Source organism: Nostoc sp., from assembly GCF_036917155.1.
Lineage (GTDB): Bacteria > Cyanobacteriota > Cyanobacteriia > Cyanobacteriales > Nostocaceae > Nostoc.
Genome location: NZ_JBALDZ010000120.1, coordinates 1 through 57,671, shown reverse-complemented (window position 1 = coordinate 57,671; position 57,671 = coordinate 1). Strand labels below are relative to the sequence as shown.

51 protein-coding genes and 1 tRNA gene (1 of these 52 running past the window's edge) are annotated in these 57,671 nt (G+C 43.0%); 25 read left to right on the top strand and 27 right to left on the bottom strand.

The window, feature by feature from the left end; genetic code table 11:
- The 4 genes from secD to V7K67_RS16930 all read left to right on the top strand — a co-directional run.
- Positions 1-1,303, top strand: partial view of a protein translocase subunit SecD gene (gene secD / locus V7K67_RS16945; RefSeq protein ID WP_334729278.1) — the 3' portion only. It extends 116 nt beyond the left edge of the window; 1,303 of the gene's 1,419 nt are visible here — the last part of the coding sequence; its start codon lies beyond the left edge, outside the window; it ends in the stop codon at positions 1,301-1,303.
- Positions 1,300-2,277, top strand: a complete 978-nt coding sequence (gene secF, locus V7K67_RS16940) for a protein translocase subunit SecF (RefSeq protein WP_335167585.1) — start codon at positions 1,300-1,302, stop codon at positions 2,275-2,277. Before secD ends, secF begins: the two co-directional genes overlap by 4 nt.
- Before the next feature lie 72 nt (positions 2,278-2,349).
- A complete protein-coding gene (locus V7K67_RS16935; RefSeq protein WP_335167583.1) occupies positions 2,350-2,763 on the top strand; it encodes a hypothetical protein in 414 nt (137 codons plus the stop codon).
- 122 nt (positions 2,764-2,885) lie between these two features.
- A complete protein-coding gene (locus V7K67_RS16930; RefSeq protein ID WP_334729275.1) occupies positions 2,886-3,356 on the top strand; it encodes a GNAT family N-acetyltransferase in 471 nt (156 codons plus the stop codon).
- Here V7K67_RS16930 and V7K67_RS16925 read toward each other — a convergent pair.
- From V7K67_RS16925 to V7K67_RS16855, 15 genes are all read right to left on the bottom strand, one after another.
- Positions 3,319-4,260: a sensor histidine kinase gene (locus V7K67_RS16925; RefSeq protein WP_334729276.1), complete on the bottom strand. Its 942-nt coding sequence runs from the start codon at positions 4,258-4,260 to the stop codon at positions 3,319-3,321. The genes V7K67_RS16930 and V7K67_RS16925 overlap by 38 nt on opposite strands.
- A 74-nt stretch (positions 4,261-4,334) precedes the next feature.
- Entirely contained in the window at positions 4,335-4,943 is a 609-nt protein-coding gene (locus V7K67_RS16920) for an L-threonylcarbamoyladenylate synthase (RefSeq protein ID WP_335167580.1), read from the bottom strand.
- Between the two features lie 384 nt (positions 4,944-5,327).
- Positions 5,328-6,281 (bottom strand): acyl-CoA desaturase, encoded by a 954-nt coding sequence (locus tag V7K67_RS16915; RefSeq protein ID WP_335167578.1) that lies wholly within the window; start codon positions 6,279-6,281, stop codon positions 5,328-5,330.
- Positions 6,282-6,821: 540 nt separating this feature from the next.
- Entirely contained in the window at positions 6,822-7,082 is a 261-nt protein-coding gene (locus V7K67_RS16910) for an acyl carrier protein (RefSeq protein ID WP_334731923.1), read from the bottom strand.
- A gap of 25 nt (positions 7,083-7,107) precedes the next feature.
- On the bottom strand, positions 7,108-8,067 hold the full coding sequence (locus V7K67_RS16905) for an acyl-CoA desaturase (RefSeq protein WP_334731922.1): 960 nt from the start codon (positions 8,065-8,067) through the stop codon (positions 7,108-7,110).
- A gap of 258 nt (positions 8,068-8,325) precedes the next feature.
- Entirely contained in the window at positions 8,326-9,561 is a 1,236-nt protein-coding gene (locus tag V7K67_RS16900; RefSeq protein ID WP_334731921.1) for an acyl-CoA dehydrogenase family protein, read from the bottom strand.
- 42 nt (positions 9,562-9,603) lie between these two features.
- Positions 9,604-9,858, bottom strand: coding sequence for an acyl carrier protein (locus tag V7K67_RS16895; RefSeq protein WP_334731920.1), 255 nt, complete (start codon positions 9,856-9,858; stop codon positions 9,604-9,606).
- Between the two features lie 27 nt (positions 9,859-9,885).
- A complete protein-coding gene (locus V7K67_RS16890; protein ID WP_334731919.1) occupies positions 9,886-10,845 on the bottom strand; it encodes an acyl-CoA desaturase in 960 nt (319 codons plus the stop codon).
- Positions 10,846-10,871: 26 nt separating this feature from the next.
- The gene (locus V7K67_RS16885; protein WP_335167575.1) at positions 10,872-12,485 is read right to left on the bottom strand and encodes an acyl-CoA dehydrogenase family protein; all 1,614 of its coding nucleotides are present in this window, start codon (positions 12,483-12,485) and stop codon (positions 10,872-10,874) included.
- The gene (locus tag V7K67_RS16880; RefSeq protein ID WP_335167573.1) at positions 12,472-14,355 is read right to left on the bottom strand and encodes a fatty acyl-AMP ligase; all 1,884 of its coding nucleotides are present in this window, start codon (positions 14,353-14,355) and stop codon (positions 12,472-12,474) included. The genes V7K67_RS16885 and V7K67_RS16880 overlap by 14 nt, the downstream gene beginning before the upstream one ends.
- Positions 14,356-14,491: 136 nt before the next feature.
- Positions 14,492-15,856, bottom strand: a complete 1,365-nt coding sequence (locus tag V7K67_RS16875) for an aminotransferase class I/II-fold pyridoxal phosphate-dependent enzyme (protein ID WP_334731916.1) — start codon at positions 15,854-15,856, stop codon at positions 14,492-14,494.
- A 1,131-nt stretch (positions 15,857-16,987) separates the two neighbouring features.
- Positions 16,988-17,878, bottom strand: a complete 891-nt coding sequence (prmC, locus tag V7K67_RS16870) for a peptide chain release factor N(5)-glutamine methyltransferase (protein ID WP_334731915.1) — start codon at positions 17,876-17,878, stop codon at positions 16,988-16,990.
- A 25-nt stretch (positions 17,879-17,903) separates the two neighbouring features.
- The gene (locus tag V7K67_RS16865; RefSeq protein WP_335167571.1) at positions 17,904-18,710 is read right to left on the bottom strand and encodes a Tic22 family protein; all 807 of its coding nucleotides are present in this window, start codon (positions 18,708-18,710) and stop codon (positions 17,904-17,906) included.
- 607 nt (positions 18,711-19,317) lie between these two features.
- Positions 19,318-19,391 (bottom strand) — tRNA-Pro (locus V7K67_RS16860).
- Between the two features lie 305 nt (positions 19,392-19,696).
- Positions 19,697-20,248 carry a GNAT family N-acetyltransferase gene (locus V7K67_RS16855; RefSeq protein WP_334706260.1) on the bottom strand — a complete coding sequence of 184 codons (552 nt, stop codon included), beginning with the start codon at positions 20,246-20,248 and terminating at the stop codon, positions 19,697-19,699.
- Positions 20,249-20,817: 569 nt separating this feature from the next.
- Between V7K67_RS16855 and V7K67_RS16850 the strand changes: the two genes are divergently transcribed.
- The 4 genes from V7K67_RS16850 (at position 20,818) to V7K67_RS16835 (ending at position 23,635) form a co-directional block, all read left to right on the top strand.
- Entirely contained in the window at positions 20,818-21,075 is a 258-nt protein-coding gene (locus V7K67_RS16850) for a recombinase family protein (RefSeq protein ID WP_334731926.1), read from the top strand.
- Between the two features lie 86 nt (positions 21,076-21,161).
- Positions 21,162-21,569, top strand: a complete 408-nt coding sequence (locus tag V7K67_RS16845) for a zinc ribbon domain-containing protein (protein WP_335167569.1) — start codon at positions 21,162-21,164, stop codon at positions 21,567-21,569.
- Between the two features lie 304 nt (positions 21,570-21,873).
- Positions 21,874-22,593: a hypothetical protein gene (locus V7K67_RS16840; protein WP_012410214.1), complete on the top strand. Its 720-nt coding sequence runs from the start codon at positions 21,874-21,876 to the stop codon at positions 22,591-22,593.
- Between the two features lie 130 nt (positions 22,594-22,723).
- On the top strand, positions 22,724-23,635 hold the full coding sequence (locus tag V7K67_RS16835) for an alpha/beta fold hydrolase (protein WP_334731912.1): 912 nt from the start codon (positions 22,724-22,726) through the stop codon (positions 23,633-23,635).
- Between the two features lie 61 nt (positions 23,636-23,696).
- Here V7K67_RS16835 and tsaD read toward each other — a convergent pair whose 3' ends face one another.
- Positions 23,697-24,746, bottom strand: a complete 1,050-nt coding sequence (gene tsaD / locus V7K67_RS16830) for a tRNA (adenosine(37)-N6)-threonylcarbamoyltransferase complex transferase subunit TsaD (RefSeq protein WP_334731911.1) — start codon at positions 24,744-24,746, stop codon at positions 23,697-23,699.
- Between the two features lie 276 nt (positions 24,747-25,022).
- Between tsaD and V7K67_RS16825 the strand changes: the two genes are divergently transcribed.
- The 3 genes from V7K67_RS16825 to V7K67_RS16815 all read left to right on the top strand — a co-directional run bounded on the left by V7K67_RS16825 (position 25,023) and on the right by V7K67_RS16815 (position 26,755).
- Positions 25,023-25,517 (top strand): Photosystem I reaction center subunit III, encoded by a 495-nt coding sequence (locus V7K67_RS16825; protein WP_334706266.1) that lies wholly within the window; start codon positions 25,023-25,025, stop codon positions 25,515-25,517.
- A 39-nt stretch (positions 25,518-25,556) separates the two neighbouring features.
- Positions 25,557-25,706: a photosystem I reaction center subunit IX gene (gene psaJ / locus V7K67_RS16820; protein ID WP_179067568.1), complete on the top strand. Its 150-nt coding sequence runs from the start codon at positions 25,557-25,559 to the stop codon at positions 25,704-25,706.
- A gap of 527 nt (positions 25,707-26,233) precedes the next feature.
- The gene (locus V7K67_RS16815; protein WP_334731910.1) at positions 26,234-26,755 is read left to right on the top strand and encodes a photosystem I reaction center protein subunit XI; all 522 of its coding nucleotides are present in this window, start codon (positions 26,234-26,236) and stop codon (positions 26,753-26,755) included.
- Between the two features lie 169 nt (positions 26,756-26,924).
- Here V7K67_RS16815 and gmk read toward each other — a convergent pair whose 3' ends face one another.
- From gmk to tyrS, 5 genes are all read right to left on the bottom strand, one after another.
- Positions 26,925-27,524, bottom strand: coding sequence for a guanylate kinase (gene gmk / locus V7K67_RS16810; RefSeq protein WP_334731925.1), 600 nt, complete (start codon positions 27,522-27,524; stop codon positions 26,925-26,927).
- A 434-nt stretch (positions 27,525-27,958) separates the two neighbouring features.
- Positions 27,959-28,225, bottom strand: coding sequence for an extracellular matrix/biofilm regulator RemA (remA, locus tag V7K67_RS16805; protein ID WP_179067570.1), 267 nt, complete (start codon positions 28,223-28,225; stop codon positions 27,959-27,961).
- 845 nt (positions 28,226-29,070) lie between these two features.
- Entirely contained in the window at positions 29,071-29,787 is a 717-nt protein-coding gene (locus V7K67_RS16800) for a hypothetical protein (protein WP_334731909.1), read from the bottom strand.
- Positions 29,784-30,515: an orotidine-5'-phosphate decarboxylase gene (gene pyrF, locus V7K67_RS16795; RefSeq protein WP_335167566.1), complete on the bottom strand. Its 732-nt coding sequence runs from the start codon at positions 30,513-30,515 to the stop codon at positions 29,784-29,786. The genes V7K67_RS16800 and pyrF overlap by 4 nt, the downstream gene beginning before the upstream one ends.
- A gap of 14 nt (positions 30,516-30,529) precedes the next feature.
- Positions 30,530-31,720 carry a tyrosine--tRNA ligase gene (gene tyrS / locus V7K67_RS16790; RefSeq protein WP_335167564.1) on the bottom strand — a complete coding sequence of 397 codons (1,191 nt, stop codon included), beginning with the start codon at positions 31,718-31,720 and terminating at the stop codon, positions 30,530-30,532.
- A gap of 173 nt (positions 31,721-31,893) precedes the next feature.
- On the opposite strand from tyrS, the gene V7K67_RS16785 reads away from it, so the two are divergent.
- On the top strand, positions 31,894-33,825 hold the full coding sequence (locus V7K67_RS16785; RefSeq protein WP_334731906.1) for a transglycosylase domain-containing protein: 1,932 nt from the start codon (positions 31,894-31,896) through the stop codon (positions 33,823-33,825).
- 62 nt (positions 33,826-33,887) lie between these two features.
- On the opposite strand, the gene V7K67_RS16780 is transcribed toward V7K67_RS16785, so the two are convergent.
- Both V7K67_RS16780 and V7K67_RS16775 read right to left on the bottom strand, forming a co-directional pair.
- Positions 33,888-34,211 (bottom strand): DUF1825 family protein, encoded by a 324-nt coding sequence (locus V7K67_RS16780; RefSeq protein ID WP_179067573.1) that lies wholly within the window; start codon positions 34,209-34,211, stop codon positions 33,888-33,890.
- A gap of 126 nt (positions 34,212-34,337) precedes the next feature.
- A complete protein-coding gene (locus V7K67_RS16775) occupies positions 34,338-35,270 on the bottom strand; it encodes a J domain-containing protein (RefSeq protein ID WP_334731905.1) in 933 nt (310 codons plus the stop codon).
- Between the two features lie 216 nt (positions 35,271-35,486).
- Here V7K67_RS16775 and V7K67_RS16770 point away from each other — a divergent pair, with 216 nt between their 5' ends.
- Together V7K67_RS16770 and V7K67_RS16765 are read left to right on the top strand one after the other, a co-directional pair.
- Positions 35,487-35,861, top strand: coding sequence for an NINE protein (locus V7K67_RS16770; protein ID WP_334706273.1), 375 nt, complete (start codon positions 35,487-35,489; stop codon positions 35,859-35,861).
- A gap of 14 nt (positions 35,862-35,875) precedes the next feature.
- A complete protein-coding gene (locus V7K67_RS16765; protein WP_334731904.1) occupies positions 35,876-36,409 on the top strand; it encodes a ComEA family DNA-binding protein in 534 nt (177 codons plus the stop codon).
- A 400-nt stretch (positions 36,410-36,809) separates the two neighbouring features.
- On the opposite strand, the gene lepB is transcribed toward V7K67_RS16765, so the two are convergent.
- Positions 36,810-37,382, bottom strand: a complete 573-nt coding sequence (gene lepB / locus V7K67_RS16760) for a signal peptidase I (RefSeq protein WP_334731903.1) — start codon at positions 37,380-37,382, stop codon at positions 36,810-36,812.
- A gap of 955 nt (positions 37,383-38,337) precedes the next feature.
- On the opposite strand from lepB, the gene V7K67_RS16755 reads away from it, so the two are divergent.
- A complete protein-coding gene (locus tag V7K67_RS16755) occupies positions 38,338-39,249 on the top strand; it encodes a polysaccharide deacetylase family protein (protein WP_334731902.1) in 912 nt (303 codons plus the stop codon).
- A gap of 63 nt (positions 39,250-39,312) precedes the next feature.
- On the opposite strand, the gene V7K67_RS16750 is transcribed toward V7K67_RS16755, so the two are convergent.
- Positions 39,313-39,528, bottom strand: a complete 216-nt coding sequence (locus V7K67_RS16750) for a hypothetical protein (RefSeq protein ID WP_334731901.1) — start codon at positions 39,526-39,528, stop codon at positions 39,313-39,315.
- Between the two features lie 401 nt (positions 39,529-39,929).
- Entirely contained in the window at positions 39,930-44,723 is a 4,794-nt protein-coding gene (gene gltB / locus V7K67_RS16745; RefSeq protein WP_335167560.1) for a glutamate synthase large subunit, read from the bottom strand.
- A 770-nt stretch (positions 44,724-45,493) separates the two neighbouring features.
- Here gltB and V7K67_RS16740 point away from each other — a divergent pair.
- From V7K67_RS16740 to V7K67_RS16700, 9 genes are all read left to right on the top strand, one after another.
- The gene (locus V7K67_RS16740) at positions 45,494-47,518 is read left to right on the top strand and encodes a phosphodiester glycosidase family protein (RefSeq protein ID WP_335167558.1); all 2,025 of its coding nucleotides are present in this window, start codon (positions 45,494-45,496) and stop codon (positions 47,516-47,518) included.
- A gap of 261 nt (positions 47,519-47,779) precedes the next feature.
- The gene (locus V7K67_RS16735; protein WP_334706280.1) at positions 47,780-48,199 is read left to right on the top strand and encodes a cupin domain-containing protein; all 420 of its coding nucleotides are present in this window, start codon (positions 47,780-47,782) and stop codon (positions 48,197-48,199) included.
- Positions 48,200-48,442: 243 nt separating this feature from the next.
- A complete protein-coding gene (locus V7K67_RS16730; RefSeq protein ID WP_335167589.1) occupies positions 48,443-48,769 on the top strand; it encodes a HesB/IscA family protein in 327 nt (108 codons plus the stop codon).
- Positions 48,770-48,901: 132 nt separating this feature from the next.
- Positions 48,902-49,285, top strand: coding sequence for a 30S ribosomal protein S12 (gene rpsL, locus V7K67_RS16725; RefSeq protein ID WP_012410236.1), 384 nt, complete (start codon positions 48,902-48,904; stop codon positions 49,283-49,285).
- Between the two features lie 550 nt (positions 49,286-49,835).
- The gene (rpsG, locus tag V7K67_RS16720) at positions 49,836-50,306 is read left to right on the top strand and encodes a 30S ribosomal protein S7 (protein WP_069070112.1); all 471 of its coding nucleotides are present in this window, start codon (positions 49,836-49,838) and stop codon (positions 50,304-50,306) included.
- A gap of 137 nt (positions 50,307-50,443) precedes the next feature.
- On the top strand, positions 50,444-52,522 hold the full coding sequence (gene fusA, locus V7K67_RS16715) for an elongation factor G (RefSeq protein WP_179067582.1): 2,079 nt from the start codon (positions 50,444-50,446) through the stop codon (positions 52,520-52,522).
- Between the two features lie 23 nt (positions 52,523-52,545).
- A complete protein-coding gene (gene tuf / locus V7K67_RS16710) occupies positions 52,546-53,775 on the top strand; it encodes an elongation factor Tu (RefSeq protein ID WP_334706282.1) in 1,230 nt (409 codons plus the stop codon).
- Between the two features lie 221 nt (positions 53,776-53,996).
- Positions 53,997-54,314: a 30S ribosomal protein S10 gene (rpsJ, locus tag V7K67_RS16705; protein WP_008232935.1), complete on the top strand. Its 318-nt coding sequence runs from the start codon at positions 53,997-53,999 to the stop codon at positions 54,312-54,314.
- Between the two features lie 212 nt (positions 54,315-54,526).
- Entirely contained in the window at positions 54,527-55,174 is a 648-nt protein-coding gene (locus tag V7K67_RS16700; protein ID WP_099099764.1) for an LON peptidase substrate-binding domain-containing protein, read from the top strand.
- Between the two features lie 295 nt (positions 55,175-55,469).
- Here the strand turns inward: V7K67_RS16700 and pheA are convergent, their stop codons facing one another.
- Positions 55,470-56,345 carry a prephenate dehydratase gene (pheA, locus tag V7K67_RS16695; protein WP_334731897.1) on the bottom strand — a complete coding sequence of 292 codons (876 nt, stop codon included), beginning with the start codon at positions 56,343-56,345 and terminating at the stop codon, positions 55,470-55,472.
- A gap of 635 nt (positions 56,346-56,980) precedes the next feature.
- Here pheA and V7K67_RS16690 point away from each other — a divergent pair.
- A complete protein-coding gene (locus V7K67_RS16690; RefSeq protein ID WP_179067585.1) occupies positions 56,981-57,568 on the top strand; it encodes a DUF1997 domain-containing protein in 588 nt (195 codons plus the stop codon).
- Positions 57,569-57,671 lie beyond the last annotated feature (103 nt).

Here is a 57,671-nt window from a genome sequence, read left to right as displayed (position 1 = left end):
CACAATTCAGGTGAAACCATCACCAGAAATTCCCAAAATCACCGACCGAGAATTGGAAGGTGTAAAGAAAGTTGTCGAAGGTCGGATTAATGGTCTGGGTGTTTCGGAGCCAGTAATCCAAACAGTCAGCTCAGATAAAATCTTGGTGCAACTACCAGGAGTAAACGATCCAGAGCAAGCTGAACGGGTGCTAGGGGGTACAGCACAGTTAGAATTTCGTACCCAAAAGGCGAATACAGAAACTCAACTACTTGCTTTTCAAGCATCTAGAGCCGAATTGAAAGCCAAGCAAGAAGAGTTGAAAAAGAGTAGCGATAAAGCCGCAATTGTCAAGAATCAAGAAGATTTAAAGAAAAATAATCAAGCGATCGCAGAATTGTTTGAAAGTACCAATCCACCGCTAATTGGCAAATACCTCAAGGATGCTTATGGTGAACCCACTCAAGGTAGCAACTGGAATGTTGCCATTCGCTTCGACCAAAAGGGTGGTGAACTGTTTGCCAATTTGACGAAAAATCTCGCTGGTACTGGGCGGAGCATTGGTGTTTTTCTGGACAATGAACTCATCAGCGCTCCTACCGTGGGTATAGAATTTGCCGCCACTGGGATTACTGGTGGTTCTGCTGTGATTACAGGACGATTTACCGCCCAACAAGCCAATGACTTAGGTGTACAGCTACGCGGTGGCGCATTACCCGTACCAGTAGAAATAGTTGAAAACCGTACCGTTGGGGCAAGTTTAGGTAAAGATAGTATTCAACGCAGTATTTACGCTGGTATTGGTGGATTGCTGTTAGTATTAGTTTTCATGTTAGTTTACTACCGACTACCAGGATTAATTGCTGACTTTTCTTTGATTATCTATGCGCTATTGACCTATGCCACTTTCGCTTTGCTAGGCATTACATTAACTCTCCCCGGTATTGCTGGGTTTATCCTCAGTATCGGTATGGCAGTTGATGCTAACGTATTGATTTTTGAGCGCACCCGTGAAGAACTACGTGCTGGGAAAACTTTATATCGTTCTGTAGAGTCAGGATTCTACCGAGCTTGGTCTAGCATTTTAGATAGTCATGTCACATCATTAATTTCTTGTGCAGCACTATTTTTCTTAGGAGCAGGTTTAGTTAAAGGCTTTGCTTTGACATTGGCGCTAGGGTTAGTGGTGAATTTGTTTACTGCCATTACTTGTAGTCGCACACTGCTGTTTCTAACATTGGGATTTCCCAACTTGCGTAAGCCAGAGTTGTTTTGCCCCAATCTCTCAACGTCAATTAAGTCTGGTGCGGAGGTACAGTCATGAAATTTAGTGTCATCAAACGTCGGAGACTTTGGTGGACAATTTCTGCCACCTTGATCATCATTAGCATCGTGGCAATGGTGATTTCTTGGCAACAACTAGGCGCACCACTACGTCCCAGTTTAGATTTTGTTGGTGGTACACGACTACAATTTGAACGCGATTGTACACAACCAAACAGCTGCGCTCAACCAATTGAAATTTCTGATGTCAGGAAAGTAGTTGATGCCGAGAAGCTAAATAATAGTAGCATCCAAGTTGTTGGTCAAAAACAACAGGGAATATCCATTCGCACAAAGACATTAAATGTCGATGAACGCACCCAGTTGCAAACAGCTTTGAGTGAAAAAATTGGAGCCTTTAACCCGAAAGTCACTCAAATTGACACCGTTGGCCCAACACTTGGTCGTCAGCTATTTACCCAAGGGTTATTAGCTCTGGTTGTCTCCTTTGCTGGGATCGTTATTTATTTAAGTGTGCGGTTCCAGGTGGACTATGCCGTAATCGCAATTCTTGCCTTGTTCCATGATGTTTTAATTACCCTGGGTGTTTTCTCCATCTTAGGATTAGTAGTAGGTATTGAAGTTGATAGCCTTTTCGTCGTTGCTATTTTGACTATTACAGGTTTCTCGGTGACAGATACCGTGGTCATCTACGATCGCATTCGGGAAATACTGCATCTACATCCTGGCGATGGCATTGACAAAGTTGTTGATGATGCAACCAATCAAACTTTAACGCGATCGATTAATACCACGTTAACCGTTTTACTAACATTATTTTCTCTATTTCTATTTGGTGGTGAAACCCTGAGAAACTTTGCCCTGGCCTTAATTATTGGATTTACAATGGGTGCATATTCAAGTATTTTCGTCGCCAGTACTCTCCTTGCTTGGTGGCGAGAGCGCAGGGGTCAATCTCAGGTGCTAGACAACCCAGAGCCGATTGATACATCTGCCAGTTCCCAGGATAGTTAAACTTGTGTATATTTCACAATTGGGTGAAGGCATTTTGAATGGCTTACCCACGCCTTGCAATTTTATTCCCCTATGGATCAACCGGAAGAACCATTAACTAGTGTCCCAGACTTTGAGAAATCTGACCCATCCTTTGCTCAACAAGTACAAAGGCTACATCAGCTGACAGTATATGGTAGGTGGCTATTTGTGGGCTGTTTATGGCTCACCGTTGCACCTATCTCTTTGTGGGGTCTACGTACAGAAATTGCTCTGTGGGAACAATATTTTACCTGGGTGGCAGTGAGATTTGGATTATTCTACCATCCACTGCCTACCTTCGGTCTCGCCTTTTGTCTGGGGATGACCGCTGCTGTTTTAGTTTGGCAAAGTCGGAATATTCTACTCGGATTGCCACAGCAGGAAAAACAACGTTTAGAAAAACAAGTTTATCGGATACGTCAGCAGGGAGCAACTCATCCTTTATGGAAGTGGGTTTGTCGGTGAAGTACCCCTTTTTGCTTCGCTTTAAATTTTCTTTCTTGTTGCATATACATAGACACGTACAGCAATTTCTAGCAAAATATGACTTAAATATACAAAGATAGTGCCAAAAGTGGATGCCATAAATGAACGAGTCTCACATTCAATTTAGCGAACGCAAGTCTGAAATTGACCTTTACCAACTCCAAGAACTGTTAAACGTTTCCGCTTTCTGGGCAAAGGGACGCAGTATTGAGGATTTAGGTATAGCTATTGCCAACAGTGAGCCAGTAATTTCCGTTTGCGATCGCGATCGACTCATTGGCTTTGCCAGAGCAACATCTGATGGCATATATCGCGCCACAATTTGGGATGTTGTGATTCATCCAGAGTATCAACATAGTGGGTTGGGCAGCAATTTAGTAGAAACCGTTTTGAATCATCCCCGGATGAGGTTGGTTGAGCGTATTTACCTCATGACTACTCACCAGCAGGGTTTCTACGAAAAGATTGGTTTTCAACCCAACACCACCACTACAATGGTGCTACATAACCTAGCTAACCGTGCTTTCGTTGCTGCTACAGAAGTTCAGCTTCAGGAATCGCTAGGGGGATAGAGATTTGTAGTCTGGTAAGTTGCGGAAGCGATTCCTTCACAATGGTAGAAGGCAGAATTTCCAACTTTCCTCCCATAGCTTCCACCAAAGTCTGATTGATTAATAGCCTCATTCCTGGAGAAAGAGCAGCGTTCTTTTCGTCAATCTGGGTCGGCTGATCTTCAAATTTGAGCAAATCAATCGGCTCACTCCAGGGTATGGCATGGGTTGGTAGATCCAGCCAAATATTTACAAAATTATTTGTAGGTAGGGTGCTACTGGAAATACAGATGCTACCTTCCTCCATTTGAGCAATAGCAGTGTCTATTAAACTGATCAATACTTGGCGGAGCCAGAGGTAATCTGTCAAAACATAAATTTCTGGGTCAGCGGGTAATAATTGCAAGGGAAAATTGCGATTTGCCGCCAGCATATAAGTTAAGTCATGAACCTCCTCCAAAACTTGGGCTAAAGGTCTAGGCTGAATATCTAATTTATTGGTACCATGTTCAGCTCTAGCAACGTTGAGAATTTCATCCATCAGCTTCAGTAGTTTTAGCGTTCGCTCGTGAGCTTGGGCAATAAATTCTCTCTCTTCAGCTGGATTTTCACATAAATCTGACAAAATTAACTGATGTAAGCCAATTAGACCATTAAAAGGCGATCGTAATTCATGAGTAGTCCGCGCTAAAAAACCAGCTTTAAATAGGCTCATTTCCCTTGCCATCAGGTATGCCAGATGGGTTTGCTGTAGCTGTTGCGATATTGGTGGCGTATCCTGTTCAGCTAATGGCGCTACTGGGGATGAGCTAGATGAAACATTAGGCGATGCCTGGGTTGGGCGTAGCCATCGCCCAAATAACTGACAAAAAACCATACCTAGTGCTATTCCTACTCCTAGATATATCCAGTTGCTCCAATTCATATCTGGCAATTATTAACCTGCTAAAGTTTCAGATTTCTCTGTTGTTAAACCCACGAAAACAACATTATAGCCACCTATATCTGGTTATCAATCGAAATCTCCAACTTGATCGCTCCTTGCCGCAAAATCTGCCAATTTATCCCTGTCCATTTAGCAACAGTGGAAGGTACACCCATCCCCGGCATTTCACCCTGGCATTCTGTTGTTGCTAAAGTCAGAACTTGAGGAAACTGAGTCTCAATTTCTGCCATTGTTTGTAAAGGCGGCTGACCAGAAAAATTGGCGCTAGTGGTGGCAAGAGGGCCTGTTTGGGCCAAAATAGATTGAGCGATCGCACTTTTCGGTACTCGGATACCAATTGTTGTTGGATCAATAGGGTTCATAACTTTTGGCAGGTGTTGACTCGCTGGTAAAACTAATGTCAGCCCTCCTGGCCAATACTTATCTGCTAGTTCTTGCCAAACTTTATACTCATTCTCACTACCTTGGACATACAGCCACAAATCTTCAGCTTTAGCCGCCATCAAAATCAAAGGTTTATCCTGACTGCGTTGCTTCGCAGCAAAAATTAATGCTGCTGTTTCTGGTACAGCTGCAAGCGCAGGAACAGTATCGGTGGGAAAACTCACCAACAAGCCAGCGCGTGCGCCAGCTATTAGGTCTGTGAGGGAAACTTGCGTCATCTTACTAAGTAAGTCGGCGAGAACAATTCAATAGTATCCGCTCAATAAGTTGCGGTAAGCAACAATTATTAGCGATTGTTGAATGAATGTAGGAACCAGACAAATACCTTAACCTTAAGCGATACAGGCGCATGATTCTACGCACGTACAATTAAATATAGTAAGTGTAGTTTTCAGTTTAACTGTCTTATTAAGCTCTTCGTTTTTACCCTGACATGCAAAGTAATTCTTCTTGGGGCGACAATGCTTGAAGGATAAGAAAACATTTCTCTCGAATAATAATACAAAAGGGGGGGAAGGAGAAGCAGCCGTCGGCTGCTTCTCCTTCCCCCCTCAGAATGATTATCATTATTTTATTTGGTGATTTTATTCCTTGGAAGTCCCTTAGTCCTGAGCTATGGTAATTTTTTTCGCTGCCATCATTTTGGCTGTGGGCAGATTGACATCCCAGACCAAGCCTAATTTTGCCAATATCCAAACCACTGCATAACCAAAGTCAACTTGCCACCATTTCAAACCAATAGCAGCGGAGCTTTCAAAGGCATGGTGATTGTTGTGCCACGACTCACCAAAAGTTGGAATCGCCACCCAAGGGTTATTTTTGCTTTGATCTCCTGTTTGATAAGGATGAGTCCCATAGAAATGAGATACAGAATTGACACTCAATATGATGTTATCTACCAGAAAAATTCGCACGACACCGCCCCACAGAAAGCCTTGCAATGCTCCTATCCAAGACCAATGAAGTAGTCCTCCGATCACTGTGGGGATAACTAGACCAATAATTATCCAAACTAGATAAAATCGGCTAATTTTCGATATGATTTTATCTCGCAGGAGTTCGGGAGTATAATATGTTGGATTAGGATAATCATGATCAATTAACCAGCCAACATGGGAATACCATAATCCTTTGATAGTTCTGAAAAATCCCTGACTGTGAAGATTTGGGGAATGGGGATCACCTAGTAGGTCACTGCACTCATGATGCCGACGATGGATGGCTACCCAGGAAATTAATGGACCTTGCCCAGCTACAGAACCAAGTATGGCGAATATCACTCGCATTACCTGATGTGTTTTAAAAGAACGATGGGTATAGTAGCGATGAAAACCTACACTTACCCCGGTCATGGTTAAAGCCCACATCACAATGAGCATCCCGATCTCGATCGATCCAACAGGTAGCCACCAGAGGGAAATCAGCGCCACAATGGTTCCTAAAAAGGGGATGAAGTTGTACCACCAAAAATGCTTATATTGCAGCCCTTTGATGTAGTCATTGATAATAACTTTTGTTTTCTGATTTGGTCTTGTGCTATCGAAATGTGTTGTCATTATCGTGCCGTCTGTTGATTAGTTTTCTTTTTGAACCGACTTTTCTGTGATCATCCCTGATGTGCGGGTTTTGATATCCCACACTAAACCTACTTTTTTGAGAGCAAGAATTACCCAGCCACCAATATCAATTTGCCACCATTTCAGACCTAAGAGGGGGTAGATATAGCGAGCGTGTCATGAGGGGCAAGTAGTACAAAATCTGAGTTTGTAGTATGAAAGAATATGGCTAAAACCCTTATGATTTCGTTCCCCCCTTGTGGTGACTTTGGGCAGATAAGTAGGTGGGCGTCAATATTTGTCGTTGGAAAAAGGCAGGGGGCAGGGGGCAGGGAGCAGGGGGAGAAAGGGTTTGAGCCTTGTTTACTTTTCTTTACACAGTTTGGTTTTATTGTGCCGACTTACTTAAACGCGAACTATCTCTAGACAATTCAATAGACACTGATAGTTGAAAAGTTTATACAGCAATACTTTCAGTCTATCTTGCCCCTGGTAACAGGCTCGCTATATCTACCCTCCAACACAACCCGATGATGCGAATTACTCGCTTAAATGTTGTGAGAGAGATGCGATCGTGGGGTAATCCCAAACTACCCTTAGCTCTAACTCTTTTCCTAGCCAATCTGCTAAATCTCCCGTTAAAACTACCGCTACCGATGAATCTAAACCATAACGTGCAAAAGTAGTTTCTACATTTATTTGTTCTGGTTCAATTTCTAGCAAATCTGCTAAATAAGAAACTAACCATTCTTTGATTTCTGTAGCAGATACTTTCAAAGCTTCAGTTTGTTGAGAAAGCATAGATCCTCCAAAAGTTAGACTAAAATTAGTTAGCAGTTTTTTTCGCTTCAATCATTCCTAGCGTGGGAACTTTAACATCCCAAGCTAAACCCAATACTTCAAGAGTGCGGATGAACCAATACCCTAAATCAATTTGCCACCATTGCAACCCAAACTCTGCTGAGTTAGGAAAAGCATGGTGATTGTTATGCCATGCTTCTCCGCCTGTGGGAATTGCTAGCCAAACATTATTAGTACTCTGCTCACTAGTATTGAAGGGGCGACTGCCAAACAGATGAGTAATGGAGTTAATAGTCCAAGTAAAATGATGCACTAAAAAAATTCGGACAAGCCCTCCCCACAAAAGTCCTTGCCATATACCGATCCAAGTACGGGAAAATATTCCCCCAAGAATAGCTGGAATCAAAAGACCCAAAAAAACGAAAGCTAGGTATCGTTGGTTGACTTTTTTCATCACAGGATCTTGCAGCAAATCCTTCGCAAACACTGTAGAATTTGTGAGTTCACCGTTAAGCATCCAGTCAATATGGCTATGCCACATTCCCTTTAACTTTCCCCAATATTCCCCTTGATAAAGGTGGGGTGAATGAGTATCTCCTATCTGGTCACTGTATTGATGATGCCGTCTATGATTGCTAACCCAATTAATCACAGGTCCTTGAGCCGCCATAGAACCCAAAATAGCTAAAGCAACTCGAATAGATGGGTGGGTCTTAAAAGCGCAGTGAGATAAAAGGCGATGAAAACCTACAGTAATTCCTCCGACCATAGTGAGAAACCAGAAGACCAAAAGCAATTCTAATTCCAGGGCGCTAATTCCAAAATCCCAAGCAAATTTGAGCGATATTAGTGTCCCGATCAAAGGAATTATGATTGTGGCTATAGCAAAACGCCTTTGTACTTTTTGTAAGTAATCATTTTGGATTATTATCTTTGTTGGTTTATTTGAAGTCACCAAAGTATGACTTTGATTGTCTAATTGCATTAGCTTCTACATCCTCCTTCAATCTTGTCTTCACCGAAGAGGCAGGGGGAATGGGTCTTTCTAGCAAGAAGAAATGACCCCTTCCTCTAGACAAAGAGCGGAGCGGAACATAGGTCTGAATCCCCTAGTTCAAAAGCGTGGTTCTCTTACCCCTACGGGGAAGCAAGCTACAGGCTCTTTTGAATTCCCGCCTGAAGTATCCCCTCTTGCTCCCTGTTCCCTTGCCTCTTTTTCGCTATTAACTTCGTACCATTCGGCTTAGGTGTAAATGGTGAAGGGTGGGATTTGTTCGTTGAGTACCCAGTCACCAACTTCGTGGACTTTGTAGGCAACTGGATCATGCAGAGTATGAGTACGGACGTTGCGCCAGAAGCGATCAAAGCGATGCTTTGTCGCAGCCGCACGAGTTCCCATCACTTCAAAAATCTTGCTTGTCACATCTAATGCCACTCGTGTAGTCAAGACTTTGGCAGTGCTAATAGTAACAGCAGTTTCACCGCGTTCGGTGGCTGTCAGGTGTTCTCCCTTTTCCCAGGCAGATTGGAAAACTGAGTTGACATAATCAACATGGCTGATGGTCGAAATCAAACTCACCCAGAGATCACCGTATTGCTCAATAATATAAGGATCTTTAGCTGCCGTGTGGGCAGGTGAAAAAATCCAGGGACGGGTTGCAGATAGGGTATATTGCTTGCCTTCCTCAAATGCGCCCAGTGCAATTCCCAGATAGAAATTGACAAAGACAGATTGGAACGCAGGAGTCACCAATGAGGCAAAGGAGCTAGGCGCATCCTTAGAGTCAGGATTGCCCAGAATCTCATCTCGGTGAATCAAGACATTATTAAAACTGACACTACCGCTATCGGTTTGTCTCTGTCCAATGTAATCCCAATCGTCATTGAGAACCACTCCTTCCCGATGGGTGGGAACAATAGCAACAGGAAGATTCTCAACCGCTTCCCGATGCTTGGAAACAATGGCAACGGGAAGATTCTCCATATATCCGCGTGCGGCTGTCACTACAATGATGTCGGAGCCAGTACTGCCTGTGGCAAAGTTTTTAGTACCATTGAGCCGGAAATTGTTTCCATCTTGTGTTAGCACCAATTTAGGATCTCGCGGATTAACAGCATCACCCCAAAACCAGTTGTTGCGAGTAGTTTCGCTGTAGAATCGGGCTTTTTGTTCGTGAGTACCATTTAGTTCAGGCATGACAGAATTGACATAGTGATAACCCAAAAGTTGACCAAGGGAGCCATCCGCTTTGGCAATTTCTCGTACAACTTTCAGGGCTGTAACCCAAGTTTGACCAAATCCACCATATTCTTCTGGGATCAGGAGTTTAAGCAGACCACTTTCCCGCAGACGATTTAGTTCGGCGGTTGGACTACCACCTTTAGCATCTCGTTCGACTGCTGTTTTAGCAAACTCCTTTCCTAATGAAGCAGCTAGAGCAATGTAGTCTTTTGTTTCTTGTAAGGTAGATAAAACCATTTCCAGCATCTCCATAAAATCTGTACTAAAACTATTCGCTAACTATTTGCTTAAATGTTGTGCAAGATCTGCGATCGTCGGGTAATCCCAAACTACCCTTAGCTCTAGCTCTTTTCCTAGCCAATCTGCTAAATCTCCGGTTAAAACCACCGCTACGGATGAATCTAAACCATAACGAGCAAAAGTGGTTTCTACATTGATTTGTTCGGGTTCGATTTCTAGCAAATCTGCTAGATAAGAAATCAACCATTCTTTGATTTCCGTAGTAGATACTTTGTCAGTTTTTTGAGCAAGCATATATCATTCCAAAACTTAAACTAAAAATCAGCTAGCAGTTTTTTTCGCTTCAATCATTCCGAGTGTGGGAACTTTAACATCCCAAGCTAAACCTAATACTTCCAGAGTGCGGATTAACCAGTACCCGAAATCAACTTCCCACCATTGCAACCCAAACTTTGCTGAGTTAGGAAAAGCATGATGATTGTTATGCCAAGCCTCTCCTCCTGTAGGAATTGCTAACCAAACATTATTTGTACTCTGTTCACTAGTATTGAAAGGGCAACTACCATACAGATGAACAATGGAGTTAAGACACCAAGTTAAATGATGCACTACAAAAATTCGCACAAGCCCTCCCCATAAAAATCCTTGCCCTACACCTATCCAAGTACCTGACAATATTCCTCCCAGAATAGCTGGAATCAAAAGACCCAAAAAAACGAAAGCTAGGTATTGTTGGTTGACTTTTTTCATCACAGGGTCTTGCAGCAAATCCTTAGCAAACACTGTAGAATTTGTGATTTCGCCATTAAGTATCCAGCCAACATGGCTATGCCACATTCCCTTTAACTTTCCCCAAGATTCTCCTTTGTGAAGGTTGGGAGAATGAGTATCTCCTATCTGGTCACTGTATTGATGATGCCGTCTATGGTTGCTAACCCAATTGATGACAGGGCCTTGAGCTGCCATAGAAGCCAAAATAGCCAAAGCAACTCGAATAGATGGGTGGGTCTTAAAAGCACAGTGAGCTAAAAGCCGATGATTACCGACAGTAACTCCCCCAATCATAGTGAGAAACCAGAAAACCAAAAGCAGTTCTAATTCCATGAGATTAATTCCAAAATCCCAAGCAAATTTGAGGGCTATCAGTGTACCTATCAAAGGAATTATGATAGTAGCTGCGGCCAACCGCCTTTGTATTGCTTGTAAGTAATCATTTTTGATTGTAATTTTTGCTTCTTTAGTTGAAGTCAACAAAGAACGACTTTGACTATTTAACTGCATTGCCTTTTACATCCTCATTCAATTCTTTAAAATTGGGCTTTTTTACAGAGATATTCATCCAGATCATCTTCTTCCCCAGCTAAATTTTGCTCGATATCACCAATTATTTCTGCATACTGATTAATCAAATTTTCCACACGATTAGTATCTATTAAGGTCTGCTCATAGAGATTTTCTGCAAGAGCATAAGCTATCTTTGCCTGAAAATATTGTTGACCCCACCTTTCGACACGTTTTAATTCATCTGTTGGTTCACTTTGATATGATTTTTGTATGCAAGCAAGCACAAATGCCCATGCCGCTACATCACCCAACTTTTGGGATAATATTTTACTGAATTTCTTATTACTGCTCCGAGATAGGTTTTTATTTTTGAGGTAAGAAGCACAATATTCCGCCGTTTGTTGCAATTGCTCACTGATTTTTATTGCTCCCAGAAACTCATTAAGAGATGAACAGACTTGAGGTGTCTGGTATAAAGCTAATAAACCCAAGTGCATCTGTAATGTTTCAGTCGGCCCCTCAAAAATCCGAAACAAACGAGCGTCACGTAAGATTTGGGGCGCAATATTAGATTCGATATAACCCCGTCCACCTAACAGTTGAACAAGATTATCTGCTGCTTGCCACATTAATTCGGGTGCGATAATTTTAGCGACAAGATAAGCTTCTGGAGGAACAGGTTTTCTTTCATCTAAGGATATTGCAATGTTTTTTACCAAGCACTCAACTGCACTAATTGCTGCTGTTAAATCACTCAGACGTTGTAAAGTAATCTGTTGATTTATGAGCCGTTCTATACCAATTGAGCGACGGCTAGCATAACGAAGCATGAGTTGGGCACAATGTTTCATTCCGCCAATACAGGTGGCAGCAATTCCCAATCGCGCCAGTTGCATTGCGTCCTGAGCTACTTCAAAACCTGAACCAATTTCGCCTAAAACATTTTCATGATTGACTTTTACTTGCTCAAGGTAAATAGTATTCTGAACCATACCTCGCATTCCCATCGTCAGAGCTTCAGTACCTTGCTTTAATCCTTGAGCATTTTCGGGGATGGTAAATGCTGTGATTCCCAAAGATTCGCCTTGTTCATCTACAAGATGAGCAAAAATATTGATCGCGCTTGACCAAGATGCAGAACCACTCCAAATTTTGGTACCCCTAAGTAACCACCCACCACTTCCATCTGGATGCGCTTCAGCTTTAATTCCTCTAGGATTAGATCCCGCAGATGGTTCGGTAATGGCAAAGGCTGCTAAATCTCTCCCTTCGGCTAAATTTTTGAGATAGGTTTCTTTAATCTGAGGTGTACCATATTTAAGAATTGGATAGATTCCCAGAAAGTTGTTTACACCAACAAATGAAGCTAAGTTGAGATCAATAGCTGCAAGTTGTTCCATCACTTGCAACGTATCACTGTAACTTAAGCCCAGACCTCCAGATGATTGAGGCACAATCATTCCCAATAACCCTTTTTTGCCAAAGTCTAGAACGACATGGGGCGTTATACACCGTCGCTCGTCCATAAGTCTAGAATTGATTCGTCTTTGGGCATAGTCACGTAACCAATGGATGACTTGCTCTGCACGTTGACGACTTGAACTTTCTAAGGACTGACTTTGACTATTGAACTGCATTAGCTTTTGCGTCCTCCTGAATATTCGCTGTTTGAGAATCAGGATTACCTTGCTGCACTTTTACTAAGAGTGAGTTAACATCAACTTCCAACTTTTGAAACTGGGCTTGATGCTGAAGATTTCCGCTACAATGCGCTACCACATTCAAACTGCCATCTAGAAATCCACGCCGACAGGCATAACGCTGAATCTTCCCGCTAGATGTCTTGGGAATAGTGCCAGGTTTAATCAAAACTGTGGCATATACTTGTAAACCGTGATGATCTACAACTGCTTCAGTGATATTGCCGACGACTTCTTGAATATCCAATCGCCTCAAATAGGTTCGTTCTACCTCTTGAATAACGACTAATCGCTGTTGTCCCTTCTGCTCTATAGTGAAAGCTGCTCCACAATGCGATCGCAATGCTGGATGACTCTTTTGAACTGTTAACTCAATATCCTGGGGATAATGATTTTGTCCTCGGATGATAATCACATCTTTTAGTCGTCCGGTGACAAACAGTTCGCCGTCTTGCACAAATCCCAAGTCACCCGTGCAAAGAAACGGCCCTTCTCGTCTATCTGCCAGATAACCTTGAAAAGTTTCCTCAGTTTGCCCTGGTCGATTCCAATAGCCACCAGCCACAGAAGAACCTGATACCCAAATCTCTCCCACCTTCCCAGGGGGACACTGAGTTAAAGATTGGCGATCGACAATGACGATTTTTTCATCTAACCAGGTGCGACCACAGCCGACAATTGTTTTAGTCCCTTCCTCAGATTCAGTAGCCACCACCCGATTTTCCTCAAGGGCGGCTCCTTCAACTTGGTAGAGAACGGGGGAAGCTGTTTTTAAACCTCCAGAAACGAATAAAGTCGCTTCAGCCATGCCGTAGCAGGGGTAAAATGCTTCCCGACGGAAACCACAAGGAGCGAAATAGTTAGCAAATAGCTCCAGTGTTTCGGCACGGACTGGTTCGGCTCCATTGAAGGCGACTTCCCAACTACTTAAATCAAGATTAGAACGCTGTTCAGGAGTAATCTTGCGAACGCACAAATCATAAGCAAAATCTGGCCCGCCGCTAGTCGTGGCTTTGTAACGAGAAATAGCTTGCAACCAGGAAAAAGGCTTCTGAAGGAAAGCTACTGGTGACATCAAAATAGACGGTATACCTAAATACAGGGGTTGCAAAACATTCCCAATCAGTCCCATATCGTGGAATAAGGGCAACCAACCGACAAAAATTGTTTTCTCTGTATGTCCGAAACCCATCTTGATGGATCTCTGGTTGCACAGCAAATTCCCATGAGTGATCATCACCCCCTTTGGCGTTCCCGTAGAGCCGGAAGTGTATTGGAGAAATGCCAGGGTGTCACTCTCTAGCCTTGGTTTTTGCCAATTTGCACTGAGATTAGTGTCAATATAATCAGTGTTTAACCAGCGCATAGTTGCCAATTCTGGATTTTCGACTAAGTGGCTTTCCAGGTTGGTTAGCAAGGATTTTGTGATCAAAACTACCTTGGCTTGAGCATCTTTAACGATCGCCTGCAACCTGAGCAAGTTCATATTGGCTCGCGGTGGATAAGCGGGAACGGCGATTACACCCGCATATAAACAGCCAAAGAAGGCGCTAATGAACTCTAGACCTGGTGGATATAACAGCAAAGCCCGTTCGCCAGGAGATATTAAAGACTGAAGATGGGTAGCGAGCGATCGCGCTTGTAGGTCTAATTCTCCATAAGTCAGTCTATTTTCTTCAGTTTCTCCATCTCGGAGAAATATATACGCTGTTTTCTCAGGCTGATTTTTAGCTCTGTAGCTCAGTAAATCTATTAAAGTTGAAAATTTGTCAAGAGGGTTTTGGAGGTCGGCCAAACAAATTGTCATAAGCCAATTTCACAGTTTACACAGTGATGTCATGTGTATGTATGGGTTTGTCAGCTACGAGTCTGTCAATAAATAATTGATGGATAAATTAAGAGTAGAGACGGCGATTTATCGCGTCTCTCTAACCGTCAACGATTTACCAAATGATGCCTAATTCACGATCCAACTTTTGGAAAATGTGAATAAATGTATCTAAATCTTCACGTGTATGGGTTGCCATCACACTGATTCGGAGTCTTTGAGCATTCAGGGGAACAGCCGGGTACTCGACCGAATTCACAAAGATGCCTTCTTGGTGAAATCTCCAGGCAAGAGTGCGAATTTCGACTTCCGTCGGGATTCTGACTGGTATAATTGCAGAATCGCTATTGGCTTGGAATCCTGCCTTTTGGAGTTGCTGCAACAAATAAGCACTATTGGCTCGAAGCTGACTGATCCGCTCTGGCTCCCGCTCGATCACATCCAGACCTGCCAAGACAGCTGCAACAACAGGAACAGGCAAAGATGCCGAGAACATATAAGACCGAGCGAAAAAGCGCAGATACTCGATTACATCACGACTAGCAGCGATAAAGCCGCCTGTGACACCCAATGCCTTACTGAAAGTCCCCATCGTTACATCAATTCGACCTTTCAGACCAAAGTGTTCATCGGTGCCACCGCCCTTTTTACCCATGACACCAGTGCCGTGTGCATCATCCACGACAAGAATAGCCCCGTAATGGTCACAAAGCTCACGAATTGCTGGGAGTGGAGCTAAGTCACCATCCATCGAATATACGCCTTCGACAGCTACATAGATTAATCGATTTGATGCTCCTCCAACTTGCTTGCATTTGATGAGACGCTGTTCGAGGTCGTCACAATCGTTGTGCTTGAAGTTAAAAGCGCGAACCCTGGAACCCATAGACACAAGCTTAATGGCATCATATAGACTGGCATGGCCTAACTCGTCACAGATTAAAACATCATCATCCCGTAACAGACCATTGACCCACCCTAACTGTGCCTGAAATCCACTGGCAAAAAGGAGAGCATCTTCAGCGCCTTTGAACTGGGCAATACGGGCTTCAAGTTGCCGATGGATGCTGCTCATCCCATTGAGTAGAGGTGGCCCGCCCATACCAACACCAAATTCTTCAATGGCTCGCTTTGCTGCTTCTCGAACATAGGGATGGGTGGTCAATCCCAGGTAATTATTTGATCCGAACATCAGCATTGACCTGATCTCATCAGTGAGCGGATCTTTGATCAGAGTTCGATTTTCAATTGGCCCAAGAACCTCACGAGGGAAATAGGTCAGCATACAAGCATTGGGGCCGATGGAGGGATTTGGTGTATGCAGCCAATTAGAGCAAGGTTTCACACGCTCTGCTAAGGATGAACCAATCGTTGGGAAAAAATCTTTGAAGGAAAAATTCTCGGCATGGCTGCTGGTATCAGGTGCAGCCCATATATTCTTAACATCTTCTGGAAATTTATTAGTCTGTTTACTTAACATTGTGAACTCTAACCTAGATTTATTTTTCTGTTTTTATACCATTTCTTTGTGAGGCTGCGCCAAATGTTCTTTCTTTCTTGGCGTCCTTGGCGGTTCGTTCCTCATGTAGTTTGGCGCATCTTCATACAGAATTAGTATTAGCAAAGCAAATTAACCGCTTAAGTCTTTTAAGTAATAGACCTCTTGCGTGAATCCGATTATTAACTGTTCAGCAGATAAGTTTTTCGCTACTTTCTGAGTATGCGTTTTTACCTAATAGTCAATCACACAGTTTCATAGCGTTATTTTGGCAAAGGCAATATCTACCTTTTTGGTAAAGGTATTGAGAATAACAAGCAATTTTTATCTTACGAAAGGCTCTATTTATAGCACTTTTTCCTATTAGGAACGTGGATTAAATAAGATGCAAAACTTCATCCTGTCTCACGATCCCTCTCCAATATATCGGAGAGGGATTGAGGGTGAGGTAAGCCAGGGACATAAATTGTATGTTATTTAATTCTTATTCCTTATCTATATGCAGTAGCTTACAAAGTACTTGCACACCAAGAAAACTGCTAAAACTAATTTCACTAAAGCAAATATCATCAATTAATTTCTATGTAGAGCAATCTTATTTGAAGTGTGAGCATTATAAAATCAGAGAGACTCAAACTCTTCTCGGTTTTTATAAAGTATTTAAGATTGCTGTGTAATATTAATTTAACGAGCAGTGCCAGTTGGCCAATATTGCACCCAATTTTCAACTTTAAACATTATTTTAATTGGAAGAGAAGGCATATAAATACAGATGCCCTTCTCTAATGAAAGATTAACCACTAAAAGTGCTTCCTCTTGCTCTAAACGTACCAATATCTAAATCTTTTTAGATGTGTTGGAAATTTGGATTAGGGTGAATTTTCAATCCTAGATTAAAACTACCATTATTTAGCTTTTGTTGTCAATCAACAGAAGCTAAATAATAGTAGTTAAACAAAACGTTTAGATAAAATATATAGGTAGATATAGATGCAGAATCTCGCTAGATATATCTACAAGCACATAATTATTTGCGACGAATTGCCAATACAATTGATGGTATTAGAGTGATATTCAAATAGATGGAGATAGCCAAATTGAGTCAGGGAAACCCTAACTTCTATAGGCTAGGGCGAAGCGTTCAATTCCAGCTAAGTCCGCGTGAATTTGAATATTGCAATAATTACCTTGATTTTGCAAAAGTTCTCGCACCGCATCGGCCTGTCCAGCCATCATCTCAATTAGCCACACGCCACCCGATCGCAAATAACTAGGGGAGATTTCTATCAAATGGCGAATGCAATCTAAGCCATCAGCGCCACCATCCAAAGCTAGATGTGGTTCATGGTTAACTACTTCTGGTTGCAAAGTAGGTAAGGTGCTGGTGGGTATGTAGGGAGGATTCGACACGATACCACTAAACTGACCTTTTAACAATGCCAGTGGCTCCCACCAGGAACCTTGATAAAATTTAATCCGGTCAGCAAAACCCAAATTATCAGCATTGGCTTGAGCGATCGCTAGAGCTGCTAAACTGTAATCTACGGCATGAATTGTGGCTTTTGGCAAGACATCTGCTAATCCCAGTGCGATCGCTCCACTGCCAGTACCCAAATCTGCCCAGTGTCCTGAAGTATTGCTAGCAGATGCTTTAGCTAAATCAATTAAGCACTCTGTCTCTGGTCTGGGAATTAAAACCGCACTTGACACTACAATTTTAAAATTACGCCAAGGTGTAACTCCCGTAATATACTGCACTGGTAAGCGGTCATTTAATCGCCTTTGCCACAGTTGTTCTAATTCTTCTAGCGGCAATTGCAGCTGAATTTGCGGCCAGTTTTTAAAAGACTCTAAACACAGGGACAAGCGGTCTAACCCAGCCACCTCTAGAAGTAGCCAATCTATCTCCATTGGTGGAACATCAGTGGCGATCGCTGCTTGGATAGCTGCATTTCGCCACTGCCAAAGTTGTAAACCAGAAACTATCAGATGTTTCTCCCCCATACCTCAACCCTGGAGCGCATAACCGTTATTTTTTCGGGGCGGGCGCAGCAGCTGGTGATTGGTTCGGAGCCAGCGATCGAATAAAGTTGATCGACTCCTGCGATGGATACAGAACAATTTTATTGATACTAGGATCGTTGCTGCTATTGAGAGCCTCTAAAACACCGTACAAATCCACCACCTGAATTTCCGTGTTGTCTGCTTCCTTTGGCACGGCTTTTTTGAATTCGTCTAACAGAGCCACTGCTTGCTCTTTCTCAAAAAAGAAAGGGATGTAGCGCTCACTACCTTTTGCGAGGGGAATGGTTAGATAGCTATTATCTTTCTTAAATTTGGGTACAAATAAGGGAATACCATTGAATTGCTCCGCTTTTTTCCCATTTTGATTTAGCATACTTGTTGCCGAGGCTACCTGCTGTTGCGTCGGCACTAAAGTATAAATCACAGAGTCTGCTTTCTTTTTGCTTTCTTGCACTATTTTATAGTAGTCTGCCAGGGACAAGGGTCTAACCTGTAGGGTGCTTGCCAACTGGGGATTTTCTTTTTTGAGCCGATTGTCAAGAAATTTTTGAGCATCTTGCTTGCTAATAAAAAATCCCACTTGTGAGATCGGCTTGGATGCGTTATTTCTCGAAAGAACTACAAATTCGCCTTTGGGATTGGTAAGTGTGAACACAGGTACTTCTTGGAGCTTTTTCACTACCTGATCTTGTGGCAATGCGATCGCCTCTAGATTGCCCATTCCTGGTAAATTGCCTATTCCTGAAAGCCCTGTGAAAAATACACTGCCAGCTATACTCAATGTTGCGCCCAAGCGAATAAATGATTTCATGACTGCTCCTCGCATCAATAGTCCAATTAAATTAAACAAATGGTTGGATTTGCACAGCACCAACTAGCTTTAGTTATATAGCAATCTATTTGAATTGTGAAAAATTCATTGTGCGCGTTGAGGTTGAGTGTTAAGCCTCAACGGTCAAAATCCAATATTACCCAACTATTTAGGCTTGCTATGGTATCGTTTTCACAAATTGGCTGTGTTAACGTTGTGTTTTTCTGAGTTTTGCTTCGCTATTCACCGCGAAATGCGGTAGATGCCTGTTATATATCTTTTCAAAAAGTGAAAAGCCTCTCCATCTCTGGGACTTTGGAGACGATAAATGCCATTCTATCGGCTTTTTCTAAGATTGGGTGACGCTATTACTTAATCAATCGTTCCATCTCTGATTGGTTTAATAGTATATTCTCAAATTTATACAAAGCTCAGTGTCAGAAGCATCTTACTGCTTAAGGGGTAAGTTTGCCTATTAGGCTTCAATAGCCAACGCAACAGCAGAACAGCCTAATCAAGTTTTTCCGTAAAAATATGCAATTTAATTGCATATCTTAACAAAAAAACTCTAGTGAATCAGCCCTAGCTGTTAAATATACTAATTAAATCGGGATGACAGGATTTGAACCTGCGGCATCCTGCTCCCAAAGCAGGCGCGCTACCAAGCTGCGCTACATCCCGGTTATATATATCTACTTTTTTGGTTTAGTTTTAACTTACCATCAAAGCGATCGCGCTTTCACAAAAGCATTAATCTAATTATATCAGAATATTACGACTTATGCTTAATATTTTTTATATTCTGCAAAGACGAGCCAAATTACATCCTTACAATAGAATCATCAAGGGTTTTCTGCCGACTTAGTTTTACAAGAGATATACTTGCTCGTTCGTCGGCTAAACCTTGTTAAACCAAATCAAAATAATAGATTTGTACTACTATACCTGATTTTATTGTGCTAATCGGGTTTTATTTGGATTGAGCGCTAGTGAGGATACCAGAACATACCTTTGATGCCTTCTGGATCAGCCATAAACCCCATCGTTCGGTAGAAATCTACAACATGGGGGTCGGCGAAGAGAGTGACATTACTAATTTCCTCACTCCGAAGTTTTTTGAGAACGTATTTCATCAGCGCCTTGCCCAATCCTTGACTTTGAAAGTCTGGGTGAACCACCACATCCCAAATAGTGGCATTAAAAGCGTGATCTGAAGTAGCACGGGCAAAACCAATGAGCCGCTTTTGGTTTCCTCTCACCTGCCACATTGAGGCGACGAGAAAACTATGCTCAATAGCTTTTTTTACTTTTCTTAGAGGACGACGTGACCAACCAACTGCATCACAGAGTTCTTCTAGCTCATATAGGTCAATGTCTCGTTCCGTACTAAAGACGATCCGAGCCTCCTTTGCAGAAGCATCGCTAATGCCACTGGGGCTGGAGTTGCCCACAGTTCCCGCTGTATGCTCTTCAAAGGGGTTTGTCCTAGTTGTCGCTACAGATTCAGGAGTACTAAACCAAGTTTTCCAAAAACCCATGCCAACGTGGTTCGGGTAGTATAACTGAATTGGTTTCCACTCTTAGGAGTGTTGATTCACGTTTAACATAGCTATCCCCATTGACTACCCCTTACACTCAAAGTTTTTCGGTTGCTTTCGGGATTTGCAATGGTAACAGCAAGTTAGAGCGTGTTTCACACCAATCATTTTCAACTTTAGCATTTTGTTGTAAAAGGTAGGGGAAATTCACAAAAATGGAAGGTTCATAGCCAGTGATTCATTTGCTCACTATTACTCACTTATGCTATATTTTACCTATGGCATATATACCACTTAGAAAAGCGGTCGAATTTCTGGGATTGCATCCAAATACGTTGAGGAGATATGCAGATGAAGGCAAAATCAAAAGCATTAAAAACCCAGCAGGGTAAAGACTCTATGACGTTGAATCTTACGTCAATGGCAGTTCAGGTAGAGCTACGATTATTTGTTACTGCCGAGTTAGTTCCACAAAGCAGCGAGATGATCTTGACAGACAAATCGTCTATATGCAATCCCTCTACCCAGAAGCCGAAATCAGAGGCTCCTTACGTCGCTAACGCTTCGCTATCAAAGACATCGGTTCAGGAATCAACTTTCAAAGGAAAGGACTGCAATCCTTACTGGACAGACTTTTGCGCGGGGATAAGTTCACACTTGTTGTTGCCTGTCGTGATAGACTCGCAAGATTTGGATTTGAACTTGTACAGTACATGGTCGAACAAAACGGTGGACAAATCGTGGTTCTCGACACAACTGCATACTGCCCAAATACCGAACTCACCCAAGATTTATTTCAGAACTCTGTTTTGATTTGGATAAGTTAATCAGTAAAATATCCCAAGCTAAATGTAGACAAAAGAAGAGATTAAAACTAGCCGCAACTCGATTAAGAGGCCAGATAAAAAACCTGGTGTCTGAGTTACATAAAAAGACAGCTAAGTTTTTGGTTGATAACTTCGATGTAATTCTTTTACCAAATTTTGAAACATCTCAGATGTCAAAAAAGGAAAAAAGAAGAATAAGGAGTAAATCTGTAAGGCAAATGTTGACTCTATCTCACTATCAATTCAAACAATTTCTCAAACATAAAGCTTTTGAATACAGAAAAGTGGTGTTGGATGTCAATGAAGCCTATACCTCAAAAACAGTTAGTTGGACTGGCGAAATAGTCAAAAATCTCGGCGGTTCTAAAACTATTAAATCTCTATCTGCAAATAATATTATGGATAGAGATTTGAATGGTGCGCGAGGAATTTTTCTTCGTGCATTGGTTGATACGCCTTGGTTAAGAGAAAATCTTAACTTATGTATTTGTTAGCATTAGTTAGCAAAAAAGTATCGGATAGAAACAATTCAAAATTCAAAATGGAAAAACTTAATCCTGGCAATTGCTCGTATAGTGCTTAAATGCACGTTAGCTTAGGAGTGTATTGTATACAAGGGATGGAGCATGGGGCATTGGGACTAGGGGAGAGGTGACAGGTGACAGGTTATAGGGAATAATCTGTACCCTGTAACCTGTACCCTATTCCCTTCTTTACTCCCCAGTCCCCAATCCCCAACACCCAGCCCCCAACACCCAGTCCCCAGGTGACGAAAGCAAGCGAGTCTTACCCTTAACAATGGCTTCTGGTTTAAAATCTTCGACACTGGAACTCCTAAAGCGCTTTAACCGAGCGTTTCCCCAGTTTTATGAGCAATTCGTCAGCAGTGAAATTCAACTGCAAAATTTGCGGCTAGCCTACCGTCTCTATAAAACTAGACGCGCTGTGATTGAACTGAAACCGGAAGGTAGTAAAAGTGCCTTGCATTTTGCTTACCGCAACCAGTCTTTTCTCCTCAGCGATATTTTTGGTGTACTAGCAGCTTATGGTTTGACTATCCACGGTCTAAGTCTATACGGTCAGATCCGTCCGCCAATGTTAGTTTTTATCAAACTATTGGTGTCTCGTGGTAGTAAAGCTTTGACCGAGAAAACCGCAGAAAATGTCTGTCGTGCCATTCGCGAGGCTTTAGGAGGTCGGTTTGAGGTAGAAGAGATGTTGGCAGTAGAATTCAATCTTGATACTGGTTTAGAGCAGGTACAAACTGAGTTCTACGTCGATCCGGTCTTTCATCTCCCGGCCCTTGTGATTGAAGCTGATAATCAACCAGGATTATTCTACAAAGTGATGTACGCCATCTGGCAAGAAGACCTTCTGGTAGTCAATGCCAATTTACTGGTTTGGCGCGGACGTACACGGCTAATTCTCTACTTGTTGGGGCCGAATGAAAGTCTCATCCCTGAATATCTAGGTCACAAAATTGCTGAAGGGGTACGACAGAGGTTGCTGGGTAAATAAAAAAAGTGAGGAGTTATGAGTTATGAGTTATGAGTTAAAAATTAATAACTCCTCACTCCTAACTCCTAACTTCTAACTCTCTTCCTATTCCGTATTTAGTCGCACTCGCCCTTAAGGGTACGATATAAGTATGGCAACTATCGAAATCTTGGGCGTTCCACACGCATACGAGCTAACGGCTCCCACCTCCTGCCCCCATGCTTTAGTATTTATCCACGGTTGGCTAAATAGCCGTGGATATTGGCAACCTGTGATTTCCCGCCTATCAGATGATTTGCAGTGCCTTTCCTATGATTTGCGGGGTTTTGGTGAATCGCAATCTCAGATAAAAACCGATTTTAGTCGAACACAAACGTCTCTGAGCCTGACGCCCGTCTCCAGTAGTGCGGTTGGCTCACCAATGGAATCTCTTTATACTCCTGCTGTTTATGCTCAGGATTTAGCAGTTCTTCTGAAACAGCTAAATATTACCAGCGCTTGGTTAATTGGTCACTCATTGGGTGGAACGATCGCTCTTTGGGGAGCAGATCAAATACCTGAGTGTGTTAAAGGTGTTATCTGTATCAACGCTGGCGGTGGTATTTACCTCAAAGAAGCCTTTGAGCAGTTTCGCTCGGCGGGTCAGAAATTTTTGCAAATCCGTCCGCGCTGGCTGTCCCAAGTGCCTTTGATTGATTTGCTGTTTACCAGAGCTAGTGTGGTTCGTCCTTTGGAGCGCTATTGGGCACGTCAGCGGGTAATTGATTTCGTCGTGGCTGACCCAGAGGCGGCTCTGGGAACTCTGTTAGACTCCACAACGGAAGAAGAAATCAATCGTTTACCTGAGCTAGTATCCCAACTGAAGCAGCCGGTTTATTTTTTGGCTGGTGCGGAAGACAAGGTTATGGAACCCAAATATGTGCGCCATTTAGCTAGCTTTCACAGACTGTTTCAATATTGTGGTGACAATGTTCTGGAAATTCCTAATTGCGGACACCTGGCTATGTTGGAACAGCCGGATGCTGTGGCTGATCTCATTCGATCGATAGTCAAGAGTCTATAGCAAGAGTCATTAGTCATTGGTCATTAGTAGTTACAAATGACTAATGACTAATGACTACTGACTACTCAATAGGTTGATACAATTTCATCACCTGGGTAAGTCCTAACCTAGACTCAACGCCTAGTGTGAGGGGGGATGTATGACCACGGGATAGATGGTCAGCGGCCGCACAGCCAATCATGGCGGCGTTATCGGTACAGAATTTTAGAGGAGGGAATAGGACGCGTAGGTTGTGTTTAATGGCGGCGGCTTGGAGGTTTTTTCTCAAGCCGCTATTAGCTGCTACACCGCCACCAATGGCGATTGTGTCTAGACCATAGTCTAGGGCACAGGCGATCGCTCTTTTGGTTAGCGATCGCGCTACGGTATCCTGAAAGCTAGCTACTACATCTGCTACTGGTACTTGTCCCCCATCTTTCTCTAATTGCTGCACTAAACGCAATACAGCCGTTTTTAACCCACTAAAACTCGTGTCATAACGATGAAACCCCCCACCAGGTAGAGAAACTTTTCCTTCTGGTAAAGCAAAGGCTTGAGGATTCCCCTGTTGTGCCAACTTGTCAATCACTGGGCCACCGGGATAACCTAGCTTTAACAATCGCGCCACTTTATCAAAGGCTTCACCGGCTGCATCATCACGGGTTTGTCCCAGGGTTTCGTAATTACCACAATCTTTGACATAAATCAAGCTTGTATGTCCGCCTGAAACCAGTAAGCTAAGGAAAGGGGGATTTAAAGTTGATTCGCTCAAGTAAGTTGCGTAAATGTGACCTTCGAGGTGATGAACTCCCAAAAATGGCTTGTTGTGTACCATCGCTAGGGTTTTGGCAGCAGTTAACCCCACCAATAGCGCTCCTACGAGTCCAGGGGCACAAGTGGCGGCAATTGCGTCAATTTTTCCCCAGTCTAGTTGGGCTTGCTCTAGGGCTTGTGCGATCGCAACATTTATCGTTTCCAAGTGCTGGCGAGACGCGACTTCTGGCACTACCCCACCATACTGCTGATGGACTAGAATTTGTGAGGCTACGATACTACTGCAAACTTTACGATTGTTAACAATTGCGACGGCTGTTTCATCACAACTGGTTTCTATTGCTAAAACGGTTGTCATTTCTTGAGTGCTGAGTCCTAAATCCTGAGTCCTGAATGGTGGAGAGAAAATCTTGCTTCTTTACTACCCTACAACAACAATTCTTATACTCAGCACTCGTTACTCAGCACTCAGCACTAATTTTGGTTGAGAAGCTTTAACTTTTATTTACTTAAACTTTACTCGGTTCCCACCCAAGAGTATGATGACTTCCTAGTTATGCAAATAAACAGACTGTACAAGCCGCTTCGTTTTGTACAAAAAACTTCTTGTTTTGTAATAAAAGGAAACAACTCTATGCGACGATTGTTTGCTTTGATGTTAGCGATTAGTCTTTGGTTCAACTTTGCTCCCCCAGCGCAGGCTTTAGGAGCTAATTTGACACCGTGCAAGGACAATCCCGCTTTCCAAGAGCTAGCAGCTAATGCCCGTAATACCACCGCTGACCCCCAATCAGGGAAAAAGCGGTTTGAGCGTTATTCTCAGGCGCTGTGCGGTCCTGAAGGATACCCTCACTTGATTGTTGATGGTCGTCTAGATCATGCTGGTGACTTTTTGATCCCTAGCATTCTGTTTCTATATATTACTGGTTGGATTGGTTGGGTAGGTCGTGCCTATCTACAAGCAATCAAAAAGGAATCTGACGCTGAACAAAAAGAAATCCAAATCGATCTTGGTTTGGCACTACCCCTAATAGCGTCAGGCTTTGCTTGGCCAGCAGCAGCAGTCCAAGAATTTCTCTCTGGAAAATTAGCAGCCAAAGATTCAGAAATCCCCATTTCCCCACGCTAAATCAGCTTAACTAATTCATTCGTTTAGGAGACTAAATTCATGGCAGACAAAGGCGACCAATCATCTTATTTGATTAAATTCATTTCCACGGCACCTGTGGCAGCTACCATCTGGCTGACGATCACAGCAGGTATCTTGATTGAATTCAACCGCTTTTTCCCCGACCTCCTTTTTCACCCACTTTCATAAGTGTCAAACAATTTTGGATTTTAGATTTGCAATTTTGGATTGACATTGCCCACAAGGGATCGGGCATGAACCGAAAAATTCTTTTAATCCCTTCGGGTGACGCTCCTAACGTCGCTAACGCTGCGCCAACAGCAGTCGCTCATGGGGGAAACCCCCTTCTTTACGAGACGCTCCGCGTTGGCGTCAGCCTCTCCCAATGTGAGAAGACCGCGCTGCTTCACCAAAATCTAAAATCCGAAATCTAAAATTGCTGGTCTAATGGGATTTAGGACAGTTTAATGAATGTCTTGTTTTTTCCCTAATATTGTGTAGTTGATATATTCAGCTTCAAAAGGCCGAATTATCACCAAAATAGGCGGCAAAAATAGTTTTTTGAAACTCGTGATCCTGTTTACAGATCGCGAGTTTCACGGTTTTTAAACAAGCTAAATTAATTTTTCTAAACTTCCTAGCTAAAAGACATCTTTAGCTACAATTATTATTAATATAAAAATGCCACCATTTTAATTTAGAGGCGAACGTAAAATATGGCACAAGCAGTAGATGCATCAAAGAATCTCCCTGGCGATCCCAGAAATCGGGAAGTTGTTTTTCCCGCATTCGGCGATCCACAGCTAGGCAACCTAGAAACCCCAGTTAATTCTTCTCCATTGATCGCTGGGTTCATTAATAATTTACCTGCCTATCGTCCAGGTCTGACTCCTGCCAGACGCGGTTTAGAAGTTGGTCAAGCTCATGGTTATTTGCTATTTGGCCCCTTTGCCAAATTAGGCCCACTGCGGGACACAGCTAATGCTAACTTAGCTGGGTTACTGGGAGCTATCGGCTTGGTTGTTTTGCTCACCGCTTGTCTATCGCTGTATGCCAGTAGCAATCCTGCCAAAGCACTTCCTAGTGTTACCGTACCCAATCCTCCGGCAGATGCTTTTAATTCTAAAGAAAGCTGGAATAACTTCGCCAGTTCTTTCTTGATTGGTGGCATTGGTGGTGCAGTAGTTGCTTACTTTTTGACTAGTAATTTGGCACTAATTCAAGGTCTATTTGGTTAATTTAAGAGTTAGGAGTTAGGAGTTAGGAGTTAGGAGTTTAAATTCATAATTCCTAAGATGGATCAGAGTACAGTAAGTCTCAAATCCACTCTGTAGTAATTAGGAGTTGAAATTCATAACTTCTAACTCTTAACTCTTAACTCCTAATTCCTAACTTCTAACTCCTAACTTATTTGAACAAAACCGCTTCAATATCATTTAAAGCAGTCTCAAAATCGTCATTAACGATTTGAATATCAAATTCACCTGCGGCTTGAATTTCTGCTTGGGCGCGGAGTAGACGACAGGCGATCGCTTCTTCAGAGTCTTGGGCACGAGAGCGTATCCGTTTTTCTAATTCATCGAAGGAAGGCGGTAATATAAAAATGCTGAAGCCACTGGGGAAGGAAGCACGAATTTGTCTTGCTCCTTCTAGTTCAATTTCTAGCACCACCAACTTACCAGAATTAATTTGGTTAAGTACAGCTTCACGGGGAGTGCCGTAATAGTTACCAGCAAATTCTGCCCATTCTAAAAATTCACCTTCCGCAACCAGTTGTTCAAACTTACTGCGGCTGATAAAGTAATAACTTTTGCCGTCGATTTCTCCTGGACGGGGAGAACGAGTCGTCACGGATACAGAATAATAGAGTTCTGGATGACGTTCTAGGAGCGATCGCATTAAAGTGCCTTTACCAACCCCACTGGGGCCAGTTAAAACAATTAACCTGCCTAAATGTAAGCACTCTTCGGTAGTAGCACTATTCTGGATGGGTAAAACTGGCATCATCCCTTCAACCTGTGAATCAATCAATAGATATTATTCTTTAGTCTTGTGTTCCTGGCCAAGTCCACTAGTGACTAAAGAATTTGTAACAAGAGTGACAGAAAACCTGTCTAATTCATACAGTACGCCGATACGGTGCAAATGGAAGTGGGATTGTTAATCCACTGTTAGGAATAAGAATTAAATAACATATAATTTATGTCCCTGGTTTACCTCACCCTCAATCCCTCTCCGATATATTGGAGAGGGATCGTGAGACAGGATGAAGTTTTGCATCTTATTTAATCCACGTTCCTTAGTAGTCCACCAAAGCAACTTTGCTAGGTATCCAAAAATTTAACAAAACAAAAGAACTTTTCCCTACTCCCTAGTACAGGCGCGATTAATCGCGTCTCTCCCCACCCTCACTCAGCAATTTTGGGTTGGTCGAATACTAGTCAATTATCTACAGTTTGATGATCGCGGGAAATTACAAAGCGATTTGCTACCGTTTCCGGCTGAATCGCTGACAGAATTACGTGGTTGGAATCAGTGATAATTACAGCTCTAGTCCGACGACCGTAAGTTGCATCAATCAGTTGATTTTTGTCCCGTGCTTCGGTAATAATCCGCTTAATTGGGGCAGACTCTGGACTGACAATGGCAACTACTTTGTTGGCAGACACGATGTTACCAAAGCCAATGTTGATTAACTGAATGTCCATAAAAAAAACTGACGCTAAACGCGGTTTGAGAAGCTTGAAATAAACTTATACTCATGTTATCGCCAAAAAACAGGAGTTACAACGCTTAAATTCAAGCCAGTCTGTGTTTTTAAATAATGTCTGCTTTTTTTAGCTATTTATCAGCTATTTTTCCTGAAAATCTTCCTAAAGATATAGGTGCAATTCCACTGATACAAGCTATCTAGATGATGTACATTTATTTTGTTTTAACGTGTCGCGGAAGTCCCCACCTTCTCTGCGTTCGCGCAGCGTGTCGCAGACAGACGCTGTTCGCGTTCAATGTACTCATAAGGTGGGGGTTGTGAGCGGGGGATAAGGATTGCATCTGGAATTGATTTTTTACTCTTGTCAAAACAAATTCTGGATGGATGACGAATCAAGAGAATTTTCTGGTATGATGCTCAATGTCTTGATCATCAATGCCATAAGCGAAAACCAAGCTAATAGGTATATGTTGCAAGAAAAAAAATTTGGGTCTTGGAAGGACTCCTGACAAGAGGAGGGAATGTAAGACTTTCTAGTACTACGCAGTTCTGGAGGCTATTCCTGATGAATTGGGAAGTCCCGTCCATCTCAATACTGCTCGGATAAGCAGGGGAGGCAGGGGAAGCAGGGGGAGAAATGGAGGCAAAACTCTTCCCCTGCCCCACCTGCTTGCCTCAACGAAGAAATTCCTTAACCGAGCAGTATTGCCGTCCATCTTAGGTTGGGGTAGTTCACATAAGTATCTGACTCAGAAATTGATGTCGAGCAAAATTGATTAGAACAGTCTCGCTCTAACTTGATTAGCTCAGTACAATATCAGTGCAGTTCAATGTACATTATTAAATTTTGTCTCCCATATTGACAGTACGCATCCGTCGTACACTTCCAGCTTGACAATCGCGCAACCAAGCTTGAATTCCTTGGGCAACAGTACCGTTACTACTATCGCGTGGCGGGGATAGTGGCTGATTTTCAGAATGGGAACCAGCTTGAGAAAACATCATCACTAGTTGCCAACCACTTTTAGTTCTAGTCAACAATAGCCAGTGGAATTGTTGCAATTCTAACGCTTTATTTCCTATGTACTGCCGCTCCAAGGTAGTAAAGAAAACTTGCTCAACTCCTGATGCAGAGCTTTTAGGCGCATTTGCACTATATTCTTCAAGGTTAAGGGGCAGAGGAGTAAACTCAGGTCTTCCTGCCACTAGCATATAACTGTAAATGTCACTGCTTCTACTGAGGCGACGGGCGCGTTGACTAGCGCGATTGGTATAACTAGGTAAATCTTGTAATAGTTGTATAGTTAATGTTTCTAAATTTTGCTCCGAACATAAAGACCTCTTGCCACCGTTGACATTTTGCCTTTGTGCGATCGCAGAGGGTTTAGAGTTGAGGTTTATTGAGAATGCTGGGTAAGCAAGGCTATTTGATACTAAAACCCAGAAGCTACAAGCTAAAAGCCAATTATAATTTTTCTGATTGAGCGAAGAAGCAAGATTGCTCTTGCCTACACCTTGCACTTTTTCTGGCAGTTTCTCACTGACTCTTAGCTTCATGCCACCGTAGTTAACTCCTCAGAAATCCTCTTCCAGGCTAACTTCGGCTCACTTGCAGCGGTGATGGGGCGACCAATCACGAGATAATCTGCACCGGCAATAATTGCTTGGGATGGGGTGAGCGATCGCTTTTGATCGCCTTGATCTGCCCAAGTTGGTCTAACTCCCGGACAAACTAGCAAAAAGTCATCTCCACAAGTTTGTCGTAGCTGTGCCACTTCTTGGGGCGAACAAACTGCCCCATCCAATCCCGCCTCTTGAGCCAGCAGGGCCATTTCTAGAGCATATTCTGGTAACTCTAGAGGTATTTTTAAATCAAACGCCAACTGCCTAGCAGAAATGCTCGTTAATAGGGTGACAGCAATTAACTTTGGTGGTTGTACACCTGCTTTTGCAGCCTCTTCCTGTGCCGCCTCAGTTGCGGCTTTCAGGGCATCTCTACCAGCAGTAGCATGAATTGTCAGTAAATCCACTCCGTATCTAGCTGCACTTCGGCAAGCACCAGCAACGGTATTGGGGATATCATCAAACTTTAAATCCAAGAAAATGCGCTTTTGTCGGGACTTCAGCACTTCCAGAATTTTCGGCCCAGTGCTGGTAAACAACTCTAAGCCGACTTTCCAAAAACCAACTTGCGGAAGTTGATCTATAAGTGCGATCGCACTTTCTACATCTGGCACATCCAAAGCCACAATCACTCGTTGTTCTAGTTGTTCACCATTCCCCATTCCCCATTCCCCATTCAAACTAAACGCACAAACTTGTTTTTCCCAACTTGTAAAACTTTACCTTGTAATTCAGTAGGAGAATCAAAAGTGATATCAGCATCAGTGATGCGATCGCCATCTAAACGCACTCCCCCTTCTTGAATTTTCCGCTTTCCTTCACCCGTACTTTTGCACAAGCCAGTGACACTAAGAATATACGCTAACTTAGTAGGGAACTGCTGTATGCCAGAAGAAAGAGAAAATTCTGGAACTGCACCTTCCTTGCCGCCGCTTTGGGCTGCTTCTTTCGCCTCTTGGGCTGCGGTTTCGCCGTGGTACTGCTTGACAACTTCCCATGCTAAGAGTGTTTGGCGATCGCGGGGATTTTCTGGCAGTTGATCCAAAGGTAAATCCGTCAACAGTTCAAAATACTGTTCAAGTAGATGATCGGGAACTCCTTGTAACTTTTGGTACTTTTGCCCTGAGTGTTCTGATAATCCGATATAATTACCTAAAGACTTGGACATTTTTTGCACACCATCCGTGCCAATCAAAATTGGCAGCAGCATTCCAAATTGGGGCTTTTGACCAAAATGACGCTGCAAATCTCTGCCGACAGCAATGTTAAATTTCTGATCAGTGCCACCTAATTCTACATCTGCCTCAACTGCAACCGAATCAAAACCTTGCATTAGCGGGTACAGGAACTCATGGATAAAAATCGGATTCTCTTTTTTATAGCGATCGGCAAATCCTTCCTTCGCTAACATCTGCCCCACCGTCATCGTGGAGAGTAACTCCAAAATTTTCTCTAAGTTTAACCCAGAGAGCCATTCGGAGTTATAGCGCACCTCTAACCTTCCTGGTGTGTCAAAATCCAAGATAGGACGTACTTGATCCAGATAAGTCTGAGCATTTTGCGCGACATCTGCTTCTGTCAGCTGACGACGCACTTCCGATTTACCAGTTGGATCGCCAATACGCGCTGTAAAATCACCAATAATTAAAACTGCTGTATGCCCTGCATCTTGAAACCCTCGCAGTTTTCGTACTGGTATGCTATGACCAAGATGAATATCAGTACCAGTAGGGTCAATCCCTAATTTGACCCTCAAAGGTTGGTTTGTAGTTAGTAAGAGCCTTTCTAGACTTTCGCTGTTAACATCAACTGGTTGTGGGAAAACTTCTACTACACCACGACGCAACCAAGCAAAATCTGGCGTCATCTTAAGAGACTCATTACTCGCTATGTTTTGCACACTAGAAGTTAAGTTGGTTATAAACACTTGCAATTTATCCACTTTCTCATCTGCCAAACTACTATAATTGCAAAAAATTAACCGCCTTGCTTCACCCAATCAATTACAGTTAAATTTACAAGTGAGGAAGTGAAATAGCCGTGTCGTCGTCTAGGACTTTTGAAGATAAACAGCCACAGCGTCGGGCTTCATCAGGTTTTGAGTTTTTGAAAGGAGTCGGTCAGGTAACTGGCGGTACTCTCCTTTCAATTACCATGCTGGCAAGTTCCATTGTAGCCGGAGGACTGGTTGGTTTAGCCATCAGTTTCCGTAATTTGCCAGATGTAAGACAGCTACGTAACTTCTTTCCCTCGGAAACGACTTACATTTATGACGTTAAGGGCAAACTCTTAACGAGTATCCACGGGGAAGCTAACCGTGAAGTCGTACCTCTAGATAGAATTTCCCCGAATTTAAAACGGGCCGTGTTGGCAAGTGAAGATAGCCACTTTTACGATCACCACGGTATTAACCCCGTCGGTGTGGGACGTGCTGTAGTAGTTAATGCTGTAGCAGGTGGAGTCAAAGAGGGTGGCTCTACTGTTACTATGCAATTGGTAAAAAATCTATTTTTGTCTCGCAAGCGTGCTTTTACTCGCAAGTTAGCAGAGGCTGTGCTAGCAATCCGGTTAGAGCAAATTCTCAATAAAGACCAAATATTAGAAATGTACCTCAATCAAGTTTATTGGGGTCATAACAATTATGGTGTACAAACGGCAGCCCGCAGTTATTTTAATAAGTCAGCAGAATATTTAACCTTGGGTGAATCGGCAATGATGGCGGGTTTAATCCAAGCACCAGAAGAATTCAGCCCGTTTGTCAGCATGGAGAAGGCAAAACAGAAACAAAAAGAAGTGCTGGGAAGGATGCGGGACTTGAACTGGATCAGCCAGTCAGACTATGATGATGCCCTCAAGCAAGAAATCAAACTTGGGAGAATTAAATCCTTTCAAGGTAGTGCCCTACCTTATGTAACCAATACTGTAGCGCAGGAGTTAGCTAAGAAGTTTGGGCGTGAGACACTGCTCAAAGGCGGGATGCGGGTGCAAACTACAGTTGATGCCGACTTCCAAAAGATGGCAGAAGAAACTGTCACGAAGTGGCATAAAACACTTTTAGATCAGGGATTGTATAAGAATCAAATGGCCCTGGTAGCAGTTGATCCACGCACGCATTTTATCAAAGCATTGGTGGGCGGTATAGATCCTAAGACCAGTGAATTTAACCGTGCAACTCAAGCTCAACGGCAGCCGGGATCTTCTTTTAAACCCTTTGTATATTATACTGCTTTCGCTAGTGGTAAATATGCGCCAGATTCAACGGTGGAAGATTCTCCAGTCAGCTATCGAGATGGTAACGGCTGGTACTCTCCCAGAAATTATGATAATACTTTTAGGGGATCAATGCCAATCCGCACAGCGATAGCCCAATCACGAAACATTCCTGTAATCAAGGTTGGTAAGGCTGTGGGGATGAATAGAGTGATCGAAACCTGCCGTACCTTGGGTATTACGAGTCCGATGGAACCTGTGACTTCCTTGCCACTTGGGGCAATTGGTGTCACCCCTCTGGAAATGGCTAGTGCCTATGCTACCTTTGCTAATTATGGCTGGCAATCTCCGCCAACTGTAATTGCCCGTGTCACTGATAGTAGTGGTAATGTGTTGCTGGATAACACCCCTAAACCGCAGCTAGTTCTCGATCCTTGGGCATCAGCAGCAATTTTAGATGTGATGCAATCGGTAATCAATGAAGGTACTGGTAAAGGTGCTGCGATCGGTCGCCCAGCGGCAGGGAAGACGGGAACAACATCATCAGAAAAAGATATCTGGTTTGTGGGTACTGTGCCACAGTTAACAGCTGCTGTCTGGGTAGGAAGAGACGACAACAGACAATTAGCTGACCATGCTACAGGTGGTGTTATGGTCGCTCCCATTTGGAAAGATTTTATGGAGAAGGCACTTAAGAACGTACCAGTAGAAAACTTCAAGCCACCTTCGCAGTTTTCTCGTCCTAAGTCAAATCAAAGTTAGGAGTGATAAGTTATGAGTTATGAGTTTATTAAGAACTCGTAACTCCCAACTCCTAACTTTTGTTAGGTTTGTTTTTCTAGCTCGGCTTTCATCCGTTCTAAAGTGAGGTGCATTTGGTCAAACATTTGTTGCGGGGTTACACCGAACTGACCTAATTGTGTTTTCAGTTGTTCTACTGTCATTTGCGCCATAAAATCTTCTGATAACTCGAAGCGCTTCATGAAGATGCGGTATCGATCCATCATGGTTTCCATTTGCTCAATAAACAGCTTTTTGCCTTCGCGGTCAAATTTGCCGTAGCCGTTGCCAAGCTTGATCAGCGCTTGATAATCCTCAAACAGCTGTTTTGCTTCTTGTTGAACTATCTCAGAATCGAAGAATCCCATATTGCTTATATTAAACTGAGCGCCCAGACTCAGCAGCTTAATAGTTTTACTTCTATTTATTATTTTAGTCTAGGAGAGTAATCTAGTCACGAAGCTTCGGTTTTAGTACGGTTTGTTACCGAAATTTCAACACTTGACTTGAGAACGTTTCCCATTACTAAATCGACTTAATAAAGCTGCAATACTCAGAGCTTTAGCCATTGATTTCGGATTAGTGTTTTCACCCGGTTGAATTTTCAGTCCGGAAGCGTATTTTAGAGCTAGTGAATCTTGCGGGTTAAGTTTTAATGCTTGGCGGATGTAAACCCTGGCCATACCGATAAATTTCTGTTTTAGATGTACTAAACCTAATAAGGCATAATAGTTGCTGTTGTTTGGCTCTAACTTGATGGCATCGCGCAGTTCTTGCACGGCTAGGGGCCAGCTGGCTAGCCTGACGTACTCAATAGCTCGCTGGTAGTGACGTTGAGCGTAGTTTGTCAAAATTGGTTGGACATTAGCTTTTTCATCTAATGTCAATTCCACTGGCTTGATTTCTACTTCCGAGATGATGGGAATAGTTTTTTGCGGCAAAAACAGGTCAGGTTTATGCAACTGTAGGTAAACTAAATTCAGTATACTAATTTGTTGTGTAACTTGATAAAACTGATGGAGTGATTTGTATTGAGCTTCTGCATAAGAGGCGATCGCTTCTTCGTAAAACAATTGTGCTTGAGGTGGAGACATTTCCCTAATTTCCTCAGCTATGGTATTTTGGGCACACAAAGCTTGCTGTTGTAACACTCTTGCGTCCGATCGCAGCATGGCTATGGTAATCAAGCGCTTGTGTCGATGTTTGAGTTGTTCATAAGCTGGATTGATTAAATAGCTAAGTATTGCCGTTGCTAATTGTTGGTCTGGATTGCAGCCTTTGGCATAGCGATCGGGATGTAGCAGCTTTGCTAAAGTGTGATAGCGTTTAAAAATCTGGCGATCGTCAGCACTGACAGAAATTCCTAGCACAGCGTAAGGATCGCAAAGCTGTTCAAGCCATTTTGGTGGTAGGAAAATCTGTGACATCGTAGTAATCGATCCGTTGAAAACTTAAAATTAGCATCAAAGCTCAATGCACAGTCATGTGAAACTTACTCAAATTTATTCAAATTGTTTTCCTTAAAGCTTGAGGGCAGCCATGCGTTCTTCTCAACGAGACGCTACGCGAACATTTTTAATTGTTTCTGCGCCTTTTGACTGTCTTATTGTAGAAACTATGGTGTTGGTAGATTTATTAGAAATATGTTCACTAAGCGCAAAAGCCGAAGTATTGCTGCTGTTCTAGCTTTTTCTGGCACGCTGACAATTTCAGGATTACATAAATTCTATCTGGGACAGCCGCTATGGGGCGTTTTGTATGTGTTGCTTTCCTGGACGCCTATCCCCAAGGTAGCCAGTGCGATTGAGGGAGTTTGGTATTTAGCCCAAGACGAAGAAGCTTTCGATCGCAATTTTAATCTAGGGAAGTCAGCAGCAAGGAACTCACAAAAGGTGATTAATCAGGTAGGAGCGATCGCTGATGCAATGCGTGAATTAGATGCTTTGCGTCAGGATGGACTAATTTCAGAGTATGAATTTGAGCAAAAGCGCCGCCAATTGCTAGACCAGATTTCTTGAGGTGAGCAATAATCATGAATAACTGGCTACCTTTAAACTCCAGGCTGCAAAAACTCCGCGCCAAGCTCCTCAACGATCCCTACTATCGCCTACAATCTGGGGAAGAAATTCAGATAGCGGCCCAATTAGGTATTCGCATTGATGCTAATCAAGCGACTGTAGATGATTGGTTACGCTTACCAGGTTTGTCAATTCACCAAGCGCGATCGCTTGTGGAACTTTCACGTTCGGGTGTTAAATTTTACTGTATTGAAGATATCGCTGCGGCTTTAGGTATGCCAGCGCCGCGCCTGGAGCCATTAAAGCCTCTGCTGAATTTTATTTACTATGACCACGAATCTTTAGAAAGTCCTACCCATTTAGTTAACCCAAACACAGCAACCGTTGAAAAGTTAGCACAAATTCCATTTATAGATTTGTCTCTGGCGGAAGCAGTGGTGCAAAATCGGCAATCAGCCGGGCCTTACCGTAACCTGGCTGATTTCCAACGACGCTTGGATTTAACTGGGGATGCGATCGCTCAGATGATGTATTATTTAACATTTTAAGTTTAAAGTGTAGGGCTTCTTGTTTGTATGCAATACACTTTGACCTCTCTCCTAAAAGGCTATGCGTTACCCACATCTTTCTTTACAATCTTGAAACCCATGTCCTATAACCATCTTAGACACTGAGAATTTAGGTATACTTGACAAATTCGCTTTTAATCTTCTCGTTAAAACTGCGTTTTTATTGAGAATGAACAACGAACGAATCAGGGTTATAAAAACCTGAGTCAAGACTTTCGCAAATGTTAAGAAAGATCCGGGTAATGGATAGCCTAAAAGGAGAGAGGCTTTGAATCTTACTCCCCAACGCTAGTAGGGAAGGGGTTGGGGGTTAGGTCTGTATTAGACTCAACTGAGAAGTTCCATAACTCCTAACTCCTAACTCCTAACTCCTAACTATTTAAATAAACCCAATGCGATCGAGAGGCCAAAAGCGAAATGTTGCCCGACCGATGACATTTTTTCTGGGTAAAAAGCCCCAATAGCGAGAGTCATTACTATCGTTACGGTTATCTCCCATAACAAAAAATTCATTTTCTGGGACTTTCACTGGTCGATATGGCTGATTTGGGGGTTCAGCGATGTAGTCTTCTGCCAAGGCTTGACCGTTGAGGTAGACTTTGCCAGAATCAACACTAATTACCTCACCAGGCTCACCAATAACCCGCTTGATGAAGGCTTGGTCTTTGGGATATCCTCGACGTTGTAGTTCTGCGGGTGGCTGAAAAACAATAATATCCCCAGTTATGGGAGGGTGAAAATGGTAAGAGATTTTTTCAACTACCAAGCGATCGCCTGTATGCAAGGTAGGCAACATCGAGTCAGAAGGTATATAGCGGGGTTCAGCGATAAAAGTTCTAATCAGGAATGCCAAACACAGTGCGATCGCAATTAAAATCAGATTTTCTTGCGAACTACGCCATACTTTTAACGATGCACGTTCTTCTTTTGCATCACTTTCGTGAGGAACCATAAAAATTTCTAGCCACTTTCAGAAGTTAGACAAATACCTTGATTATTGTGACTCAAAAGGTATATGTAAGAGGAAAACTGGGTTTAGAGTCAACCAATACAGATATTAAATAATACACTGAGTTGCAAGAAAATATATTCTGATCTATATTGTTAAGTCATATTACATAAAATCAATCAAAACTTAAATGTACTTTTAAATACAAGAATCTAGTTGAATAAAGTATCACTAGTAAAAAATACTACATTCTAAATCTAGATTTGAATGCTTTAATAGTATACGTGCCATACTAATTTCGATTTTAATAAATTGCTTATATATATGCGATTAAGTTCCGTAATTACACGGTGACAACGCACATTGAACTGTACTATTAATTAAGATATAAATATCTTTAAATTATCGAGAAAAACATTAGCAGACAGAAAGCTACTAGCAATTTCGGCTAAAGTGTCAGCATCTACAAAGAGAACTAAGCTGCTGATAGAATTATTTTTGCTGAATGAGCCAAAAGTATCTAGATTAACGAATAAGTGCCCCTTGGCAATGAGAAACTATATTGAATCAATTTTCGTCTGCCTATTTCATAGAAAGTACAAGGGAACATTCTGTCAGTTGAAAACTTAACTTTTTCTTAAAAAGGAAGCAATGGCAGCAGGCAGTAGAATATATCCTATCAAGAATAGAACTAATAATTGACTAGACTCTTTTTTGAAAGATACTCCGCCCCTTGTAAGTAGTTTTGGATGTTAATCAAATAACTCACTAAGTTGTAAATTATACAGCTTTCCTGTCAGAAAATCTGACTATCTTCTCGATTTTAAATTTCCGTTAGTCCCAATTCCAATTTTCGGGATTACCAGAAAACAATTCTATCTAAAATATCTAAAAAAAATGTGCTATGACGTACCGTCATAACCGTGGTTGATGGTTCGATCTTTGAAGGAGCTATGAGGTGGAAAATAATAAGTCGTTTCTGTGGCCAGAAGGAATATTAATTGCGCTGCTTGCATTAGGTGGGGTTTTTAGTCTTGCTTTCATGATGCTTCTCAGACCAAATGCTTCGGAGGCTCAGAGTAGACAAAGTATAAATATCAAAGATGTAACTGCAAACGTAGGAACTCAGCAGCGCATTGAGAAATTAAAGGCGGCGATGCTTACAAGTTGGCAGCAAGAAGCACAAACAAAGGGTTTAGCCTACCCTGTACCATCAAGCTTTCAAGGGGCAATAATTGAGTCCGTAAAACTCACTCAAAATGAGAAAGTAATTGCTCTCACCTTTGATGATGGACCTTGGCCTGAAACTACAGAGCAAGTACTAGATATCCTGAAATCAAATAATATCAAAGGGACGTTTTTTGTCGTCGGACAGAACCTAAAAAATTATCCAGAGTTAGGAAAGCAAATTGTTGCTCAAGGTCACGTCATTGCTAACCATACTTGGCATCACTGGTATCACTTCTTAAATCCACAAGCAGCAGCTTTTGAAATAGATCGCACAGAAGACCTAATTTATCAAGTTACAGGTGTTAAAACAAATCTCTTTCGACCGCCTGGTGGCTTCTTGCACAATGGATTAGTTGCTTATGCTAAAGGCCAAAAATATGCTGTGGTGATGTGGTCAGCTGACTCCACAGACTACAAACAGCCAGCTGTACCAAAATTGATCGATAACGTGATTAGAGATTCAAAACCTGGTGGAATTGTTCTAATGCATGATGGTGGTGGGAACCGTTCTCGAACTGTACAAGCTTTACCAGAAATTATTAGCAACTTCAGAAAGCAAGGCTATCGCTTTGTGACTATTCCAGAACTTTTAGAAATTCAAGATACAGACCAAAAGTTGCTTACTAACAAAAAGCAATAATTATTAATTGTGAGTAATTAGCTAAAAACTAAAATTATGTTTTTTTGGTTAATGACAACAAACTTAATTTCGCGCGCATAACTGTGTTACACGAGGAATGCCAAACACGGTTTTTTCGTCCTCAGCTAACGCTCTGATTTGAGCAATCGTCTGGTCAATCTCCTCTTTTGTTATCAGTTCAGCTTCGATTAGAGCATCAGCTGCCTCAAATAGTGACAAATCGATTAGATGCTTGTCATACTCTCGCAATGCAACAGGTTGAACTAAACAAACGGACATTGTGACTAATCCAATATCCTGAAAAACCCGATTTGAAGAAGAATTCAGCTATTCTGAATTCAGGAGTCAGAATCAATCAGTGGGGGATTCAGACCCGCCACTGATTGAAGACCACTAAATCTTCGATTTAGTGGGGGTCTTAAACCCCTTGATTCATCAGCCAGTCGCACAAAAAACATTGCTGAATTCTGGCTCCTGACTCCTGAATTCTGTTTTGATAAAGTAGCTCCAAGCCTAAGCGCCTAACTCCTCAGTAGCAAATGTATAGGGGTAATCCTGTGTCATTTTTTCCAAAAAATGTAATGTCAAATTGGAGCAATTATAAACTTAATTGGTTTAGGGAAAAAGGGTAAGAGGTAAATTTAAACCCTTTCCCCTTTAATTATTCACGCCCACTTCACTTAATGACTACTAGTCACTAAACTGAACTCAGTTGTTGTTTTTTCAGGATTAGCTTCTGGACTATCAGCTTCAGAAGGTGGGACTAACTGCCAGAATTTCGGCAAAAATTCTTGCCAGTTTTGCAGAATTTTCTTTGCCTTTGGTGAACCAGTTCGTTCCGCATGAGTTTGGATTAACTCTTGCAGTTGTTTGGCACCTACTTCTGTAATCACCCGCTGAATTTTGACAATTTCCGGGTTGACTAACTCACGAAATGAGTCCTCTTCATCCAAGAAGTATGCCAGTCCACCAGTCATTCCAGCTGCTATGTTACGTCCTACTTTACCGAGGACGACAATCACACCACCTGTCATGTATTCACAGCAGTGATCCCCAGCGCCTTCAATTACTGCTATGCCTTTGGAGTTTCTCACAGCAAAGCGCTCTCCTGCTAGTCCATTGGCAAATAACACGCCGCCAGTAGCACCATAGAGGCAGGTATTGCCAACTATCACGTTTTGTGATGGGTTATAGGTGGCAGCAGTTGGAGGTTTGATGATGATTTCACCACCATGCATCCCTTTACCTACGTAGTCGTTTGCTTCTCCTTCTAGGCTCAGAATTATGCCGGGAAGATTAAAAGCACCAAAGCTTTGCCCAACACTACCTGTGAAGTTGAGATTAATTTGTCCTTCAAAACCGCTGTCACCGTATTGAGAAGCGATCGCACCCGCTAATCTTGTGCCTACTGTTCTGTCAGTATTGACAATCGGGTAAGTCTTAGTAACAGTAGACTGATCCCTAATAGCAGCCTGAATTTCGGCATCGGCAAGAAACTTGTCATCTAAAACCACGCCATTGCTGTGGACTTCTTCATGCACCAACCAGCTACGATTGTTTTTGCTATTTGGTAACTGAAGTAAACAGTCGAGATTCAGCGATCGCGTTTTGGTGAGTTTTGCTTCTGGGCGCAGTTTTAACAAATCTGCACGTCCAATGATTTCTGACAAAGAACGGTAGCCAAGTCGGGCTAACAAACTACGCACTTCTTCGGCTATGAAGTAGAAGAAGTTGACAACTTGTTCGGGTATTCCCGTAAACCGCTTACGGAGTTCTTCTTTCTGAGTAGCAACACCCTTCGGGCAGGTATTTAGGTGGCAAACTCGCGCCATGATACAGCCTTCAGCAATCATGGCGACGGAGCCGAAACCAAATTCTTCACCGCCCATCAATGCACCTATTACCACATCCCAGCCACTCTTGAGTCCACCATCTACGCGTAAGATCACGCGATCGCGCAGGCTATTTTCCATCAAAACCCGATGCACTTCACTTAAACCGAGTTCCCACGGTGAACCAGCGTGTTTAATAGAGCTAAGTGGCGATGCACCTGTACCACCATCATGACCGGAAATCTGAATGATATCAGCGTTGGCCTTAGCTACACCAGCTGCGATCGTGCCAATGCCAACTTCTGATACTAGCTTCACTGACACCTTTGCTTTGGGATTAATTTGGTGCAGATCAAAAATCAGTTGTGCTAGGTCTTCAATAGAATAGATATCGTGGTGCGGTGGTGGCGAAATCAGCGTCACGCCTGGCTTAGAGCGCCTTAACATCGCAATGTATTGGCTCACCTTTGGCCCTGGCAGTTGTCCACCTTCCCCAGGTTTAGCACCTTGGGCAATTTTGATTTCAATTTGTTTGGCGTTGACGAGGTACTCTGGCGTAACACCAAAGCGTCCCGATGCAACTTGTTTAATAGCACTATGAGCTACATCGCCATTTCGCAATCCTTTTAAATGAGGTAGGGTTGGCGAGTGACCAGACTCGTCTACATCATCTAGAACTGTATAGCGTACTGGATCTTCGCCACCTTCTCCAGAATTGGATTTACCACCGATGCGGTTCATGGCGATCGCTAAAGTTTCATGGGCTTCTCTTGACAAAGCACCTAAAGACATGCCACCGGTGCAGAAGCGTTTGACTATTTCATATACCGATTCCACTTCTTCTAGAGGAATCGGTGAGGCATCGCCTTGGAAGTCCAGTAAATCCCGCAAGGCTGTTACTGGTCTACCTTGGAGGTGCTTTTTGTAAACTTCGTAGTGGTTGTAGCCGTTGCCATCTAGGGCTTTATGCAGCGCCTTCACCATTTCTGGGTTATTGCTATGGTATTCACCACCAGGACGGTATTGCACAAAGCCCAGGTTTTCTAACTTATTGGTCGTCAGTTCTGGGAAAGCCTGGCTATGGAAGGACAGCACTTCATCAGCGAGTTCACTCACACTCAAACCACCAATGCGGGAAGTCGTACCACGGAATCCCAATTCGATTAAATCTCCACCGATGCCAATAGCTTCAAAGATTTGGGCTGCTTGATAGCTGGAGAGCAGAGAAATTCCCATTTTGGAGAGAATTTTTAGCAAACCTGACTCTACTGATTTGCGATAGTTTCCTAAAGCTTGTTCTAGGGTAAGGGTGGGAATTTTTTGCACACCCATTAACTTTTGGGTTTTGGGATCAGACCACCAATCACGCACCGTATCTAAAGCCATATACGGGCAAACTGCGCCAGCACCATAGCCAATCAGACAAGCAAAGTGATGGGTACTCCAGCATTGAGCAGTATTGACAATCAGGGATGTTTTCATTCGCAACCCTTCCCGAATCAGGTGGTGATGCACCGCACCCACTGCTAATAAGGGAGGAATGTAGGTATATTCTGTGTTGATACTGTCATTGACGCGTTGGCGTAGCCCGCCGTAGGCATCGCTTAATATTAAAATCTTTGCACCTGCCCGGACTGACTCAGCGGCTTGTGCTTGTAAAGATTGCACAGCGGCTTTCAATCCTTCTGGGCCATTGGCGATCGCAAATAGGGTTGATAACTCAGCCGTGGCAAATCCTGACAGCTTAATTGCCTCTAGTTCATCATCCGTCAACACTGGCGATTCAAGTTTCAATCTCCGGGCATATTCTGCTTTGGGTTCTAATAAATTACCTCGTTCCCCCAGTTCGACTTTCAGAGACATGACTAGCTTTTCCCGCAGGGGATCGATCGCTGGGTTAGTTACCTGAGCAAAGCGCTGTTTAAAATAGTCATAAAGCAAGTGAGGCTTTTCTGACAGCACTGCTAAAGGAATATCATCACCCATGCAGAAAGTTGGTTCCGAACCTGCGATCGCCATTGGATGAATCACCATTTCCACATCTTCTATGGTGTATCCAAAGGCAGTTTGACGCTGAAGTAAGGTTTGCTTGTCAATAGTCAATTGTCCTTGGTCATTTGTCAATTGTCCTTTGCCATTGCCATTTGCTAATGACGAATGGCTAATGACCCCTTCGGGGTTCGCCAATCGCTCATGGGGGAGACCCCCAAGACCGCGTTGGCTCACCAATGACTTTAATTCTTGACGGTACTGTTGCAGCCATTCTCCATAAGGGTGCTGCTTGGCGATGCGCCCCTTAATATCCCAATTCTTCAGGACTTCATTTTTTTCTAAATCCACAGCAATCATTTGCCCTGGGCCGAGTCTACCTTTCTCGACAATATCGGCTTCTGGGAAGTCCATAACACCAGCTTCCGAAGCTACAACAATGTAATCATCTTTGGTGATCAAGTAACGAGCGGGTCTTAAACCATTACGATCTAGAGTTGCACCAACTTTTTTACCATCGCTGAATACTAAAAGTGCTGGCCCGTCCCACGCTTCTTGCAGACCACTGTAATATTCATAAAAATCAACAATTTCTGGATATTCACGTAAAGAAGGCTGATTTTGGTAAGCCTCTGGAACCATAATCATTAAAGCTTCCAAGGGGGTGCGTCCAGAGCAAACCAGCAATTCTACTACGTTATCTAGGGTAGCTGAATCGCTGTTATCAATATGAACTAGTGGCTTTAGCTCCTCGATGCGAGTCTCCTGCGGAGAGGCTGCGCCAACGTTCCATACAGGATGATTCAGGCTAGCTTCTCGTGCCATCATCCAGTTGATGTTACCCAATAAGGTATTGATTTCGCCGTTGTGCCCCAAAAGCCGCATCGGTTGGGCTAGGGGCCACTTGGGCATCGTATTGGTACTAAAGCGGCGATGATAGACAGCAAAGGCGCTTTTGTAAGCTGGATTTTTTAAATCGTCATAAAAGTTGCCCAAAACAGCAGAACGCACCATGCCTTTGTAGACAATTGTCCGGCTTGATAACGAGCAGATATAAAATTCTTCTGAGATTTTGGTTGCAATTTTACTAATTCGGCGGCGGGTAATATACAACTGGCGTTCCAATTCATCGCCGCTTTTGTCAACAGAAGCTAACAAAACTTGTTCAATTTGGGGTTGATTTTCTCTTGCTTGTATCCCCAGTAAATTAGATTGCACTGGCACTACTCGCCAACCCAATACAATCAATTTTTCTTCAGCAGCTACTTGCTCAACAGTTGCCCTAGCTTTTTGTGCTGCTTCTTGGTCTTGTGGTAGAAATATCATCCCCACAGCTATATTATCGGTGGATGGAAATTCCTTCCCCCTTTGGGCAAAGTCTTGTTGGAACAACTTCCAAGGTATTGCTGTCAACACACCAGCACCATCACCAGAGTCTTGATCGGCGCTACAACCTCCTCGGTGTTCTAAGCAGGTTAAAGCAGCTAAAGCTTTTTTGACAATTTCGTGGCTGGTATGATTCTGGCGATGAGCAATAAAACCTACACCACAGGCATCTCGTTCCTCTACTAACCACTTTTGCCCCTGATAGGTATCTCTTGAGTTGATATCCGCTGTGATTTTCTGGTCTTGATTCATCGGTTGATTATTCATACCCTGTTCCTGAAGTATTGAGTTACCAATTTTGCCACTTACGGGAAAATTTTTCTAAATTCCGCGATTGAGAAATATATAAGCACCGAAATTTAGGGAAAAAAATTTTAACTTCGGTCTTACTTTCGTCGTTCACCCGTGTTAGAATAGTTGCGTATTGTTTATGTATTTATGCGGTGTTAGACAAGCTACCTCCGCCAAGACATTATTTTTGCCCTGACAGTTTCTTTTTTATATTGTGAAGCTAAGTATTTTCTCAATCCCCTCTTTCCAGATGCACGTTAGTTACTCATAGAGCCTATTTCGGCTCACCTGAAACAAAACTAAAATTGAATGCTTTACTATGTTTTAAAGCTGAAATCATCCCGATCCTGCAATAAAATCAGCGTATTACAATATATACCCATTTGACAATTCCCATATTGTTGTTGTCTAGAGTTTTGCTGCTTACCACTTGCCACATATATTACTATTGACCATACCTAACTGATAGTAGCAACACTCAGTCAGGATTAAATATCTTAATCCAGTTTTGATAACCAAAACTACCGTGTATAGTATGGTTAGAATTAGTGCCAGTTAAAACACTTGATTGCAGTAGCTTTAGCGTCTAAATAAATTAGTTAATGTCTATAAGAGATAACTATCCAATATATAGAGTACCATGTTTATTCAAAAATAAAGTCATGTTTTCTTTATATTTGCCAATAATTAGTTAGTTTATACCTTGGGTGATAGGTTTCAAAAATACCTAGTAAATTATGGTAAAAATGCCGAATTGTTGCCAATCAGGAATTAGCGAACGCAAATTTTTTCGATCTACTGTGTCACCAATACTTTTGACAGTACTGTGCTTAATTACTACCTATCCTATCAACGCCCAGGAGTCCCTAAAAACCACCAAATCAACACCCAAGTTAATCTCACAGTCACCTGCACCTCCCGTAACAGGTTCGGCATCCTCTGGCAATCAAATTTCCCTCAATGGTCGGACTTTACCAGGAACTTGGTTGCAGCAACCTGGAAAATCTGGTCAGGTGACAACTCATCTCAGTGACGGAGCATTCAGGCAATTAATTGGAGTAAATTTCTTAAACAGTAGTAATTCTGCGAAGCAACCAATACAGTGGTTTTCGTCGGTGACAACGCCACAGGTGTTAGCCGCCAGGCTACTAGGAGCATATCGCTATCTGGACATTACTAATTTTGCTCAAACATCGGGATGGCAAATTCAAGCTAATGGTAACACTTTGGTGATTGCTACCCCCAAAACACAAATCACAAATATTGTTCAGAGCCAGGAACCTCTAGAGGCGAGTGCGCCTTTGCAACAGACTCGGATGCTTGTCGATTTAGATCGTCCCACTCCCTGGCAAGTTGCACAAGGTTCAGCGATCGCCAAACCCCAAACTCCATCTTCCGATCCAGATACACCAACCCCAAAATCCACCACACCGCCAAATCGAGAGTGGACAGTTACCCTGGATGGAATAGCCAATCCCGTTTTGATAGAACGCTATACCCCGAAGCCACCAGCAGCACCACCAACATTACTGCCAAATCTGCTCAAACAATTATTACCAGCTACACCAACAGAACCAATACCATCACCTCCTGAACCACTGATTCAAAAGGTGGAGGTGGTGAAAAACCAAACAATTATTAGTCTGAGCGTTCCCTTTGGTCTATCGCCTCAAGTTAGTACTGTCGCTAACCCCAATCGCCTGATTATCGATATTCGACCCGATCCTTTAGAAGAGCGGGATATTACTTGGGCCCCAGGATTGCGCTGGCGGCAACATTATGTCAACTTGGGCACAGAACGCTTTCCGGTGGTCTGGCTAGAAGTTAATCCCCGCAAATTTGGGCTAACCTTGAAACCTATGTGGGCTAGTGTTGATGGACTTGCGGGTACTGCTCCCTTAATTCAAACAGCACAACGTTACTTAGCTGTCGCTGGAATTAATGGTGGTTATTTTAACCGCAATAATAGATTGCCATTGGGTGCGATTCGTCGGGATAATCAATGGTTATCAGGCCCCATTTTGAATCGAGGTGCGATCGCTTGGAATGATTCAGGCCAATTTTACTTTGGTCGTCTCACCTTAGAAGAAACTTTAATCGCAGCAAATGACCAGCACCTACCAATTCTGTTTCTTAACAGCGGTTACATCCAGAGTGGCATTGCTCGTTATACTCCAGCTTGGGGATCAACTTACACGCCCCTGACGGATAACGAAATTATCTTAGTGGTACAGAAAGACCAAATTACTCAACAGTTACCAGGTGGCAAAGTTGGTAGCACAGCAGTTCCCATTCCCCAGGATGGCTACTTGTTAACCTTACGCGCTAATGCTACTAGTGCTGCCTCCCAGCTACCTATTGGAAGCACAGTCAGCATTTCCAGCGCCACTACTCCAGTTGATTTTAGTCGTTATCCCTACATTATCGGGGCAGGGCCGCTATTAGTCCAAAATCGTCAAGTTGTCCTTGATGCCAAAAGCGAAAAATTCAGTAATGCCTTTATTGCCGAAAAAGCTATTCGTAGCGGTATTTGCACAACGACAACAGGCACACTAATGATTACTGCCACCCATAATCGTGTCGGCGGTTATGGGCCCAATTTGGCAGAACACGCCCAATTGATGCAACTCATGGGCTGTGTAGATGCCCTAAATTTGGATGGTGGTAGTTCTACCAGCCTTTATTTAGGAGGGCAACTACTCGATCGATCGCCTAGTACCGCTGCTCGTGTTCACAACGGAATTGGTATTTTCCTACAACCACGAAAATGAGGTAATAGAAAAAAACTCAATCCCCAGTCCCCAGTCCCCAGTCACTTTTTAAAGTTTAGAACAAGCTGCCATTTTGCTTGATGAAGACTTGGTGTAAACATCAGAATTTTAGTAGTGATAGTTTACACCATCAGGTTTGATTTTGCTATGTTTATCAAAGTGCGACAAAATTGCTGATTTTCAAGGTTGCAAGATAACGCCAGATTTTTTATCAATAGTTAAGAGTACCAACGGTTTGTTATGTCTTCAAATGAGGTAACTATGGCTCGATATCAAGAAACTACACAGACTGAAACTCTACACCTAACTCCAGCCATCACTTCTAGAGGCGTTGCTGCAACTGAATTACGTCCTTGGGGTGCTTTTACAGTTTTGGAAGAAGGGCGGGGATACAAAATTAAGCGCATCGAAGTTAAGCCAGGACACCGCCTCAGTCTACAAATGCACCATCACCGCAGTGAACATTGGATTGTTGTCTCTGGTACAGCTAGAGTAGTTTGTGGGGAGAAAGAAGTCTTACTGAGTAATAATGAGTCAACTTATGTACCCCAATGTACATCTCATCGTTTAGAGAATCCTGGCGTGATCCCCTTGGTGTTGATTGAAGTCCAAAATGGCGAATACTTGGGAGAAGATGATATTATCCGCTACCAAGATGACTATGCCCGTACCAAAGATTAAAACCAAAATAACGCTATTAAAGCTTTAATCCCAAAGATAATTCGTGTAAACCGTCTTTGTAAACGAACTACTACACCCCAGAAGTCCCTACCTAGTTAAGGTGGGGACTGAAATATGTTAGTGTTATAAATGTAGTAATAGCGATCGCGCTCATGCCTTGAGTGATTTGGAATTTTGCAGAAGCAAGGGTCAACCCATCTGTAAAATAGACGATGGGGTATTCAATTGCAAAAAACGAGTTCCATGATTCATCTGAGTCAAGCAGCTGTGAGTGAGATTGGGCGCATAAAGTCCAAACAACAGCCAAATGTCTTGTTTCGATTGGCAGTAAAAGCAGGTGGTTGTTCCGGGTTATTTTACGATATGTCCTTCGATGAAGCAATAAAAGTTGGCGACCAGGTTTTCGACTTGGATGAAATTCAAGTAGTTATAGATGCCGCAAGCTTAAATTACCTCAACGGTTTGAGGGTGGATTATTCAGAAGACTTAATGGGTGGTGGTTTTCGCTTCCACAATCCCCAGGCGATCGCTACCTGTGGCTGTGGCAATTCCTTTTCCTTAAGTCATTAGTGATTGAGTATTAGTCAAAAAACAGATGTTCAATCACTAAGGAAAAATCACAATTGACATAAAGCCGTAAAAAAAGATATAATCAGGATTTGTTAAAACTTAGACCATAAGCAGCTTTACGCGCTGTAACTCATGCCAACAATACAGCAGCTAATACGAAATGAGCGCGAACAAGCGCGTCAGAAAACCAAGTCCCCTGCTCTGAAGCAATGCCCCCAACGTCGGGGAGTTTGTACCAGAGTATACACGACCACACCAAAAAAGCCTAACTCAGCCCTACGCAAAGTAGCAAGAGTCAGACTTACCTCTGGATTTGAAGTTACAGCTTACATTCCAGGGATTGGTCACAACTTACAAGAACACTCAGTTGTGATGATTCGTGGCGGTCGGGTTAAGGATCTACCAGGCGTGAGATACCACATTATTCGTGGCACCCTAGATACAGCCGGAGTCAAAGACCGCAAGCAAGGCCGTTCCAAGTATGGAACCAAGCGGCCCAAAGAAGCGAAAAAATAGGATTGGGCGATTAATCGCATCCAACACGATTAATCGTCTACCTTAAAAGCATCGCCGTCTGTGTTCTAGCAGTAGTTATGTCTGTTTAAAAAAATCAAGCAAGCTACGCTACACCTACACTAAGCGAGCAAGTGTAGAAGTTCTGAAGAGAAGGCTGTAACCGACAGCGAATTTCTCATCTGAACATTAAAGTTTATAATCTTGTCGCCTTGAGTATTTAGTTGCAGGTAGCAAGTCAAACAATTTTAGATTTTAGATTTGCGATAGCGTAGCGTTAGCGAGTTATCGAGCGTCTTTTGGATTGGCTGAACCCACGAGGGAATGAGGCTTACAGACTTTTGATTTGTTCAGATCCTTGCGCTCGGAACATGTAACGAAAACTTTTAATCCAAAATCCAAAATCCAAAATCCAAAATTGGCAGTCAATAAGTCAGCCTTGCTGCAACGGTCGAAAAAATTGAGGAAGTCTGAGGGTTGGGTTCTACCGCTTTTAGTTTCCGGTGTCTGATAGCATATAATTTCGTTGCCAATTCCGAATTAAAGGTGAAGTATGTCTCGTCGTGGTGTTATTCAAAGGCGCCCAGTTCCGTCTGACTCTGTATATAACAGTCGCCTTGTCAGCATGATTATCAGACGGATCATGCGTCATGGGAAGAAATCGCTTGCCGCACGCATTGTTTATGATGCCTTAAAAACTATTGAAGAACGCACTGGTGCTGGTGCTTTGGAAACCTTTGAAAGAGCAGTGCGAAATGCCACGCCTTTAGTAGAAGTCAAGGCTCGGCGAGTTGGTGGAGCAACCTACCAAGTACCAATGGAAGTGCGTACAGAACGTGGCACTACCCTAGCACTGCGTTGGTTAGTGCAATATTCCCGCTCAAGACCAGGCCGGACAATGGCCAGCAAATTGGCAAATGAGTTAATGGATGCTGCTAACGAAACTGGCAATGCCATTCGCAAACGTGAAGAAACACACCGGATGGCGGAAGCTAACAAAGCATTTGCCCACTATCGTTATTAAGTAAAAAAGCGATATATCGCCTTGCCGAAGCGGTATATCGTAGATTTACACAAAAAGACGGTTTTCCGTAAAAGTATAGAATCTTAACAAAGAGTAATATACAAGATATCATGAGGCAAAAACTATAGGAGGTAGCTGTGGCACGCACGATCCCGCTAGAGAAAGTACGCAACATTGGTATTGCGGCGCATATAGATGCGGGCAAAACAACAACAACAGAGAGAATATTATTTTACTCTGGGATAATTCATAAAATTGGCGAAGTTCACGAAGGAACTGCCGTCACAGACTGGATGGAGCAAGAGCGGGAACGGGGAATTACCATTACTGCCGCTGCGATCAGTACCAGTTGGAAAGATCATCAAATTAACATTATCGATACTCCGGGTCACGTAGACTTCACAATTGAAGTTGAGCGCTCCATGCGCGTGTTGGATGGTGTAATCGCAGTATTTTGTTCTGTGGGCGGCGTGCAACCGCAGTCTGAGACAGTGTGGCGGCAAGCAGAACGCTACAAAGTTCCTCGGATCGCCTTTATCAACAAGATGGATCGCACCGGAGCGAACTTTTATAAGGTTCACGAGCAAATTCGCGATCGCCTGCGGGCGAATGCGATCGCCATTCAATTACCAATTGGTAGTGAAAACGACTTCCGAGGTATTGTTGACCTAGTACGGCAACGTGCGTATATTTACGCTAATGACCAAGGAACCGATATTCAGGAAACTGATATCCCAGAAGAACTACAAGCGCAGGTAGACGAATTCCGCACCAAGCTCATAGAAGCTGCGGCAGAAACCGATGATGCTCTAATGGCTAAGTACTTCGATGGCGAAGAACTTACAGAACAGGAAGTTCGGACTGCCCTGCGTAAAGGCACAATTGCGGGGACAATTGTACCAGTACTTTGTGGTTCGGCATTCAAAAACAAAGGCGTGCAATTGATGCTGGATGCCGTTGTTGATTACCTGCCAGCGCCAAGTGAAGTACCACCAATTCAAGGCTTACTGCCTAATGGCGATACTGTTGAGCGGCGGGCTGATGACAACGAACCCCTAGCAGCTCTGGCATTCAAGATTATGGCTGACCCTTACGGTCGCCTAACATTTGTTCGCGTTTATTCTGGTGTCCTGAAGAAGGGCAGCTACGTTCTCAACGCTAGTAAGAATAAAAAAGAACGGATTTCCCGCTTAGTTCTCATGAAAGCAGACGATCGGCAAGATGTCGATGAACTGCGAGCGGGTGATTTGGGAGCAGCTCTGGGATTGAAAGACACCTTGACAGGTGACACACTCTGTGATGATGGATCGCCAGTAATTCTGGAATCACTATTCATTCCTGAGCCTGTAATCTCGGTAGCGGTTGAACCCAAAACCAAGAACGACATGGACAAGCTGTCCAAGGCTCTGCAATCTCTCTCAGAAGAAGACCCCACCTTCCGTGTCCGCGTCGATCCCGAAACAAACCAAACCGTGATCGCGGGGATGGGAGAGCTACACCTAGAAATTCTAGTAGACCGGATGTTACGAGAATTCAAGGTGGAAGCGAATGTAGGTGCGCCGCAAGTAGCTTACCGAGAAACAATTCGGAAAGCTGTAAACAAAGTTGAGGGCAAATTCATCCGCCAAAGTGGTGGTAAAGGTCAATACGGTCACGTTGTGATCAATTTGGAGCCTGGAGAACCTGGTACTGGCTTTGAATTCGTTTCCAAAATTGCTGGCGGTTCAGTACCTAAAGAGTACGTTGGCCCCGCAGAACAAGGAATGAAAGAAAGCTGCGAATCCGGTGTTCTCGCTGGATATCCGTTAATTGACGTTAAAGCAACGCTAATTGATGGGTCATACCACGATGTAGACTCTTCAGAAATGGCTTTCAAAATCGCTGGCTCAATGGCGATGAAAGAGGCTGTGCTGAAAGCTTCACCCGTCCTCTTAGAGCCTATGATGAAAGTTGAGGTTGAAGTTCCTGAAGACTATATCGGGAACGTCATTGGCGACCTCATCGCCCGCCGGGGGCAAATTGAAAGCCAAAGCACCGAACAGGGACTTGCTAAGGTCGCATCCAAAGTTCCACTGGCGACCATGTTTGGCTACGCCACTGATATCCGGTCAAAAACGCAAGGTCGGGGTATCTTCACGATGGAGTTCAGCCACTACGAAGAGGTGCCTCGCAGCGTAGCTGAAACTATCATTGCAAAAAGCAAAGGGAACGCTTAGTTAAAATAAGGAAATGAGCATTCATGGCACGCGCAAAGTTTGAAAGAAATAAACCCCACCTCAATATTGGTACTATTGGCCACGTTGACCACGGTAAAACCACGTTAACAGCAGCCATTACTATGACCTTGGCAGCTCTTGGTCAAGCTATAGCTAAAGGCTACGATCAAATCGATAACGCGCCAGAAGAAAAGGCACGGGGTATTACCATCAATACCGCTCACGTTGAGTATGAAACCGAAAATCGGCACTATGCTCACGTAGATTGTCCAGGTCACGCTGACTATGTGAAGAACATGATCACCGGCGCGGCTCAGATGGATGGAGGCATCCTCGTAGTAGCTGCTACCGATGGACCTATGCCCCAGACCCGCGAACACATTCTGTTAGCAAAACAGGTGGGTGTTCCCAGTCTGGTTGTATTCTTGAACAAAGAAGACTTAATGGATGACCCAGAACTCTTGGAACTAGTAGAACTAGAACTAAGAGAACTGTTAACCAGCTATGATTTCCCTGGCGATGATATCCCCATTGTCAAAGGCTCTGGTCTGCAAGCTCTCGAAGCAATGACCAAGAATCCTAAGACCAAAAGAGGTGAAAATCCTTGGGTAGACAAAATCTACGAATTGATGGATGCTGTGGATTCTTTCATCCCCACTCCTGAGCGGGATGTTGATAAGCCCTTCCTGATGGCTGTAGAAGACGTGTTCACCATCACAGGTCGTGGTACTGTGGCGACTGGACGGATTGAACGCGGGAAAGTTAAGGTTGGCGATACTGTCGAGCTAATTGGTCTGAGAGACACTCGTAGTACCGCCGTCACCGGGATTGAGATGTTCAAGAAGAGCCTCGAAGAAGGTCTGGCTGGAGATAATGCAGGTGTACTACTGCGTGGTCTTAAAAAAGAAGATATTGAGCGCGGTATGGTGATAGCCAAACCAGGTTCAATTACACCTCACACTCAATTTGAAGGGGAAGTGTACGTCCTAACAGAAAAAGAAGGTGGCCGTAAGACTCCATTTTTCGCTGGCTACCGTCCCCAGTTCTATGTACGGACAACCGATGTAACTGGTACTATCAAAGGCTACACCTCAGATGAAGGTAAAGAAGTAGAAATGGTGATGCCAGGCGATCGCATTAAAGTGACAGTAGAATTGATCAACGCGATCGCTATTGAACAAGGAATGCGCTTCGCTATCCGCGAAGGTGGTCGCACCATCGGTGCTGGTGTTGTCTCCAAAATTTTGAAGTAGCACCTTTTTGCTCATAATGAAGGAGCAGAGATGGTATTTATTGTGCCTCTCTGCTCCTTTCTCTTCCTTTTTAATTAAAGGGAGTAGGGAATAGGGAGTAGGGAATAGGGAATAGGGAATAGGAAGAAGGCAAGCAATTTTGTCTCCCCCAACTCCCCACTCCCCACTCCCCACTTCCCAGTCCCCAGTAACCTAATTACGCAGAACCTGGAAAATTAAAGATGGCAACTCTACAGCAGCAGAAGATTAGAATTCGCTTACAAGCCTTTGATAGGCGCTTATTAGATACATCTTGCGAGAAGATTGTAGACACAGCTAACCGCACCAACGCTACAGCTATAGGCCCAATTCCTTTACCAACAAAACGCCGAATCTATTGTGTGCTGCGATCGCCTCACGTAGATAAAGATTCACGGGAACACTTTGAAACCCGTACTCATCGCCGGATTATTGACATTTACCAGCCCTCTTCTAAGACTATTGATGCCCTGATGAAATTGGATCTACCATCGGGTGTAGATATTGAAGTCAAACTTTAATTTAGTCATTAGTCATTGGTCATTTGTCATTGGCAAAGGACAAAGGACGAAGGATAAAAGACAAATGACATTAGTATGAATATTTACACAGCCCTGAAGAAATATATCTCAGGGCTTTTCTTTAGCTAGGAGACAAATGATAGAATGTAGAGAAAGTACGGGAAAAGCAGAGAAAAATTATTTTTTAAGATTAAGTTTATACCAAAGTAACAATGACATCATCTTCTAAAATTGCAGTTCGCGAATTACCTCTGTTCCCGTTACCCGAAGTAGTTCTGTTTCCTACCAGGCCATTACCTCTGCACATCTTTGAATTTCGCTACCGAATCATGATGAACACGATTTTGGAGAGCGATCGCAGGTTCGGGGTTTTGATGTTCGATCCAGTCAAAGGTACAATTGCAAACACTGGTTGCTGTGCCGAAATCATTCATCACCAGCGGCTACCAGATGATCGGATCAAGATGATGACTTTAGGGCAGCAAAGATTCCGTGTATTAGAGTATGTTCGTGAAAAGCCATACCGCGTTGGTTTAGTGGAGTGGATTGAAGACCAACCACCAACTAAGGATTTGCGACCTTTATCTTCTGAAGTAGAACAACTGCTGCGAGATGTTGTGCGTCTGTCAGCCAAGTTAACCGAACAAAATATCGAACTGCCAGAAGATTTACCCGATCTCCCAACAGAGCTATCTTATTGGGTAGCTAGTAACCTTTATGGTGTCGCCGCAGAGCAGCAGTTATTGCTAGAAATGCAAGATACTGTAACTCGTCTAGAGCGGGAAGCAGAAATTTTAACCTCTACTCGGAATCACTTGGCAGCTCGTGCTGTTCTCAAAGATACATTTAGTGAAAAGTGAGGGGTTAAGAGTTAGGAGTTAGGAGTGAAGAGTTAGGAGTTAGGAGTTAGGAGTGAAGAGTGAAGAGTTAGGAGTTAGGAGTTAGGAGTTAGGAGTTAGGAATAAATAACAAAAAATAAAAGATTGGCAACTTATAATTTATATTCCCTACCTGATAACTAATAACTTATAACTCCTAACTCCTAACTCCTAACTTATAACTCCTAACTCCTAACTCCTAACTTATAACTTATAACTCCTAATTCCTAACTCCTAACTCCTAACTCCTAACTCCTAACTTTCGACTCCTAACTTCTCAATTAACGGCGCTGATCGGCAAAACATTGTAAGCGCCAAGAATTTTTAAAACCTCTGTGTGGATAGTTAATTCTGCTAAAACAGATTGCATTTGTGCTTCCTTGGCATCCGCTTCTAAATCCATGAAAAACAAGTATTCGCCTAGCGATCGCTTCGTCGGACGAGATTCAATCCGACTGAGGTTAATCCCTAGTTGAGCAAATATTTGCAAAGGTTTGACTAATGCTCCGGGTGTGTTAGCAGGCATACTAAAAGCCAGCGATGTGTGACTAGTAGGCACTTTTGATGTCTGGTATCCAGTGTCCGTTTCACCCTGACTTACCACCCAAAAACGAGTAAAGTTTTCTGGATTGTCATTGATGCCACTAGCAAGTATCGGCAGGTTGTAGAGTTGAGCGGCTCTACTAGAAGCGATCGCAGCCGTTGTCGTTTCTTGCTCTAATCGCTGTAGTGCTTCGGTTGTGGAATTGCTGGGAATAATCTGTACAGTTGGCAGAAAACGCTCTAACCATCCCTGACATTGTGCCAAAGCTTGCGGGTGAGAGTAAACAGTTTTAATTTTATCTAAGCTAGACGCGCAAGAAATTAACGTATGGGCAATGGGTAATACCAAAGCCAACTGAATTCGCAAGCTGTCCAACTGCCAAAGTGTATCCAAGGTTGTGCTAACACTCCCTTCAATAGAATTTTCCACCGGCACAACAGCCAATTGTGCTTGACCATTAGCAACGGCGTGCAATGATTGGAAGATAGTGGGATAAGGGCTTAACATAGCTTCAACTCCCGTGCTTTTGTTTAGCCAGTTGACATAAAAAACAGCTGCTTGTTCTGTGTAAGTGCCGGGAGGCCCTAAATGTGCGATCGATAAAGTCATACTTTTAGCCTTGAGTTACAAGTTTAATCGGTAAACAGAGATATGATATTTTGGTCTTGGCAAATATATCCAATGTCTAATCCTACTAAGTAAGTCGGTGCTAATATTTCCAGCTATGTTAAGGAATTTTAATGTCGGGTGTGTTGTCGCCAAGCGCCGCACCTCAACAATCTCAGGTGCGTTGCTATAAGGCATAACACACTCTACAGCTAATTTATATTTCTTCATATACATTGAATTTTTCTCACCGACTTACTTAGACACTGTTAACACTGTTAGGTGTAAAATTTACGCACTAAACAAATAGACCAAAATATGTATCCAAGAAAATAAGTTATAGAAATTCAGTCTTTTGTCAGATAGATTTATTGGCAGTTTTTTGCTAGATTCTCCTGAAGATTTCTATTAGTTTCTACTTAGACAAAAATCATATTTTTGTTTTTATGTCAAGTATAAAATCCTAATCTATATTTAGTTCAATAAATATATTAATGAGCGTACCAACTTTTTGCCAATGATGTATACCTGATAAGTAAAAATCATTTTTACGGTCAATAAATTTTGTAATTTTCTAATAATCAGAACTAAGTTGTTAAAAAATATTAAAATTAAGAAACAGATATTTTTATTAGCTCATGGCTACCCGGTTTACTGCCTCCCAATCGGTTGAAATTGCTGTTCCAGAGCAGCCTATTCCGATTCAGCACTACTTACGTCAGCCCCAACGTCTGGTTAAGGCTTTAGTTGACAATAGCCGGATTCAGCAGCTTTCTGAGGAGGTATTTCGCTTGAAAATGCGTCCGCTTACTTTTATGTCACTGAGTATTCAACCTACTGTAGACATGAGAGTATGGGCAGAATCAAATGGAATAATTTATTTGCGATCGCTAGGCTGTGAAATTCTGGGTTTTGAGTATATTAACCAGCGCTTTGCTCTCAATTTAAAAGGGTATTTGTCTCCCCAAGAGTTTAGCACTGGCACTCGCCTGCAAGGAAGGGCTGATTTAGAGGTGCTGGTGGATTTCCCACCGCCATTTTCCTTTACTCCTAAGCCGATTTTAGAAGCTACTGGCAATGGTTTGCTCAAAAGCGTGCTGTTGTCAGTCAAGCAACGATTATTAAATCAACTTTTGGCGGATTATCGCTACTGGGTGATATCACAAACCAAAGATAGAGGACTTGACGGTGATAGTACTGAATTACCAATCCTGAATGCTGAGTAATTATTTCATCACCAAACACCTCGCCCCGTGGAAGCCCCCGGATTCATCCGTGGGGGCAAGGGGCAGGCGAATTTATTCGCCGTCACGTCTTTAAAAACCATAA

What these genes read in the sequence shown, in the direction of transcription:
- secF (WP_335167585.1), top strand. Translation starts at nt 1,300, where the DNA reads ATGAAATTTAGTGTCATCAAACGTCGGAGACTTTGGTGGACAATTTCT.
- V7K67_RS16935 (WP_335167583.1), top strand. Translation starts at nt 2,350, where the DNA reads ATGGATCAACCGGAAGAACCATTAACTAGTGTCCCAGACTTTGAGAAA.
- V7K67_RS16930 (WP_334729275.1), top strand. Translation starts at nt 2,886, where the DNA reads ATGAACGAGTCTCACATTCAATTTAGCGAACGCAAGTCTGAAATTGAC.
- V7K67_RS16925 (WP_334729276.1), bottom strand. Translation starts at nt 4,260, where the DNA reads ATGAATTGGAGCAACTGGATATATCTAGGAGTAGGAATAGCACTAGGT.
- V7K67_RS16920 (WP_335167580.1), bottom strand. Translation starts at nt 4,943, where the DNA reads ATGACGCAAGTTTCCCTCACAGACCTAATAGCTGGCGCACGCGCTGGC.
- V7K67_RS16915 (WP_335167578.1), bottom strand. Translation starts at nt 6,281, where the DNA reads ATGACAACACATTTCGATAGCACAAGACCAAATCAGAAAACAAAAGTT.
- V7K67_RS16910 (WP_334731923.1), bottom strand. Translation starts at nt 7,082, where the DNA reads ATGCTTTCTCAACAAACTGAAGCTTTGAAAGTATCTGCTACAGAAATC.
- V7K67_RS16905 (WP_334731922.1), bottom strand. Translation starts at nt 8,067, where the DNA reads ATGCAATTAGACAATCAAAGTCATACTTTGGTGACTTCAAATAAACCA.
- V7K67_RS16900 (WP_334731921.1), bottom strand. Translation starts at nt 9,561, where the DNA reads ATGGTTTTATCTACCTTACAAGAAACAAAAGACTACATTGCTCTAGCT.
- V7K67_RS16895 (WP_334731920.1), bottom strand. Translation starts at nt 9,858, where the DNA reads ATGCTTGCTCAAAAAACTGACAAAGTATCTACTACGGAAATCAAAGAA.
- V7K67_RS16890 (WP_334731919.1), bottom strand. Translation starts at nt 10,845, where the DNA reads ATGCAGTTAAATAGTCAAAGTCGTTCTTTGTTGACTTCAACTAAAGAA.
- V7K67_RS16885 (WP_335167575.1), bottom strand. Translation starts at nt 12,485, where the DNA reads ATGCAGTTCAATAGTCAAAGTCAGTCCTTAGAAAGTTCAAGTCGTCAA.
- V7K67_RS16880 (WP_335167573.1), bottom strand. Translation starts at nt 14,355, where the DNA reads ATGACAATTTGTTTGGCCGACCTCCAAAACCCTCTTGACAAATTTTCA.
- V7K67_RS16875 (WP_334731916.1), bottom strand. Translation starts at nt 15,856, where the DNA reads ATGTTAAGTAAACAGACTAATAAATTTCCAGAAGATGTTAAGAATATA.
- prmC (WP_334731915.1), bottom strand. Translation starts at nt 17,878, where the DNA reads ATGGGGGAGAAACATCTGATAGTTTCTGGTTTACAACTTTGGCAGTGG.
- V7K67_RS16865 (WP_335167571.1), bottom strand. Translation starts at nt 18,710, where the DNA reads ATGAAATCATTTATTCGCTTGGGCGCAACATTGAGTATAGCTGGCAGT.
- V7K67_RS16855 (WP_334706260.1), bottom strand. Translation starts at nt 20,248, where the DNA reads ATGGGTTTTTGGAAAACTTGGTTTAGTACTCCTGAATCTGTAGCGACA.
- V7K67_RS16840 (WP_012410214.1), top strand. Translation starts at nt 21,874, where the DNA reads ATGGCTTCTGGTTTAAAATCTTCGACACTGGAACTCCTAAAGCGCTTT.
- V7K67_RS16835 (WP_334731912.1), top strand. Translation starts at nt 22,724, where the DNA reads ATGGCAACTATCGAAATCTTGGGCGTTCCACACGCATACGAGCTAACG.
- tsaD (WP_334731911.1), bottom strand. Translation starts at nt 24,746, where the DNA reads ATGACAACCGTTTTAGCAATAGAAACCAGTTGTGATGAAACAGCCGTC.
- V7K67_RS16825 (WP_334706266.1), top strand. Translation starts at nt 25,023, where the DNA reads ATGCGACGATTGTTTGCTTTGATGTTAGCGATTAGTCTTTGGTTCAAC.
- psaJ (WP_179067568.1), top strand. Translation starts at nt 25,557, where the DNA reads ATGGCAGACAAAGGCGACCAATCATCTTATTTGATTAAATTCATTTCC.
- V7K67_RS16815 (WP_334731910.1), top strand. Translation starts at nt 26,234, where the DNA reads ATGGCACAAGCAGTAGATGCATCAAAGAATCTCCCTGGCGATCCCAGA.
- gmk (WP_334731925.1), bottom strand. Translation starts at nt 27,524, where the DNA reads ATGATGCCAGTTTTACCCATCCAGAATAGTGCTACTACCGAAGAGTGC.
- remA (WP_179067570.1), bottom strand. Translation starts at nt 28,225, where the DNA reads ATGGACATTCAGTTAATCAACATTGGCTTTGGTAACATCGTGTCTGCC.
- V7K67_RS16800 (WP_334731909.1), bottom strand. Translation starts at nt 29,787, where the DNA reads ATGAAGCTAAGAGTCAGTGAGAAACTGCCAGAAAAAGTGCAAGGTGTA.
- pyrF (WP_335167566.1), bottom strand. Translation starts at nt 30,515, where the DNA reads ATGGGGAATGGTGAACAACTAGAACAACGAGTGATTGTGGCTTTGGAT.
- tyrS (WP_335167564.1), bottom strand. Translation starts at nt 31,720, where the DNA reads ATGACGCCAGATTTTGCTTGGTTGCGTCGTGGTGTAGTAGAAGTTTTC.
- V7K67_RS16780 (WP_179067573.1), bottom strand. Translation starts at nt 34,211, where the DNA reads ATGGGATTCTTCGATTCTGAGATAGTTCAACAAGAAGCAAAACAGCTG.
- V7K67_RS16775 (WP_334731905.1), bottom strand. Translation starts at nt 35,270, where the DNA reads ATGTCACAGATTTTCCTACCACCAAAATGGCTTGAACAGCTTTGCGAT.
- V7K67_RS16770 (WP_334706273.1), top strand. Translation starts at nt 35,487, where the DNA reads ATGTTCACTAAGCGCAAAAGCCGAAGTATTGCTGCTGTTCTAGCTTTT.
- V7K67_RS16765 (WP_334731904.1), top strand. Translation starts at nt 35,876, where the DNA reads ATGAATAACTGGCTACCTTTAAACTCCAGGCTGCAAAAACTCCGCGCC.
- lepB (WP_334731903.1), bottom strand. Translation starts at nt 37,382, where the DNA reads ATGGTTCCTCACGAAAGTGATGCAAAAGAAGAACGTGCATCGTTAAAA.
- V7K67_RS16750 (WP_334731901.1), bottom strand. Translation starts at nt 39,528, where the DNA reads ATGTCCGTTTGTTTAGTTCAACCTGTTGCATTGCGAGAGTATGACAAG.
- gltB (WP_335167560.1), bottom strand. Translation starts at nt 44,723, where the DNA reads ATGAATAATCAACCGATGAATCAAGACCAGAAAATCACAGCGGATATC.
- V7K67_RS16740 (WP_335167558.1), top strand. Translation starts at nt 45,494, where the DNA reads ATGCCGAATTGTTGCCAATCAGGAATTAGCGAACGCAAATTTTTTCGA.
- V7K67_RS16735 (WP_334706280.1), top strand. Translation starts at nt 47,780, where the DNA reads ATGGCTCGATATCAAGAAACTACACAGACTGAAACTCTACACCTAACT.
- V7K67_RS16730 (WP_335167589.1), top strand. Translation starts at nt 48,443, where the DNA reads ATGATTCATCTGAGTCAAGCAGCTGTGAGTGAGATTGGGCGCATAAAG.
- rpsL (WP_012410236.1), top strand. Translation starts at nt 48,902, where the DNA reads ATGCCAACAATACAGCAGCTAATACGAAATGAGCGCGAACAAGCGCGT.
- rpsG (WP_069070112.1), top strand. Translation starts at nt 49,836, where the DNA reads ATGTCTCGTCGTGGTGTTATTCAAAGGCGCCCAGTTCCGTCTGACTCT.
- tuf (WP_334706282.1), top strand. Translation starts at nt 52,546, where the DNA reads ATGGCACGCGCAAAGTTTGAAAGAAATAAACCCCACCTCAATATTGGT.
- rpsJ (WP_008232935.1), top strand. Translation starts at nt 53,997, where the DNA reads ATGGCAACTCTACAGCAGCAGAAGATTAGAATTCGCTTACAAGCCTTT.
- V7K67_RS16700 (WP_099099764.1), top strand. Translation starts at nt 54,527, where the DNA reads ATGACATCATCTTCTAAAATTGCAGTTCGCGAATTACCTCTGTTCCCG.
- pheA (WP_334731897.1), bottom strand. Translation starts at nt 56,345, where the DNA reads ATGACTTTATCGATCGCACATTTAGGGCCTCCCGGCACTTACACAGAA.
- V7K67_RS16690 (WP_179067585.1), top strand. Translation starts at nt 56,981, where the DNA reads ATGGCTACCCGGTTTACTGCCTCCCAATCGGTTGAAATTGCTGTTCCA.